Origin of the sequence: Paenibacillus taichungensis (genome assembly GCF_003287275.1) — a bacterium.
Taxonomy (GTDB): Bacteria; Bacillota; Bacilli; order Paenibacillales; family Paenibacillaceae; genus Paenibacillus; species Paenibacillus taichungensis_A.
Genome location: NZ_QEVW01000003.1, coordinates 1 through 56,815, shown reverse-complemented (window position 1 = coordinate 56,815; position 56,815 = coordinate 1). Strand labels below are relative to the sequence as shown.

Annotated in this window: 67 protein-coding genes and 1 other annotated feature (1 of these 68 cut by a window edge); of the genes, 5 read left to right on the top strand and 62 right to left on the bottom strand. The window is 46.3% G+C overall.

Going from position 1 to position 56,815, the window contains the following annotated elements; genetic code table 11:
- A protein-coding gene (locus DC345_RS03770; RefSeq protein WP_258530544.1) for a tetratricopeptide repeat protein crosses the window boundary here: on the bottom strand, positions 1–101 show its start. 424 nt of this gene lie to the left of the window's left edge; only the first 101 of its 525 coding nucleotides appear in the window; the start codon lies at positions 99–101; its stop codon lies beyond the left edge, outside the window.
- A gap of 52 nt (positions 102–153) precedes the next feature.
- On the bottom strand, positions 154–483 hold the full coding sequence (locus DC345_RS03765; RefSeq protein ID WP_113051965.1) for a nucleotide pyrophosphohydrolase: 330 nt from the start codon (positions 481–483) through the stop codon (positions 154–156).
- A gap of 173 nt (positions 484–656) precedes the next feature.
- Here DC345_RS03765 and DC345_RS03760 point away from each other — a divergent pair, with 173 nt between their 5' ends.
- Positions 657–1,526 carry a YitT family protein gene (locus DC345_RS03760; protein WP_099858391.1) on the top strand — a complete coding sequence of 290 codons (870 nt, stop codon included), beginning with the start codon at positions 657–659 and terminating at the stop codon, positions 1,524–1,526.
- Between the two features lie 106 nt (positions 1,527–1,632).
- Here DC345_RS03760 and DC345_RS03755 read toward each other — a convergent pair whose 3' ends face one another.
- The 33 genes from DC345_RS03755 to mtrB form a co-directional block, all read right to left on the bottom strand.
- Positions 1,633–2,502, bottom strand: a complete 870-nt coding sequence (locus DC345_RS03755) for a sporulation protein YpjB (protein ID WP_181586475.1) — start codon at positions 2,500–2,502, stop codon at positions 1,633–1,635.
- 66 nt (positions 2,503–2,568) lie between these two features.
- Entirely contained in the window at positions 2,569–3,195 is a 627-nt protein-coding gene (locus tag DC345_RS03750) for a DUF1405 domain-containing protein (RefSeq protein ID WP_113052165.1), read from the bottom strand.
- Between the two features lie 113 nt (positions 3,196–3,308).
- A complete protein-coding gene (locus tag DC345_RS03745; RefSeq protein WP_113051963.1) occupies positions 3,309–4,190 on the bottom strand; it encodes a menaquinol-cytochrome c reductase cytochrome b/c subunit in 882 nt (293 codons plus the stop codon).
- Positions 4,191–4,211: 21 nt separating this feature from the next.
- The gene (gene qcrB, locus DC345_RS03740) at positions 4,212–4,883 is read right to left on the bottom strand and encodes a menaquinol-cytochrome c reductase cytochrome b subunit (RefSeq protein WP_017687726.1); all 672 of its coding nucleotides are present in this window, start codon (positions 4,881–4,883) and stop codon (positions 4,212–4,214) included.
- Positions 4,884–4,898: 15 nt separating this feature from the next.
- Positions 4,899–5,441: a QcrA and Rieske domain-containing protein gene (locus DC345_RS03735; RefSeq protein WP_113051962.1), complete on the bottom strand. Its 543-nt coding sequence runs from the start codon at positions 5,439–5,441 to the stop codon at positions 4,899–4,901.
- A gap of 193 nt (positions 5,442–5,634) precedes the next feature.
- The gene (locus tag DC345_RS03730; protein WP_113051961.1) at positions 5,635–6,057 is read right to left on the bottom strand and encodes a DUF2487 family protein; all 423 of its coding nucleotides are present in this window, start codon (positions 6,055–6,057) and stop codon (positions 5,635–5,637) included.
- Positions 6,058–6,220: 163 nt separating this feature from the next.
- Positions 6,221–6,400, bottom strand: coding sequence for an IDEAL domain-containing protein (locus DC345_RS03725; RefSeq protein WP_024630643.1), 180 nt, complete (start codon positions 6,398–6,400; stop codon positions 6,221–6,223).
- A 23-nt stretch (positions 6,401–6,423) separates the two neighbouring features.
- Positions 6,424–6,930, bottom strand: coding sequence for a gamma carbonic anhydrase family protein (locus tag DC345_RS03720; protein ID WP_113051960.1), 507 nt, complete (start codon positions 6,928–6,930; stop codon positions 6,424–6,426).
- 44 nt (positions 6,931–6,974) lie between these two features.
- Positions 6,975–8,093, bottom strand: a complete 1,119-nt coding sequence (locus DC345_RS03715; protein WP_113051959.1) for a hypothetical protein — start codon at positions 8,091–8,093, stop codon at positions 6,975–6,977.
- A 321-nt stretch (positions 8,094–8,414) separates the two neighbouring features.
- Entirely contained in the window at positions 8,415–9,014 is a 600-nt protein-coding gene (locus tag DC345_RS03710) for a histidine phosphatase family protein (RefSeq protein ID WP_076288947.1), read from the bottom strand.
- 40 nt (positions 9,015–9,054) lie between these two features.
- Positions 9,055–9,690, bottom strand: a complete 636-nt coding sequence (locus DC345_RS03705; RefSeq protein WP_113051958.1) for an anti-sigma factor family protein — start codon at positions 9,688–9,690, stop codon at positions 9,055–9,057.
- Positions 9,687–10,280, bottom strand: coding sequence for an RNA polymerase sigma factor (locus DC345_RS03700; protein ID WP_053780698.1), 594 nt, complete (start codon positions 10,278–10,280; stop codon positions 9,687–9,689). Before DC345_RS03700 ends, DC345_RS03705 begins: the two co-directional genes overlap by 4 nt.
- 731 nt (positions 10,281–11,011) lie before the next feature.
- Positions 11,012–12,106 (bottom strand): prephenate dehydrogenase, encoded by a 1,095-nt coding sequence (locus DC345_RS03695; protein ID WP_113051957.1) that lies wholly within the window; start codon positions 12,104–12,106, stop codon positions 11,012–11,014.
- Positions 12,107–12,133: 27 nt separating this feature from the next.
- Positions 12,134–13,234 (bottom strand): histidinol-phosphate transaminase, encoded by a 1,101-nt coding sequence (gene hisC, locus DC345_RS03690; RefSeq protein ID WP_113051956.1) that lies wholly within the window; start codon positions 13,232–13,234, stop codon positions 12,134–12,136.
- A gap of 85 nt (positions 13,235–13,319) precedes the next feature.
- On the bottom strand, positions 13,320–14,126 hold the full coding sequence (gene trpA / locus DC345_RS03685) for a tryptophan synthase subunit alpha (protein WP_113051955.1): 807 nt from the start codon (positions 14,124–14,126) through the stop codon (positions 13,320–13,322).
- The gene (gene trpB, locus DC345_RS03680; protein ID WP_113051954.1) at positions 14,123–15,322 is read right to left on the bottom strand and encodes a tryptophan synthase subunit beta; all 1,200 of its coding nucleotides are present in this window, start codon (positions 15,320–15,322) and stop codon (positions 14,123–14,125) included. Before trpB ends, trpA begins: the two co-directional genes overlap by 4 nt.
- Positions 15,319–16,056, bottom strand: a complete 738-nt coding sequence (locus DC345_RS03675; RefSeq protein WP_113051953.1) for a phosphoribosylanthranilate isomerase — start codon at positions 16,054–16,056, stop codon at positions 15,319–15,321. Before DC345_RS03675 ends, trpB begins: the two co-directional genes overlap by 4 nt.
- Positions 16,053–16,844 (bottom strand): indole-3-glycerol phosphate synthase TrpC, encoded by a 792-nt coding sequence (gene trpC, locus DC345_RS03670; RefSeq protein WP_113051952.1) that lies wholly within the window; start codon positions 16,842–16,844, stop codon positions 16,053–16,055. Before trpC ends, DC345_RS03675 begins: the two co-directional genes overlap by 4 nt.
- Positions 16,834–17,856, bottom strand: a complete 1,023-nt coding sequence (trpD, locus tag DC345_RS03665) for an anthranilate phosphoribosyltransferase (protein ID WP_397333630.1) — start codon at positions 17,854–17,856, stop codon at positions 16,834–16,836. The genes trpC and trpD overlap by 11 nt, the downstream gene beginning before the upstream one ends.
- A gap of 86 nt (positions 17,857–17,942) precedes the next feature.
- Positions 17,943–19,514, bottom strand: coding sequence for an anthranilate synthase component I (gene trpE / locus DC345_RS03660; protein ID WP_113051951.1), 1,572 nt, complete (start codon positions 19,512–19,514; stop codon positions 17,943–17,945).
- Positions 19,515–20,031: 517 nt separating this feature from the next.
- Entirely contained in the window at positions 20,032–20,214 is a 183-nt protein-coding gene (locus DC345_RS31625; protein WP_181586474.1) for a hypothetical protein, read from the bottom strand.
- A gap of 7 nt (positions 20,215–20,221) precedes the next feature.
- Entirely contained in the window at positions 20,222–20,599 is a 378-nt protein-coding gene (gene aroH, locus DC345_RS03655) for a chorismate mutase (RefSeq protein WP_063566773.1), read from the bottom strand.
- A gap of 5 nt (positions 20,600–20,604) precedes the next feature.
- A complete protein-coding gene (gene aroB, locus DC345_RS03650) occupies positions 20,605–21,699 on the bottom strand; it encodes a 3-dehydroquinate synthase (RefSeq protein WP_113051950.1) in 1,095 nt (364 codons plus the stop codon).
- 1 nt (position 21,700) lies between these two features.
- A complete protein-coding gene (aroC, locus tag DC345_RS03645; protein ID WP_063566771.1) occupies positions 21,701–22,870 on the bottom strand; it encodes a chorismate synthase in 1,170 nt (389 codons plus the stop codon).
- 245 nt (positions 22,871–23,115) lie between these two features.
- Entirely contained in the window at positions 23,116–23,910 is a 795-nt protein-coding gene (locus DC345_RS03640; protein ID WP_113051949.1) for a CheR family methyltransferase, read from the bottom strand.
- 24 nt (positions 23,911–23,934) lie between these two features.
- Positions 23,935–24,378: a nucleoside-diphosphate kinase gene (gene ndk, locus DC345_RS03635; RefSeq protein ID WP_063566769.1), complete on the bottom strand. Its 444-nt coding sequence runs from the start codon at positions 24,376–24,378 to the stop codon at positions 23,935–23,937.
- A gap of 191 nt (positions 24,379–24,569) precedes the next feature.
- Positions 24,570–25,544: a polyprenyl synthetase family protein gene (locus DC345_RS03630; RefSeq protein WP_113051948.1), complete on the bottom strand. Its 975-nt coding sequence runs from the start codon at positions 25,542–25,544 to the stop codon at positions 24,570–24,572.
- Between the two features lie 337 nt (positions 25,545–25,881).
- Positions 25,882–26,499 carry a UbiX family flavin prenyltransferase gene (locus tag DC345_RS03625; RefSeq protein WP_113051947.1) on the bottom strand — a complete coding sequence of 206 codons (618 nt, stop codon included), beginning with the start codon at positions 26,497–26,499 and terminating at the stop codon, positions 25,882–25,884.
- 2 nt (positions 26,500–26,501) lie between these two features.
- Complete coding sequence (locus DC345_RS03620) at positions 26,502–27,368, bottom strand: UbiA-like polyprenyltransferase (RefSeq protein ID WP_063566766.1); 867 nt, start codon at positions 27,366–27,368, stop codon at positions 26,502–26,504.
- The gene (locus DC345_RS03615; protein ID WP_076288936.1) at positions 27,361–28,089 is read right to left on the bottom strand and encodes a demethylmenaquinone methyltransferase; all 729 of its coding nucleotides are present in this window, start codon (positions 28,087–28,089) and stop codon (positions 27,361–27,363) included. Before DC345_RS03615 ends, DC345_RS03620 begins: the two co-directional genes overlap by 8 nt.
- 15 nt (positions 28,090–28,104) lie before the next feature.
- Complete coding sequence (locus DC345_RS03610; RefSeq protein ID WP_113051946.1) at positions 28,105–28,968, bottom strand: heptaprenyl diphosphate synthase component 1; 864 nt, start codon at positions 28,966–28,968, stop codon at positions 28,105–28,107.
- Positions 28,969–29,069: 101 nt separating this feature from the next.
- Positions 29,070–29,621, bottom strand: coding sequence for a hypothetical protein (locus DC345_RS03605; RefSeq protein ID WP_113051945.1), 552 nt, complete (start codon positions 29,619–29,621; stop codon positions 29,070–29,072).
- Positions 29,622–29,719: 98 nt separating this feature from the next.
- Positions 29,720–29,941, bottom strand: a complete 222-nt coding sequence (gene mtrB / locus DC345_RS03600; protein ID WP_024630669.1) for a trp RNA-binding attenuation protein MtrB — start codon at positions 29,939–29,941, stop codon at positions 29,720–29,722.
- A 147-nt stretch (positions 29,942–30,088) separates the two neighbouring features.
- On the opposite strand from mtrB, the gene DC345_RS31620 reads away from it, so the two are divergent.
- Positions 30,089–30,250, top strand: a complete 162-nt coding sequence (locus tag DC345_RS31620) for a hypothetical protein (protein ID WP_181586473.1) — start codon at positions 30,089–30,091, stop codon at positions 30,248–30,250.
- A gap of 66 nt (positions 30,251–30,316) precedes the next feature.
- Here DC345_RS31620 and DC345_RS03595 read toward each other — a convergent pair whose 3' ends face one another.
- The 5 genes from DC345_RS03595 to spoIVA form a co-directional block, all read right to left on the bottom strand.
- Positions 30,317–30,589, bottom strand: a complete 273-nt coding sequence (locus DC345_RS03595; RefSeq protein WP_024630670.1) for an HU family DNA-binding protein — start codon at positions 30,587–30,589, stop codon at positions 30,317–30,319.
- A 220-nt stretch (positions 30,590–30,809) separates the two neighbouring features.
- The gene (locus DC345_RS03590) at positions 30,810–31,796 is read right to left on the bottom strand and encodes an ABC transporter permease (protein WP_063566763.1); all 987 of its coding nucleotides are present in this window, start codon (positions 31,794–31,796) and stop codon (positions 30,810–30,812) included.
- Positions 31,793–33,310 carry a sugar ABC transporter ATP-binding protein gene (locus DC345_RS03585; RefSeq protein WP_113051944.1) on the bottom strand — a complete coding sequence of 506 codons (1,518 nt, stop codon included), beginning with the start codon at positions 33,308–33,310 and terminating at the stop codon, positions 31,793–31,795. The genes DC345_RS03590 and DC345_RS03585 overlap by 4 nt, the downstream gene beginning before the upstream one ends.
- A gap of 107 nt (positions 33,311–33,417) precedes the next feature.
- Entirely contained in the window at positions 33,418–34,515 is a 1,098-nt protein-coding gene (locus DC345_RS03580) for a sugar ABC transporter substrate-binding protein (protein WP_113051943.1), read from the bottom strand.
- Positions 34,516–34,732: 217 nt separating this feature from the next.
- Entirely contained in the window at positions 34,733–36,211 is a 1,479-nt protein-coding gene (spoIVA, locus tag DC345_RS03575; RefSeq protein ID WP_076288931.1) for a stage IV sporulation protein A, read from the bottom strand.
- A gap of 454 nt (positions 36,212–36,665) precedes the next feature.
- Between spoIVA and DC345_RS03570 the strand changes: the two genes are divergently transcribed.
- The gene (locus tag DC345_RS03570) at positions 36,666–37,055 is read left to right on the top strand and encodes a tautomerase family protein (RefSeq protein WP_113051942.1); all 390 of its coding nucleotides are present in this window, start codon (positions 36,666–36,668) and stop codon (positions 37,053–37,055) included.
- A 150-nt stretch (positions 37,056–37,205) separates the two neighbouring features.
- On the opposite strand, the gene DC345_RS03565 is transcribed toward DC345_RS03570, so the two are convergent.
- The 18 genes from DC345_RS03565 to DC345_RS03485 all read right to left on the bottom strand — a co-directional run bounded on the left by DC345_RS03565 (position 37,206) and on the right by DC345_RS03485 (position 50,498).
- On the bottom strand, positions 37,206–37,979 hold the full coding sequence (locus tag DC345_RS03565; protein WP_113051941.1) for a hypothetical protein: 774 nt from the start codon (positions 37,977–37,979) through the stop codon (positions 37,206–37,208).
- A gap of 36 nt (positions 37,980–38,015) precedes the next feature.
- Positions 38,016–38,369 carry a 2Fe-2S iron-sulfur cluster-binding protein gene (locus DC345_RS03560; protein WP_113051940.1) on the bottom strand — a complete coding sequence of 118 codons (354 nt, stop codon included), beginning with the start codon at positions 38,367–38,369 and terminating at the stop codon, positions 38,016–38,018.
- A gap of 16 nt (positions 38,370–38,385) precedes the next feature.
- Positions 38,386–39,003, bottom strand: coding sequence for a hypothetical protein (locus DC345_RS03555; RefSeq protein WP_113051939.1), 618 nt, complete (start codon positions 39,001–39,003; stop codon positions 38,386–38,388).
- 83 nt (positions 39,004–39,086) lie between these two features.
- On the bottom strand, positions 39,087–39,266 hold the full coding sequence (locus tag DC345_RS03550) for a DUF2768 family protein (protein ID WP_053780676.1): 180 nt from the start codon (positions 39,264–39,266) through the stop codon (positions 39,087–39,089).
- A 170-nt stretch (positions 39,267–39,436) separates the two neighbouring features.
- Complete coding sequence (locus DC345_RS03545) at positions 39,437–39,712, bottom strand: stage VI sporulation protein F (RefSeq protein ID WP_024630680.1); 276 nt, start codon at positions 39,710–39,712, stop codon at positions 39,437–39,439.
- 99 nt (positions 39,713–39,811) lie between these two features.
- Positions 39,812–40,852, bottom strand: a complete 1,041-nt coding sequence (locus tag DC345_RS03540; protein ID WP_113051938.1) for an NAD(P)H-dependent glycerol-3-phosphate dehydrogenase — start codon at positions 40,850–40,852, stop codon at positions 39,812–39,814.
- On the bottom strand, positions 40,845–41,468 hold the full coding sequence (gene plsY / locus DC345_RS03535) for a glycerol-3-phosphate 1-O-acyltransferase PlsY (RefSeq protein WP_076288925.1): 624 nt from the start codon (positions 41,466–41,468) through the stop codon (positions 40,845–40,847). The genes DC345_RS03540 and plsY overlap by 8 nt, the downstream gene beginning before the upstream one ends.
- A gap of 11 nt (positions 41,469–41,479) precedes the next feature.
- Positions 41,480–42,802: a ribosome biogenesis GTPase Der gene (gene der / locus DC345_RS03530; protein WP_113051937.1), complete on the bottom strand. Its 1,323-nt coding sequence runs from the start codon at positions 42,800–42,802 to the stop codon at positions 41,480–41,482.
- A gap of 184 nt (positions 42,803–42,986) precedes the next feature.
- Positions 42,987–44,201 carry a 30S ribosomal protein S1 gene (gene rpsA / locus DC345_RS03525; protein WP_076288924.1) on the bottom strand — a complete coding sequence of 405 codons (1,215 nt, stop codon included), beginning with the start codon at positions 44,199–44,201 and terminating at the stop codon, positions 42,987–42,989.
- A 144-nt stretch (positions 44,202–44,345) separates the two neighbouring features.
- Entirely contained in the window at positions 44,346–44,933 is a 588-nt protein-coding gene (locus DC345_RS03520) for a lysophospholipid acyltransferase family protein (protein WP_090900627.1), read from the bottom strand.
- The gene (gene cmk / locus DC345_RS03515) at positions 44,930–45,634 is read right to left on the bottom strand and encodes a (d)CMP kinase (protein WP_113051936.1); all 705 of its coding nucleotides are present in this window, start codon (positions 45,632–45,634) and stop codon (positions 44,930–44,932) included. The genes DC345_RS03520 and cmk overlap by 4 nt, the downstream gene beginning before the upstream one ends.
- A 112-nt stretch (positions 45,635–45,746) precedes the next feature.
- A complete protein-coding gene (locus DC345_RS03510; protein WP_113051935.1) occupies positions 45,747–45,962 on the bottom strand; it encodes a hypothetical protein in 216 nt (71 codons plus the stop codon).
- Positions 45,963–46,033: 71 nt separating this feature from the next.
- Positions 46,034–46,687 (bottom strand): flagellar brake protein, encoded by a 654-nt coding sequence (locus DC345_RS03505; protein ID WP_113051934.1) that lies wholly within the window; start codon positions 46,685–46,687, stop codon positions 46,034–46,036.
- A 154-nt stretch (positions 46,688–46,841) separates the two neighbouring features.
- Positions 46,842–48,188 (bottom strand): germination protein YpeB, encoded by a 1,347-nt coding sequence (gene ypeB / locus DC345_RS03500; RefSeq protein WP_113051933.1) that lies wholly within the window; start codon positions 48,186–48,188, stop codon positions 46,842–46,844.
- Positions 48,189–48,310: 122 nt separating this feature from the next.
- Positions 48,311–48,481: a hypothetical protein gene (locus DC345_RS31615; protein WP_167666101.1), complete on the bottom strand. Its 171-nt coding sequence runs from the start codon at positions 48,479–48,481 to the stop codon at positions 48,311–48,313.
- Between the two features lie 119 nt (positions 48,482–48,600).
- Entirely contained in the window at positions 48,601–49,296 is a 696-nt protein-coding gene (gene prsW, locus DC345_RS03495) for a glutamic-type intramembrane protease PrsW (RefSeq protein ID WP_076288920.1), read from the bottom strand.
- A 43-nt stretch (positions 49,297–49,339) separates the two neighbouring features.
- On the bottom strand, positions 49,340–49,954 hold the full coding sequence (locus DC345_RS03490) for a genetic competence negative regulator (RefSeq protein ID WP_091000230.1): 615 nt from the start codon (positions 49,952–49,954) through the stop codon (positions 49,340–49,342).
- 187 nt (positions 49,955–50,141) lie between these two features.
- Positions 50,142–50,498 (bottom strand): hypothetical protein, encoded by a 357-nt coding sequence (locus tag DC345_RS03485; protein WP_113051932.1) that lies wholly within the window; start codon positions 50,496–50,498, stop codon positions 50,142–50,144.
- Between the two features lie 94 nt (positions 50,499–50,592).
- Here DC345_RS03485 and DC345_RS03480 point away from each other — a divergent pair, with 94 nt between their 5' ends.
- Positions 50,593–51,528 (top strand): polysaccharide deacetylase family protein, encoded by a 936-nt coding sequence (locus DC345_RS03480; protein WP_113051931.1) that lies wholly within the window; start codon positions 50,593–50,595, stop codon positions 51,526–51,528.
- A 106-nt stretch (positions 51,529–51,634) separates the two neighbouring features.
- Here the strand turns inward: DC345_RS03480 and DC345_RS03475 are convergent, their stop codons facing one another.
- From DC345_RS03475 to DC345_RS03470, 3 genes are read right to left on the bottom strand one after another with little or no spacing between them, the layout of a single operon-like run.
- Positions 51,635–52,459, bottom strand: coding sequence for a metallophosphoesterase (locus DC345_RS03475; protein WP_181586472.1), 825 nt, complete (start codon positions 52,457–52,459; stop codon positions 51,635–51,637).
- Positions 52,447–52,899, bottom strand: a complete 453-nt coding sequence (locus DC345_RS31445; protein WP_146752101.1) for a hypothetical protein — start codon at positions 52,897–52,899, stop codon at positions 52,447–52,449. The genes DC345_RS03475 and DC345_RS31445 overlap by 13 nt, the downstream gene beginning before the upstream one ends.
- On the bottom strand, positions 52,896–53,489 hold the full coding sequence (locus DC345_RS03470) for a CPBP family intramembrane glutamic endopeptidase (RefSeq protein WP_113051929.1): 594 nt from the start codon (positions 53,487–53,489) through the stop codon (positions 52,896–52,898). Before DC345_RS03470 ends, DC345_RS31445 begins: the two co-directional genes overlap by 4 nt.
- A gap of 347 nt (positions 53,490–53,836) precedes the next feature.
- Positions 53,837–54,067, top strand: a binding site (T-box leader).
- 200 nt (positions 54,068–54,267) lie between these two features.
- Here DC345_RS03470 and serA point away from each other — a divergent pair.
- Positions 54,268–55,863, top strand: a complete 1,596-nt coding sequence (gene serA / locus DC345_RS03465) for a phosphoglycerate dehydrogenase (RefSeq protein ID WP_099858410.1) — start codon at positions 54,268–54,270, stop codon at positions 55,861–55,863.
- Between the two features lie 111 nt (positions 55,864–55,974).
- On the opposite strand, the gene DC345_RS03460 is transcribed toward serA, so the two are convergent.
- On the bottom strand, positions 55,975–56,815 hold an 841-nt coding region (locus DC345_RS03460; protein ID WP_113051928.1), incomplete at its 5' end, for a BclA C-terminal domain-containing protein.

Below are 56,815 nucleotides of genomic sequence, written 5' to 3'. Positions count from 1 at the left end.
TAAGCATCAATGGCAGATTCAAACCAACGAATCGCCTGCTCAAAATCATTTTGCAAAATACAGCGGTAAGCATGCTGCATATACTCTTCCGGTTTCATCATCCAAGCTGTCCCTCCCCCATTGAGGTGATGGTACAGCATATGTAATCTACGCCTAATCGGTGTTTTTTGGCGTCCACCGATTTGCATCGCGTGTGTTAAATTTATGCATGACTTTGTCGTGCGCCTCTGCCAGATCGATCCCGAGAGAATTAGCAAAACAAATCGTGATAAATAAAATGTCCCCGAGCTCAAGCTCAATGGAATTGTCTGCTTCGGAAGTTTTTTTCGGTTTTTCACCGAACTCGTGATTTACTTCCCTTGCTAGCTCTCCCACCTCTTCAGACATACGGGCGAGCATGGCCAGCGGACTGAAGTATCCTTCTTTGAACTGGGAAATATACAGATCAACCTCACGCTGCATTTCTGCAATGCTTTTCTCCATGAGAACGGATTCTCCTTTTGAAATTGTGTCGTATTTGTTCCTAATATATCAGTTATTTAGATTCACTTCCACCATCATAAACGACAAATCATTTTTAAAGAATCAATAAACAGGTATACTAAGATGGGAATGATTGCTTTCTCATTCTAATTTGTAAAACGGAGAGGGAACTTATGAGCACTTCCAAAACCTGGGTTCAATTCAAATTGATTCTCCCCATCCTATTGGGTACGGCATTATATGCCTTTGGACTTCTGTACTTCATCATCCCCAACCAACTCATGGAAGGCGGAGTAACCGGGATTACGGTCCTGCTAAATTATGCGTTCAACATCTCTCCTTCGCTTACAACCTTGGTCGTTAATATTCCACTCTTTCTGGTGGGGCTCAAGATTTTGGGCGGCAGACAGATGATCTATACAGGCGTGGGTATAGGAGCGCTTACGGTGTTCCTGTGGTTATTTGAAAAAATGATTGATCTTGGCTGGATTGAACCGCTGCATACCGAGAATGACCTTTTACTTGCAGCGCTTTACGCTGGGGTTACATTGGGAGCAGGCCTTGGAATTGTATTCCGCTGGGGCGGAACGACAGGTGGATCTGACATCATTGCCCGCATTCTTAATCGAAAATATGGCTGGAGTATGGGACGTGTACTATTAGGTATCGATTTCATCATTATTGGTATCTCCCTCGTCTACATTCCCAAAGAAAAAATACTCTATACCCTTGTAGCTGTATTTATCGCCTCTAAAGTAATCGACTTCATTCAGGAAGGAGCCTATTCGGCCCGCGCATTTATGATCATCAGTGATCATGCACCTGAGATTGCAGATTTAATCACCCGTGATATGGATCGCGGCGTAACGCTCATTCCCGCCATTGGTGCTTATTCGAAACAAGCCAAACATGTTGCTTACTGTGTCATATCCAGACAGGAATTCAGACGTTTACAGACGATTGTGCGTTCGGTTGATCCTAGAGCTTTTGTTATTATTAGCGATGTGCATGACGTACATGGAGAAGGGTTTAAGGAAAGCTGAATTTTATACTGGTACAAAAATAAAACCTCTATCCTCAAGAGAAGAGCCAGGGAATGGCTGTCCTTGTAGACAGAGGTCTTTGTCATATCGTGATGACAATAATGGCCTAACGCCGAAACGGAAAAATACCTTGCTGCTGTGCCCGATATTTACGGTAACCCGCATAACTTAGTGCTGCTATGATTATGGAAGTAATGAGCAATCCGGCTGCCCTGCGATTGGGTCCCTGAACAAAAGGTACAAAGGCACTTTCGTCCTTTTCCCGACCGAACAACTGATTCACCAACTCTTCACCATGGGCTACCATACTCTTTAATTGTGCAATGTCAGTCTGCTTGGCCGAAGTCAAACCCTTGGTATGAGACAACCAGGCATCCAGTTGGGCGATCTCGTATGGTTCACGGCGGATCATCGCCGCAGGTCGAATCGTCTCGTAATGCTCCTCCAGTAAGCTGTAGCGGCTCGCTATTATCGTCGAACTTAACTGCTGATCTGCCGCGGTTGACAGCGCATCAATATCATTTTTTACAATTTTATAATACTGGAGCCATAGAGGTTTGGCCGGGTTGGCGAGACTGTCCGCTGCAAGTCGCAGTTTGGCAGAGGCCTGCTGGAGAGACACATCATCACTTTTCACCCTGACCGCAGCTTCTTTCACTTCAACAATGGTCTCGGATAGGGCATGAATGCCTTCTACTGTCGTCTGACCCTCAAAGGAGATATGCTCCAGACCTTTACTGATTCGCAAAATACTGCCTCTAACCTCTTCGATATCATTCTCCAAGGCATGTCGATACAACAAGGCCGCTTCTTCATTTAATTGCTCAATTGAATTTTTGACGGATACTTGCTGATCTGTATTTCCGTTCGTACCTGTACTTTCCGCTGATACGCTGTATGACAAGTTCGTCCAGAACAGTAGAGTCATGAACGACACCACCATAAATCCAGTTTTGATCCTGAACGTTCTCTTCATGGACATCCCTCCCACCATCAATGTATGGCAGGGGAGAGTCCCTTAGAACAAGCTTACATGATGAAATCAGGCCCGTTTGGCCTGTCTCAAGGCAAGCCACGCACAGAGAATACTCACTAGCGTCAGTCCAACAGTGAAATTGCGCACACCGTCCAGATTGTCCATTAGCGATGCGGGCAGCCAAGGGAAGATGTCATAGGTATAATCCATTGTATCGTTTAGCAGTGTCCACAAGGCAGCAATTACCAAAGCACCCCAACGGAACCCAAAGAACCTCACATACAGCAAAGCCTCGATAGCCATGGCGCTATGAGACGCAATTAACATCCAATCCTGCCAGTTCTGTGCGCCCCCCTGCATCCAGCCTGCAAAGATAATGGAGACTGCCCATACGCCATATTTCACCGAAGTAACCACAGCAAGCGCCTGTATGACATGTCCAATCCGATTCAGAAACATCGATTTCGGCTTGTACAAAATCCACAACAAGGATAGTGTAAAAAACAGACTCGCTGTTGGGCTGTCCGGCACAAACACAATTTGCCATAGTGGTTGCTGTGCCAGCGTATATTCCAATTGATCCCCGTACCATATGTATCCATATACTGTTCCTAATGCGTTACACCAAAAAAGAAGCCACAGGAAATAACGGTTCGTTAGAAATTCCCGGCTCCAAAAGTACGATAAAGCCACAGGCTCTGCCCCTTCCATCATATGTATTCTTCGTTCCAAAAGATGATGTTGCGAAAAACGCCTCAAAAAAACCTGACCGCATAAACGATCAGGTTTCATTGCTTATTTCGATTTTACTGTTCTGCCTTCTGTTTCGCAAGCCATTCCGCCAAGTGATTGATGTCGTCATCTGTCAAACCTTGGGCGATGGCTTGATCATACATCGCGGGCATTGAGTTATATCCTTCTTTGATAATCGTCAGGATTTCTTCCTGGCTGTGTTTGTCACCCACACCCCGAAGCGAAGGCCCTCCTGCTCCCTTCATATCAGCCGCATGACATCCGATACATCCGGCCTTTTTGAAGGTTTCCATTGCAGGATCATCCTTCTCGACGATCGCCACTTCTTCGTTTTGGCCTGGCGCGTTGGAGGTAGGCAGACCCTGCGCGTGTTTCTCACGCGCTTCTTCTTCACGCTGAATATGTTCCGGCTTCTGGCCGCTTGCTTCCAACTCATGCGCGTAGTGTGTCCATGCAACATTGGTCAGGTAGAAGACGGCCATCACCGATAGAATCATAAGTGATGATGCAATCGGACGTTTGTAGAAACGCCGCTCCTTGCCTGTATCCAGAAAAGGGGCCAGTAACAAAGCGCCGAAAGCAACTCCGCTGACTCCAAGTACCCCGAGCAGGACATAGTCACCTGAGGCATAGGGGTATTTCAAATACTGATACAGAAAAAGGAAGTACCAGTCTGGCATCGGGATAACCGATGCACTTGGATTGGCCGGATAGCCCAGTGGTGCAGGTTCCGAAATCGTTAATACCAGAATACCAACCAGTACAACGACACCAACCATCCATTCCTTCAGCAAGAAGTTAGGAATAAAAGCCTCTGATTTGCCGGGATACGCCGTGTAATCCGGTGGAGTTATAAACCCCGCTCCTTTACGGACGCGTGAGTCCCCGACGAAGATAATCTTTTCCTGGTCATCTGACTTGTGTCCGTGAGCCATGTCGATTCCTCCCTTCTCAGATTATAGTGGTCCCGAAATGCCCTGTCTGCGGATCATAATAAAGTGACCGACCAGAAGCACCAGAAGCACAGCCGGAAGGAAGAAGACGTGCAGGGCAAAGAACCGTGTTAACGTCTGTGCACCTACAATAGTTCCGCCTTGCAGGAATTCCTTAATGATCGGCCCCAGCCAAGGAACCGTATTCGCAATCTCTAGAGTAACCTTGGTTGCAAAGTAGGCTTTGTTATCCCAAGGCAACAGGTACCCGGTAAGCCCCAGACCCAGCATGACAAAAAAGATCAGCATGCCGACAACCCAGTTCATCTCGCGTGGTGCTTTGTAAGAGCCGGTAAAGAACACACGCATCGTATGTAAGAACATCATAACGATAACCAAGCTGGCTCCCCAATGGTGCATCCCGCGTACAATTTGACCGAAGGCTACTTTGGTCTGCAAATACTCGACACTGGCGTAAGCATTAATAATATCAGGCACATAATACATGGTCAGGAACATCCCTGACAAAATTTGAATAACAGTGATAAAGAACGTCAATCCACCAAAGCAGTACACGAATGCGGAAAAGTGATGAGCCGGGTTTACGTGCTCTGGAACTTCATGATCCGCAACGTCCCTCCAAATTGGCGTGATATCGAGACGCTCGTCAATCCAGTCATAGACATTTTTAAACATCTGCGTTCACGCCTCCTATTTGACTCGGGTGTTCGGAACAATGTCGCCCAGATAAACCCAACCCTGATCTTCCTTAACCACATACTCATCAAGCGGCTTCGGGGCTACGGCAAGGTTCTTGCCTTCCTTGTTATAATGCGCGCCATGGCACGGACAATGATATTCGTCGGGATACTGCTTATCACTGTTCCAACCTACGGTACATCCCAAATGTTTACAAATGGGTGAAAGCGCATAGATTTTGCCCTGCTCATCTTTCCTGATCCAGGCGATTAACGAAGCATTGCTCAAATACCAACCGTCTTGCTGTTTCAATTCAAACGTAAATTCTTGAGGTTCATTCGTAATTTTGCTGATTTCCGCTACTTTGACAGAGGTGCCTTCTCCCTTGTGCTGCAAAATCGGGTCCACCGCAAAACGGACCATGGGGAGTATTGCACCGGCGGCCATGTAGGCTGTAGCTCCACCAAGCGTGTACGTCAAAAACTGCCTGCGTGACATTTCCAAGCGGCTTGGCAATTTCATCGAAGCTTCGTGCTGGTCATGCTCACTGCTCATACTGTCTCCAACCCCCTTTTTCAGCCAACTCTCTCAATCGTTTTCATTATCAGAAATTCCACGACTTACTAGAACATACATAATCATATAGTAGCCCTAGAACACCGTCAAGAATTTGTCACACATTTTTAAGGTTCATTTGTAAGCGTTATTAAAAAAATGTTGGTAAATTGTCACATTTGTCACAGGAAGGTCATCTTTTCCATAACTCACGGATTTTTCCCCCGACAAAACGCGAAATGCCCTCTTCTCCCACCTCTTGAATTAAAACAGAACGACTTAATACCAAATCTGCAGAAGTAATTTGCGTCTGTTCCAACTCGCCATCAGATGACATTATAACCACATATTTGAAACCGGAGGATTTGAGTTCTTCGGATAAGGTATTTAATGCCATTGACATATCCGGAGACGCATAATGGAATGCAGGGTAAGTCATGATACGCCCTTTGAAAGGAATCTCCACCAGATCTAAAAAATCTCTAAGCCGCTCCAACGCCTCAGTTGCTTCAACCGGGGACTGCTTGCCCTTCAGGGCTGTATATGGAATAAGGCATGTATCCAGATAGAGTTGCAGTTCCGCCCAGCTGTCTTGAGTCATCTCACTGAATTTCAATTCCCTAATTCCCCTCTCTATCCATTTTATTCCCATATTATATATGAGCGTATATTATAAATCCAGAGATTCATACTTTTTCGGTGTAAGAATGGTCGTGGACGCAAAAAAGAAATGCGTGAAATACGCATTTCCTGTCTTATATATTATTTTTACATGCTCATCAGTTTATGGCCTTTAGTTCATCCGTCAGATTCCGGAAAGCTACTTCGTCTCCGGTAGCTAATGCCTTATCGATTTCCATATACAGCTTCTCGCTGCGCTGTTTACGAAGCGCGTCGTCCCACACCATCTCAGCAGCCAGCCCCAACATGACTTCATACGTAACTTTCATTTTATCCAATAGGATGCACCTCCAAAACGGATTTAAGAGCTCCTATATTCCTTTCCTTTGGAAACATAACCTAGTGTAGTTCTCGACATCCGCTCAAGATCTGCGTCAGTCAACTCACGTATCACTTTGGCCGGTGTGCCCAAAGCAAGGGTATAGGGCGGTATTTTAGTATTTTCAGTTACAACAGAACCGGCCCCGATCAGCGTATATTCACCAATTTCGGCTCCATTGAGAAGGATTGCGCCCATACCAATCAGCGAACCTGTTCCGATACGACATCCATGGATAATCGCAGAATGCCCTACCGATACATCGTCGTCCAAAATCAAAGGTTGATCCGTGTTGACGTGCCCAACAGCATTATCCTGTATATTACAGCGCCGTCCAATCACGATGGGTGCCAGATCGGCCCGCAGCACAGCATTGAACCAGATCGTAGATTCTTCACCCATTGTCAGATCACCTATAAGTTTGGCGCCTTCAGCCATATATACCGAAGGGTGTAACTGGGGTTGTATACCTTTGTATGGAATTATCATAAGTATCACTCCTTAATTTGGGAGTGATTTTAGCAACTTGTCCTTCACTTGTCAAACATTACGGGGGTAGTATCCCCGGACAGCGAGCGACAGGATGACGCAAGGCGTGAACCCCATGCTGTCATTTGTACTGTTCGCCCATCTGCATGCTCTCCAATGCGAAGCATGCCTAGATGCAGCATCATTTTGAGTATCCTGTTGTCATAAATCGTCTCTGCAGAGTCATAATAGAACGGCTGAATGTAGGGACCAATCTGGCGGAATAAAGACTCTGCTGTGGACCAGCCAGCTGCACATTCCCCTGTCCAGTACACTATGGAGGACAGATTCGGAATAGCACCTTTATAAAGTCTTAACCAAAACCGAAATAGCTGTATCATCTCGGCTGTTTTCTCCGCACCCAGCTTGTCTTCACCGGAAGGTGACAATTTCAGCGTTCCCTGCTCCTCACGGACCAGACGATGATGAAAAGCGTAGTCATAGATGAACGCAAATCGATCGGGGTAGTCTTTAAACGAACGACCATAACCGAATCTCCATCCTGCCTTACCCACCAGCGCCTCACTCACATGCAAATGCTCCATGATCTGCTGCTGAGAACGACGATACATCATACCTTCTGCGTTTAGTGCTATTTCATGCTGCTGGACAAATTGCAGAAACAGTTTCAGATCATCCGCGAGTAGATGGTATTCATCCCTGTAAACGGGAGGCTCGCTCGTCTGTGCAATGCCTGCTTTCAGATGAGTGGATAACACATCCCGAAATCTCATTTGCAAATCCTTAGGCACCTGATACAGGTACCTGGTCTGCTGAGTTGTGCCATTGAATAACCATCCACTCTTCGTGAAGCGTACGATAAGATCACGTGGACTGGCTCCAGCCTCGCTATCTTTTTTATCCATCGATTGACGAGCAATGGCGACAAGTTCCTCCATACCGAAGTATTGGCGGGTATCAAACAGCAAGTTGTTCAAAAACCGCAGATCTACCTGATTTAGTTCCCTAACCTGCTGCTCAAAAAAAGGTCTGCTGCCCAATGTAGTGAGAATACTCTGGATGAGTTCATGTTTGGAATTGGGCTTACACTCGCACTGGTAATAGTCTGCTATTCGATTAAGCTGGCCGATATCGGCAAAAGTAAGCATATCCGCTAGATTCATGGGTCCATCGCCTCGCCCTTGACTACTTTTTGGCTATTGATTCGGGGCCTGGAGTAGTTTGGTTTTGTAAACATCGTTGACGGAATTCCCATGATCTAAACCTCTTTTTTGCAAATCTTTTATGTTTTAACCATACTATGCCCGAAGTTGCCTGCTCAGAAGAAGAATGAGAGGTTCAAAATCATATAGAAATTGAACTAAAGAATATTTACACTTGCCACTCCAATGACAGAACAATCCGTTCTTGTGTAAATGTTTATTTCAATCTCTATAGAATGCCAGTTACACATTGCTATAACGCAAAAAAACAACCTGAGTTAATTACTCAGGTTGTTTGGCCAGATCCAATGAAAGGTGTCGTGTACAGTTATAAAGCAACGGACTCCAATCGTCACGTTCCTTCTCCAGGATCGTAAGCGACAGGTTTCCAATTCGTTCCGTATAGCGATCTTTATACAAAGCTGATAGCAGGCTGGCTAAAAAAGCGCCATGGGAGACAATCAGCACATTTTGGTCCTGATGAGCCTCCCATAAATCCTCCAAAAAGCCCAATGCACGTGTCTGAATATCAGCGATCTGTTCCTGTCCCAAATCCAGCGTCTCCCAGGAAGCGCCCCAGCGAGCCACACGCTCTTCGGATGTCAGACCTTCAATTTGACCAAAGGCACGCTCTTTCAAGCGTGCATCCGGCTCAAGCAAAGGAACATTCAATAGCCCGGAGATAATCTCTCCCGTCTCCTGAGCCCTGGACAACCCGCTCGTAATGATGTGGTCCCAGCGATATTCTTCGGTAAGCAAACGTCTACCCAGACGCTCAGCTTGCTCACGACCTTCCGCATTCAGAGGTATGTCTGTCTGTCCCTGAATACGCCCTGCCGCATTCCAGTCGGTTAGACCGTGACGAATAAGCCCAATGCGCATCTCATCCCTCATTTCTCTATACGGTGAACGAAAGCTTTAGCTAAGCACGTGCACCTTGTTTGCGTTTGTTTGTTGAACGATGCATCCGCCCAAGAGAGAACAGAGCCATACCTATTGCAAGCAGCGACAACGCCATCCAGTACTGAGGATACGCTGGACCCATGCTCACAACGAAGGGCTCAATAATACTCCCTCTATCCGCTCCCGTCATGTTGTACTTGTACAATCCGGAAGAAGAAGGCTCACTGCCCGCTACTCCTGTCTCCAAAATACCCGTAGAGACCACGTTGGTCTGCTCAGCTTCTGATACGTCTGGCTTAAACATCGCCATGTACAGAAAGCTGCATAAGAAAATTGCCAGGAACGCAGCAATCCACAAAGACATATGCTTGCGGATCACAGCAGAGAAACGATTAACCTTTGCCTCTTCCGGCAGTAGCCATGGAGACTCCGCATAGATCCGGTCCATAACATTACGGTTCACTTTCTCTGCTTGTTGTTCTGTCACTGGGACCGGTATGCTGTGCATCAGAATTTGAGCTTCTTCCCAAACCTCAAATTGCTGCGAGCAATCTTCACAACCAGCGAGATGAGCATGAAATGCAATTCGCTGAGGATGAGCTTCCGGCAAGTCCCAGACCAGTGCAAACAGTTCCTGGGCTTCATTGCAATTCATCTGTTCTTCATCCCTTCATATGGCTCGTAGACCGGTTCGAAGAAATAAGGTTCCAATTGAGTTTTTACGCTTGACCTTGCTCTGAACAATAACGATTTTACAGAACTGACGCTCTGCCCAAGAATATTTGCAATCTCCTGGTAATCTAGTTGATCATACTCACGGAGTATAATGGCAGAACGCTGCTTCTCCGGTAAATTGTTAATTGCATCCCTAACCAGCATCACCCGCTCACTGCGCAATACAGCATGCTCTGGCGCATTCTCAGAAGGAGCAACAGGTACAATACCGCTCTCTTCAAGTGGAACACTCCCACTACGCTGTTTGCGAAGCTCACTCAGTACCGTATTTCTCGCAATGGTATATAACCAGGTTGAGAATGAGGCATCCACCTCTCGGAATGAGTGCAGACTGCGGAACGCCTTATAGAAAGTCTCAGAACAGAGATCTTCCGCAAGCAGCTCCATATTAGAACTTTTCAACATATGATATACGAAAGCCAGTATTTTACGCTGATAACGACTCATCAGCTCGGAATATAACTCCAGGTTACCTTCCTTGATCTCTCGAATCAACTGGGAATCCGTCATTTGAGTGCGACCCCTCCTCGCCCATCCATGTGCTTCTCCCCGTTCGACTCTATCCATGTATTACCGAACAGGCACAAAAAAGTTGCGGTTTTCACCGCATAAAACAGCGTTCAGCGCCAAAACAGGCCTTCCCGCCAAATTCCCCTATGTAATGGCAATTTCCCCAACGTTTCTACATTAACAGTATTTATTGTACAACGGTCTGCATCATCCTGGCAAATCCATGGCTTCCGTTGAAGCCCGACCAGTCATTATTATGCGGCCATTTTCTCGTCCATGACTTCAATTTGATCACTTTTGTGAAGCCACTCTTATATTGGACGAACGAAGGCCTCAAAAAGTTTGTGTAATTCAAAGAAATATTTTAAAATTTCAGCAGAATTTCGTTATAACATATTTTTATCAATTGAACCAATAAACCTTATTTCCGATCATCAGCCAATGGTCTAAACGAATCTCTATCCCACTTTATGCAAGGATTATATTTCCTTAATTTACGAATGTTATAATTAACTCAAACAATTTTACTCAAAGTGTTGACAAAATGAAAACGGATACATATAATAAAAGTACAGTATGGTTTCTCTCCACTCCTATCCAATAACTGTATTGCTCCACGTGAGCAATGGCCGCTTATGTAAGCGGTCTTTTTTTTGTCTTTTTTTAGAACATGTCCTGTAACAGCTAGTTTACAACATAAAAAAAGAGGGCTTTCGCCCCCTTCCAATAACCTAAACCCACACTTGATACCCCAGGGAATCCAGCAACGTTTTAGCACGTTCCATCTCTTCTTCCTGCCGGAACGACAAACGCATAATGCCTGGCACATCGACCCGGTTCTCAATAATCTCCATGTTGCTTAAGTTAATATCATTCGCCCCAAGCTCGGTGGCAATCTTGCCGATCATCCCCGGTGCATCCTGCACATCCGTATAAAGATCAAACAACGACGAGATCATGCCTTTCCGTCGTTCTGGCAGCACACTACGGAACTCGCGCGCCTGACGGAACGCTTCCTCAATGCCCTCACCATTTTGTTGCTCCAGCATTTCGGTGAAAACCGTCATTTGGCCGTTCCAGTCCTTCAGCAAGCCCAACAGCACCTCGCGGTTGCTCAGCAGAATATCTCTCCATACAATGGCATCACTGGAGGCAATCCGAGTAATATCACGGAAACCGCCTGCAGCCAGCATTTTATACAAAGGGTTCGATTCATTATATTCGCGCACCTGGTTCACCAGCGCAACTGCAATAACATGTGGCAAATGGCTGATCGCTCCCACTATGTCATCGTGCAGCAGGGGCTCTACACGAACAATCTGGGCCCGTGTATACGCAAGAAGGTCAGATAACCTGTCATAAGCTTCCTCAGGTACATGTTCTGAAGGGGTCAAGACATAGTATGCATTCTCAAATAATACAGCCGAAGCTGCATCCACACCTGCACGTTCAGATCCGGCCATCGGATGACCGCCGATAAAGTATGCATCACTCATGCGGACATGCTCAGCACAAGCTGCGATGGATGCCTTTGTGCTCCCTACGTCCGTAATGATACATCCCTTTTTCAAGGGAAGCTTGACCAATTGTTCAAAATAGGATTCGAGCAGCCCAACAGGTACGCACAAAAAAATAAAGTCGGCATCCTGTACCGCTTCCTCCAGAGAGAGCGTAGCATCATCCACTACACCGCTCGCTATGTACTTGTCCTTCAGTTCAGGCAGATGGGCATAGCCCATCACCGTTACACCAGGCTTGCCTTTGAAGCAAAGCGCCAGTGAACCGCCGATGAGCCCTACACCGATCATTGCAATTTTTAGTTTCATGGGTCCTCACTCTTTTCATCGCCAGATTTAAGGGCGTGCTACAGCCTTCTCAGCCAGCGTGTTCTCCAGTGCCGTGACAAACGCACGGTTCTGTTCTGATGTTCCGACGGACACACGAATGTATGTTGGATATACATCGAATCCAGGACGAACAATAATGCCTTGTTTCAATAGCGACTGGAACGCCGTTGCAGAAGGCATGTCCAGATCAACCATGATGAAGTTACCCTGCGAAGGGAAAAACGGCAGTTCTAACCGTGTGAATTCATTTTGCAAATACGCTCGTTCTACCGCATTACGCTCCGCACATGTTTGGACAAAAGCCTGATCCTCAAGTGCAGCCTTTGCCGCAGCCTGACCGAAACGTGAAGTGTTAAACGGCTCACGTACACGGTTAATGAGATCAATCACTTCCGGGCGTGCAATACCGTATCCAATACGCAATGAAGCCAAGCCATAGATTTTGGAGAATGTCCGCAAAATAACCAGGTTAGGATAACGCTCAATCATAGGGATGCTTTGTGGATACGCCTCATCCGTTACAAATTCATAATAGGCTTCATCCAACACAACCATGACATGAGAAGGTACACGATCCAGGAATGCCGTCAATTCCTGCTCAGAGATAATTGTACCCGTCGGGTTATTGGGATTACACACCCAAACTGCTTTAGTCTTATCATTGATTTGCGCAAGCATGGAAGTCAGGTCATGAGTTCCATCTTTAAGTGGCACTTCAATGCTGACAGCACCTTCAATGTCAGCATTACTTTTGTATACAGAGAACGTCTGGTCGGCCATGATGTTCTCGTCTCCCGGGAGGAAGAATGCACGAGTAATCAACGCAATGATCTCATCCGATCCACAACCAAAGATCAAATTATTCCGTTCCACTCCCAGATGCTTCGCTAGCACCTCAGTCAGTTCCTTGGAACTTCCATCCGGATATATGCTTACATTGACCAGCTCTCTGGTGATCGCTTCAAGCGCAGCAGGCGAACTTCCATATGGATTTTCGTTGGAGGCCAGCTTGATTACTTGCTCCAAACCCAGCTCACGTTTCACTTCTTCAATCGGTTTGCCCGGTTTATATACAGGCAGATTGACAATCTGGGACTTCGGTTTCAACCCGACCGCCTCCTATTATTGAAATAGTTATGGACATGCCTCAGCCTGTGCTGAGCATGCCCTGGGATGTAACACCATTGAATCCCTATCCTTTTAATTGTGCCACAAAGTTGCGAATTTGCAACAGTCCCGCCTGACGAGTATCCGGATTTCCAAGAAGAGGTATAGCTTCCTCCACCTGACGAACGATAGCACTGCCCACAACAACGCCGTCACAGATGCGGGAGAAACGAGCCACCTGCTCATGACTGGAAATGCCAAAGCCAACAGCGACCGGAAGATCTGTCAGGCTCTTTACAGTTTCAATGAAGCTCTCTACCCCATCGAAAAAGGAAGCTCTCTCTCCCGTGACACCAAGAGAAGAGACACAATAGATGAAACCACGTGCTCCCGTAACAATACGTTCGATTCTCGCATTGGACGTAGGGGCTACAAGCGGAACCAAATGCACACCTGCAGCATCCGCACGACGTCGCATATCCTCCGCTTCCTCAATCGGAAGATCCGGGATGATCATGCCACTGATCTCATGTTTGATCAACTCGTCAAAGAATAGATCCAGTCCCGTCTGTAACACCGGATTATAGTAGGTGAACAGTACAAAAGGCATTTTCACACCCGCAGCACGTGCTCTTGCTGCTGTCTCCATACAAGTCCGAATCGTGATCTGACTTTTTAATGCACGCTCGGAAGCACGCTGGATTACCGGTCCATCTGCAAGCGGATCAGAATAGGGAACTCCGAGTTCCAAAATGTCCGCTCCTGCCTGTTCCAATTCCTTAATGATTTCCACCGTGGTGTCCACATCTGGATCTCCAACCGTAAGGAATGGAATAAGTGCTGTCCGGTTCTGTTCTTTCAAATGCTGGAAGGTCTGGTCCATCAGGTTCATGCCAAGTCCCCTCCTGTATATTTCATAATGGATTCAACGTCTTTGTCACCGCGACCAGAAAGACAGATCACAACGATATCATCAGCGCTGAGTTCAGGCGCAAGCTTGACGACCTGGGCAACAGCATGGGCTGACTCCAAAGCGGGAATAATGCCTTCTGTTCGGCTTAGTAATTGCAAGGCATCCAATGCCTCCTGATCCGTAATTGGAACATATTTGGCACGTTTAATATCTTTGAGATAGGAATGCTCGGGACCAACCCCCGGATAATCAAGTCCTGCTGAAATGGAATGGGCTGGCTGAACTTGTCCATATTCATCTTGCAGTAGATAACTCATCGAACCCTGGAATACACCATGTGTCCCTTTGCTCATCGTAGCCGCATGGAATTTGGTGTCCACCCCTTTACCTGCTGCTTCAACACCAACAAGCTTCACATCCTGATCACCAATAAACGGATAGAACATACCGATTGCATTACTTCCGCCGCCTACAGCTGCAACAATCACATCCGGCAACCGTCCTTCAATCTCCTGAATCTGGCGCCGTGTCTCATCACCGATCACTCGTTGGAAGTTACGTACCATCATTGGATACGGATGAGGACCGACTACAGATCCAAGCACGTAGAAGGTATCTTCCACATTACTAACCCAGTAGCGGAGCGCCTCGTTACCTGCATCTTTCAATGTGCGCGTGCCAGATGTCACCGGAATGACTTCCGCCCCAAGCAGCTTCATCCGAAATACGTTCAATTGTTGGCGCTGCGTATCTTCCTCACCCATAAACACTTTACATTCAAGCCCCAGCAATGCAGCAACGGTTGCCGTGGCAACGCCATGCTGTCCTGCACCCGTTTCGGCGATGACTTTCTTTTTACCCATCCGTTTAGCCAATAATCCCTGTCCAATAGCGTTATTGATCTTGTGCGCTCCTGTATGGTTCAGGTCTTCACGTTTCAGATAAATTTTGGGTCCACCCAAGCGACGGGACAATTGCTCTGCATGGTATAAAGGCGTTTCCCGTCCGGAATACTCGCTTAGCAGATAATTCAGTTCCTTGTTGAATTCCTCATCTTCGGAGAAGTGGCTGTAAGCTTCCTCCAGTTCGATCAGAGCGTTCATTAATGTCTCAGGTACAAAGCGGCCTCCGAAGGGACCGAAACGCCCGTGTTGATCCGGCAATTGATGTGTCATGCCTGCTTCACCCTTTCTACAAATGCTGTAATTTTCGCTATATCCTTCACACCTTCGGATTCTACGCCGCTGGATACATCGACGCCGTCCGGTGCATATGTCTGTATTAGTTGTTGCACATTATCCGGCTGTAATCCTCCTGCCACGAACAACGCGATCCCATGTTTTCTTGCCCAGTCGGCGTAGAAAGGAATTCGTTCCCAGGCAAAGGTTTTACCGGAGCCCCCTCCATAGAGCGGGTCAAACGTATCGAGCAATATGGCGTCCACCACATTTTTATATGGATCAAGTGCCAGCAAGGCGGCATCGTCAGCTAATGAACCTGTTTCCTCTTTGGGAAAAGAGAAAGCCTTGAACACTTCGCTACCGAAGCACTGCTTCACCTGTTCACAAAATTCCGGCGTTTCCTGTCCGTGCAGCTGAATGACATCCAGGCGTGAAATCTGCATGATGCTTTCCAGCTCTTCGAGCGTGGGATTCACGAAAACACCCGCCAGTTTCGGCCGATCGAACATCGTCCAGTCCAAGAGAACCGTTCTTAGCTCCGCACCCTGTTCAGGTGTAATACGGCGACGGGATGGGGCAAAAACAACACCAACGTAATCCACAGGCAAGTTTATCATCGATTTTAGCACTTCAACGTCCTGAAGTCCACATATTTTTACAGCCGCTGCCGGCCGGTTTCGCAGATCCACGTCTCTGCTGCTTGTACCGTCATGATTGATTGCATTCATGCTTTTGGTCCCATCAGTTCATATACCGCAGCTTCAACATCGTCCTTGCGCATCAGATGCTCCCCAACAAGGATACCATGCACACCTGCCTCAATAAGAGATTCCAATGGCTGAGGGCCGTCAATTCCACTTTCACTGATTAATGTTACCCCATCCGGAATCAAGTTCATCAAATCCAACGTGGTGTTCAGACTCGTTTCGAACGTTTTCAGATTGCGGTTGTTGATGCCCACAAGTGTTGCCTGCGGAATATCGAGTACTTGCTCCAGTTCAGCACGGTCATGGACTTCAATTAATGCATCAAGGCCCAGACTCTTGGCAAATGTCAGATATTGACGCATCTGTTCGGGTGTCAGAATGCTCGCAATCAGCAAAACGGCATCCGCACCAAGCAGCCTTGCCTCGGCAATCTGTCGCTCATCTATAATAAAATCCTTGCGCAGTAGCGGTATGTTCACAGCTTCATGAATGGCCTGCAAGTATTCGCTATTTCCCTGGAAATAAGAAACGTCGGTCAATACGGATATACAATCCGCACCAGCCCGTTCGTATGCGGAAGCAATCTCTATCGGATGGAAATCAGGACGAATCAGTCCTTTGGACGGAGAAGCCTTCTTCACTTCGGCTATGAGACCCAGCTTACGGTTACGTCTCTCTGATAGAGCACGTTCGAATCCACGAGTATTAGGTAAAGACTCTATCTTTTTCAGCGCATCGTTCATCTGAAATGTTTGGGCGAGAACTTCAACTTCTTTATGTTTGGTTGCTACGATTCGATCAAGATACATGACTGTACGCCTCCGTTGTATGAATTAACTGTTCCAGCTTCCCGGCAGCTTTGCCGGAGTCTACAGCTTCTGTCGCCATCAACACGCCTTCTGCAATGGTATTCGCCAGACCGGATACATAGATGCACGCCCCGGCATTCAGCAGAACGACATCGCGGTATGCGCTCCGTTCTCCCTGGAAGATCCTTTTAATAATTTCGGCATTCTGAGCCGCATCTCCTCCAAGAACCGATTCCAGCGGATGTAACGATAATCCCATATCACGTGGATCAATGTCATACGTATGCACTTCACCATTACGCAGCTCGGAAACCTGGGTAGGTGCGGAAATGCTGATTTCATCCAGTCCATCATGACTTGCTACAACCAAAGCTCTTTTCAGACCCAATCGATTCAGCACTTCAGCGATCATCGGTGTCCGGCTGCGGTCGTATAAACCAAGCAATTGTCGATCCGCTCCAGCAGGATTGGTTAGAGGTCCGAGCATGTTAAAGATCGTACGCACACCCAGCTCTTTTCTTGGCGCAGCAGCATGTTTCATGGAAGGATGGTACACTTGAGCAAAACAGAAACAGATTCCGATCTCATCGAGACATTGTCTCGCCTGCTCTCCGTCCAGATGAATATTCACGCCCAATGCTTCAAGTACATCGGCACTGCCCGCCTTGCCTGATGCAGAACGATTACCATGCTTCGCCACCCGGACAGAAACAGCTGAAGCAATGATCGCCGATGCCGTTGAAATGTTGAACTTATGAATACCTGAACCACCTGTTCCACAGGTGTCCAGCAGTCCATTGCCGTCGGTCAGGATTCGCCCCCCCTGTCCACGCATGGCTTCGGCAAACCCCGTGATTTCATCAACCGTTTCCCCCTTCATCCGCAAGCCCATAAGCAAACCTCCGATTTGAGCCGGAGTCGCCTCACCTCTCATGATGGAGTACATCAAGTCGCGCGCTTCTGCCTGTTCCAGATGGCTGCCCTCCAAAATTTTGGCAAGGCCATTCTTCATCCCTTCCGCATGACTAACTTCAGTTGCGAACCGCTCGGATTCTTCATTCATGACTGGGTTCATATTCATTTCCGGTCTCTCCTCTCTCAGTTTTGTGCAGCCGTGGCTGGGGTAACAAAATAATCGGGGTTGGCAAGTTTCAAGGTGTGATCCTTCTCTTTGGCAGGAAACATCGCTTCTGCTGTACGAATCGCCTTCAGCAAAGCTTTGGCTTTATTTACGGTTTCTTCATATTCATTCTCAGGCACCGAATCCCATACGATTCCGGCTCCAGCCTGCACATAAGCTTTTCCCTTTTTGAAAATAATCGTTCGGATTGTAATACAGGAGTCCATATTACCCGAGAAACCAAGATAACCGATAGCACCTGCATATGCACCCCGTGCTTCTTTTTCCAGTTCCGCGATAATCTCCATCGCACGCAGCTTCGGCGCACCGGATACCGTACCCGCTGGTAAACATGAAAGAAATGCATCAAAGAAATCCTTGTCTTCTCTAAGCTCGCCTGTAACGTTGGACACCATGTGCATGACATGGGAATATCGTTCAATTTCCATGAACATGTCACATTTCACAGTTCCGAAGTTAGATACACGTCCCAGATCATTACGTCCCAGATCAACCAGCATCAGGTGCTCTGCACGTTCCTTCTCATCCTGCAGCAGGTCTGCGGCCAATGCACGATCTTCTGCTTCCGTAGCTCCCCTTGGACGAGTTCCCGCAATCGGCCGTGTCTCTACGCGGTTTCCATCCACTTTTACCAACGCTTCCGGTGAAGTACCTACAATAATTTCGTCGTCCATCTTCAGATAATACATGTAGGGCGATGGATTCAACGTCCGAAGCACGCGATATACATGCAGCGGAGATACTTCGGTATCAATATGGAAACGTTGGGATAATACCACTTGAAAAATATCTCCTGCCCGAATGTACTCTTTGGCCTGCTCTACATTCCCGATAAACTGTTCCTTCGTGAGATTGGAACGAATATCCCCCAATTCCACGTCTCCTGGAATGGAACGCGGATTCAGGTTCTCCCCTGGTCCTTGCTGCTGCAAGCGTTCAGCCGCCTGTTCCAGCTTCTCAGAAGTTAAAGCATAAGCTTGACGGATATCATCATCCGTTGCACCGTCTTTCACGTGAACATTGCCCACCAGCAGCATCTGCTGCTTCACATGGTCAAACACGATAATCTGGTCACAGAACATGAAGCGAATATCATCCATTTTCAGATCATCCAGCGCGTGAGCCGGAAGCTTCTCATAATATTGCAGCAGATCGTATCCAAAGAAACCAATGGCCCCGCCTGTAAATGGCGGCAGTTCATCATCTTTCGGACTGCGATACTTACGCAGCAGCGCTTTGAGTTCTTCAATCGGCTTACCTGGCAATTCTCGAGTCTGTCCCGCTTCTTCTACCACGATCCGGCCTTTTTTGGCGGAGATCATCAGGAACGGATCTGTACCGATGAAGGAATATCTAGCCCATTGAATTCCACCCTCCACACTTTCCAGCAGAAATGCCCGGTCGTTGTCAGCATAACGGCGAAAAATCCGAATCGGGGTCTCCATGTCTGCCAGAATCCGTTTGACTACCGGAATCAGATTATATTCATTCGACATTTTCAGTACTTGATTAACGTTTGGCGTTATCATCAGATCACGTCCTTTCAGATTTATATAAGTTCAACTAAAGAGGTTTACACTGAGCACTCCGATGACAGAACAACCTTCCGATCGCTGTTATCCCCAGATTTTTTGATTCTCTTTCTAAAGGGAAAATCCGGTGATAAAGGCGAACGCTCCGCTTCTTCAGGTTATTTCTGTCCTCACCGTTTTTGTGTAAAAAGTTTAGTTGAACCTATATGGGTAGAAGAAACAATTCAATATACAACAAAAAAACCTCTACCATCAGGTAGAGGTTTGGTTATAAGCTGTTTCAACAGGTTGGTGCTTCATAAATAACAAGTCCCTATACATGCATCCTTACCGAATTATCACACAGACTGTTGTATGGATGAATTAAGAAGTCTTAAATTCATCATATACAAAGGGAATGTCCAAGCATACACTGTTTCTTACCCATAGCACTCATTCATTCATGAGATGCATGAGGATATCAGTCGTGTTATACCTAAACAAAACGATGTCGCTAGACATGGTTTACTTTCCTTCATCCTGTTCTAATAATTCCGTAGCACGACGTACCGCGAATCAGTTGACCGGCTTCTGTTACTCCGGTTACCACCCGCTGGACTCTGCTATATACTCCACTCATCTCAGCTGCTCTCAGCTCAATCTCTACTCTACTCAACTGGTTCTCACTATACATCATTCCGAATGATTTGACAACCACTCTAAATTTACGAATTGGAAGGTGCCGCCAAATCAGGACGTAGAGACTGTGCACCGTTAAGATACACATGGTTGATTTCATTTTGACCTTTTGCAGTGTTAACATGTACCATAAAACGAATGCACTGCGGCAAGGCGCCTGCAACCGGAACTTCCAACGCACACATCAAGGGTACAAGCTCCCAGCCATCCAACTGGCGAATTGCCTTTGCCGGGAAAGCAGCATCCAGGTCTCCAGTCATTGTAATCCACACACTGCAAATATCTTCGGGTTGGATCTCGTTACGATCCACGATTTCCTGCAATAGTACAGCCGTTTCTTTCAAAATATGTTCTTCGTTATTATGCGTGACCGTAGTAGCCCCGCGAATTCCCCGAGTAACCATCGCTTTTAATCTCCCTTCTTGAGCATTTCAATGACTTCGCGTACTGCCGTAACCGGTACATCCTTCACAATTCTGGCAGCGCCGATCCGGTCAGGAATAATGAAGACCATATGGCCCTCACGGAACTTTTTGTCGTGCATCATTGCATTCATTAATGCATCTGTATCCAAATGTTTTGGCATCGTTACCGGCAGGCGCAATGAACGCAACATGCGAACCGTATCGTCATAAAGTCCTGCTGGGGCTCCCAACTTCTCGCCGAGCAATGCCGAGCCCGCCATACCAATCGAGATGGCTTCACCATGCAGAAATTCTCCGTAACCGGCAATGGCTTCAATAGCATGACCAATCGTATGACCCAGGTTTAACAAAGCGCGTTCTCCATTTTCCCGTTCATCACGTGATACAATCTCTGCCTTGATACCACATCCTCGTTCCAAGCCATATCCCAGGGCCTCTGGATCAAGGGCAAGCAGCTCATCCGCATGCTCCTCACACCAGTATGCAAAAGCTTCATCCCGAATTAGTCCGTGCTTCAGCATTTCTGACAAACCAGCCGAGACATCGCGTGGCGGTAAGGTTTGAAGCGTATCCACATCATAGAGTACCAGCTCTGGCTGATGGAATGCACCGATCATATTTTTAGCCAGCGGATGATTGACAGCTACTTTGCCGCCAACACTGCTGTCATGCGCCAGGATCGTCGTAGGTACCTGTACAAACTTGATTCCACGCATATATGTAGCAGCAACAAAACCAGCCAGATCCCCTACAACACCCCCGCCTAGAGCAACAATCGCCGAACTGCGATCCAGTTTGCCTTCAATGGCGACAGTCATCATATCCTGGTATACCGAAAGGGATTTCGACGTTTCACCCGATGGAACAACTGCGGAGACGACTGTAAAACCAGCCGTGCGCAGTGTTTGTTCCAGATCGGACAAGTATTTGGGTGCCACATGCTCATCAGTAATAATGAGTAAGGGGCTTTTTTTGGTTAAGCCATATTGCTCAAAATATTGAGGTGCTTGAGCCAACAGGCCGCTGCCAATCAGGATTGGATAAGAGCGCTCCTCCAACTGCACTGTCAGCTGGCGCATCTTAGTAATTCTCCAGTTGATTATTGTAGTTGGCAAAGTTCGCTCGGATTTCCTCCATGGAATCTCCACCAAATTTCTCAAGGAAAGCTTTTGCAATTTCCCAGGCCACCACATGCTCCATAACGACACTCGCTGCCGGAACAGCACATGCATCAGAACGCTCGACCTGAGCAGTAAATGCTTCTTTAGTATCGATATCCACACTTTGAAGCGGTTTGTACAACGTAGGAATAGGTTTCATAACTCCACGTACCACTACTGGCATACCGTTAGTCATTCCGCCCTCGAATCCGCCCAAACGGTTGGTAGCTCGATGATAACCACGCTCTTCACTATGCACGATTTCATCATGCACTTGAGAACCACGAATCGTTCCAGCTTCGAACCCAATACCAATTTCCACACCCTTGAATGCGTTAATGGACATCACACCCTGAGCAATCCGTGCATCGAGTTTCCGGTCATACTGTACGTGGCTACCAAGCCCTACAGGTACCCCTTCAACGATACATTCCACGATTCCTCCGATGGAGTCGCCTTCCTGCTTGATCTGATCAATGTAGGCTTCCATCTTTTTCTCAGTTTCGGCATCAGTTACACGTACGGAGGAAGCTTCTGTCACTTCAATCAGTTCATCGATCGGCAGATCCTGATAAGGAGCTTCGATTTCTCCGATACGCAGCACACGTCCAGCTACTTTGATTCCGAATTCAGCAAGGAATTGACGTGCAATAGCACCACATGCTACACGCACCGTTGTTTCACGGGCACTGGAACGTTCCAGTACATTACGCAAATCTTTCAGGTTATATTTGAGCCCACCATTCAAGTCGGCATGTCCCGGACGTGGACGATGAACGCGACGTTTCTCTTCGTCACTGCCTTCAATCGGCTCAATATTCATAATATTCTGCCAGTGTTTCCAGTCATTATTTTGAACAACCAACGCTACGGGAGCACCCGTTGTATATCCGTGACGGATACCACCAACGAAATTGGCCTGATCCTTCTCAATTTGCATGCGGCGTCCACGGCCGTATCCCTTCTGGCGGCGGTGAAGCTGAAAATTCAGTTCTTCAAAATCAATATTCAGATTGCTTGGTAATCCTTCAATAATTGCGGTTAATTGGGGTCCGTGCGTCTCCCCTGCGGTTAAATAGCGTAAACTCATAATACGTTCCCCCTTTAAACTGTTAAACTTCACATTGCTAAAATCCCATAATTTCTTTGCTTATTATAGTATAGCTGACCGGCTTTGACAAGAAAGCGGGTCGTTTCTTGTCCGAAATGGATAGGACTCGATTGGGGATTGATTGAGATTCTGACGTGTCTGAGAAATATCCTTTCATCCATTATGCAAATAACCGCCTGGACACATTCACATGTGCATGCCAGACGGTTATGAAATAATTGAAATTATTTTTTGCGATAAAAGAATGTTTCCGCTGTCTCCAGACCATATTGTCCCGGGGAGAAAATTTGTTCCGTACTGCCCACGAACAAAATACCACCTGGACGCAAACTTGTTGCAAACTTGTGATACAACAGGTTTTTGGCTTCCTCAGTAAAATAGATCATGACATTTCGGCACACAATCAGATCATACCCTTCGTCAAAACGATCCAGCAACAGATTTTGCTTCATGAACTTGACTGAACTTTTCAGTTGTTCATCAATACGGTACACCAAGCCATCCTGCTTGAAGTAACGATTGGCCGTTTCCTTCGGAACATCTTTGAGCGAGCGTTCCATATAACGCCCTTCCTTGGCTTTGGCGAGAGCACCTTCATCCAAGTCACTTGCCGTAATGGAGCTTCCTTTCAGAATGCCCATCGTGTCCAGAATCATCGCCAGAGTGTAAGGTTCTTCGCCTGTGGAACAAGCGGCACTCCACACTTTAACGCCACGCTTCGAACCCAATAACTCAGGCAGGATTTCATCCCGCAGTACTTCCCAGCGATTAGGGTTACGCCAAAATTCCGAGACGTTAATGGTCATTCGGTCCAGAAACTCATAAAACAGGGACTTGTCCTTTTGCATGGCATCAAAAAAGATAGAAAACGTATGAAATCCGTTTTTGTTACGAAGTGTGGTCAGCCGTCTTTTCATCTGGCCTTCCTTGTATTGAGCAAGATCAATGCCTGTGCTCTCTTTGATTTTCCGAATAAATCCGGCGTAATCCGGGTCTAGTAGTTGTTCCTGCTCCAGCATCGTATCACCCTTCTGGCTAAAAAATTACAACCAGGCTGCGATGCTCTTGTCGTACGTTACCAGCTCATCCGGAGTAAAGAAGTTTGCTGCTTCACGAGTGGCGCTTTCCGGTGAATCCGCCCCATGAATCAGATTATGCGGTGTGTGGCTGGCGAAATCTCCGCGAATTGTACCCGGAGCCGCTTCCTTCACATTGGTTTTCCCGATTACGATGCGCGCAAGTGCCACGATGTCGTCACCTTCCCAGACCATAGCAAATACAGGTCCAGATGTGATAAAACGAACCAGATCATCGAAGAACGGTTTCCCCTCATGTTCAGCATAATGGCGTTTGGCCTGATCTTCAGACATCTGCACCAGTTTGCCTGCCACCAACTTAAATCCTTTATCTTCCAGACGGCTAACGATACGCCCTATCAATCCACGCTGCACACCATCCGGTTTCACCATCAAAAATGTACGATCCATAGGCTCACTCCTCACTCACGGTTCAAAGTTATTTCATTATGTAAACGTAATCCCTTTGATTGTAACATACATGTCCAAATCCTCCCAATGAGGAATATCACATGAATGTTATTTTTTTTGAGTGAGAACAGCTAAACGAGGAACTCCATTCAAGAATGACTCCACCCATAGCAGAGTAATGCCCAAACATATTAATGCGTACGTTTGACCACAAAATGAGCGATATCACGCAAGTTTTTGGTGGTCTTGATGTTAGGCAGTTGATCCAGAGCATCGAGCGCTTTCTTCATATATCGGTCGGCCAGGGCTTCTGCTTTAGCAATTCCTTGACTTTGGCGAATCATTCCAATCGCATCGGATGCACTCGCCCGTCCCTCCTCGTGCTGAACGCGGGTTATCTCCTCCAGCAAAGGCTCACGCAAGTCGGCTTCCTGCAATGCATACAGTACAGGCAGCGTAATATTTCCCTGCTTCATATCACTGCCTGGAGGCTTACCAAGCTGCTTCTCAGTCCCAACCAGATCAAGGACATCGTCCTGAATCTGGAATGCCATACCCACATTATAACCGTAGGTATACAGCAACGAAGATACATGTTCCGGCGCACGAGTAGCAAGCGCCCCCAGCTGGCAGCTGACAGCAATAAGAAGTGCCGTTTTGCGTCGAATTCGCAAGAGATAGTTACGTACACTTTGCCCCGTATTGAAAAAGTCACGAATTTGTTCCATTTCACCAATGGACATCTGCACCATCGCTTTGGCCAGAATACGGTGTATCGCCGGATCGGACAGGCCCGCAGTCATCTCAAGTGCCTTGCCGTAAATGTAATCTCCGGTGTACATGGCAATCCGATTATCCCATTTGGACTTCACCGTTGGTTTACCTCTCCGCGTTGCAGCATTATCAATAACATCATCGTGAACCAGAGAAGCCGAATGAATCAGTTCCAGCGGAACCGCTACCAGCTTCAGTCGTTCAATGTCGTATGTACCAAATTTCCCACCGAGTAACACAAATACCGGACGCAAACGCTTACCCCCTGCCTTGAGCAGGTGAAGCGACGTTTCACTTAGCAGCTTCTGTTCTCCCTGAACACTGCGATACAACTCTTTTTCAATGTAGTCCATGTCTTTTTTTAACAACCCGAAAATATCCAATAGTTTCATTCGTTCACCCGTGTCAGCGTATTGTCAGTCCATAAATCCATGCTTACCTTCCCCTCCAGCAAGTCGGGCCTGCAGGCATAACGAAAAACCAGGGCTTGCCTTTCCTGCTTGTGTTCTTCTAGACGTACTAATCTTCTTCGAATGTCAAGGCCGACATCCGGGAATTAAACTCTGCGACTTGTTCTGAAACATAAGTACAGAAGTTGCCGGAGCATGGGTCAAGGCTGTGGTTCATCCAAACATCACCATCAGCGCTCACCAATACCCCGGGATTGGGGGACGGCAAATTCCCCCTGCAATTCGGTCAGCAGATTCAAAATTGCAGGAAGCTAGGAAGCTATCCCCGTTCATCCGGTTCTCCCCATCTGGTAAACAGTTGATGCGGGATGCGCAGACTATCAAGCACTTTGCCCACCAGAAACAGAATCAACTCATCCATCGTTTGGGGTTTGTAATAAAAAGCAGGCATGGCCGGTATCATCCGGACACCAAGCCGTGAGAGCTTCAGCATGTTTTCCAGATGGATGGCATGCAGTGGCGTCTCACGTGGCACCAAAATCAGCGTTCTTCCCTCTTTCATCATGACATCAGCAGCCCGGGACATCAGATTGTCCGACGACCCTTGTGCAATCGATGAAAGAGTGCCCATGGAGCAAGGCATTATAATCATGCCTTCTGCCAAGAAAGAACCACTTGCGATGGAAGCACCAATATCACTAACGGGATGATAGAGCAGGGAACCCGCACGGTTGCCGAATTTTTCTTCCAGCACGCGGTCCCGATTCGTAACATCCCAGTCCATTTCTTCTTTTAATACACGCCACCCGGCATTGGAGATCACCAGATGCACGGTGTACTCAAGATCAAGCAGCGTTTCAATTAATCTAATGCCATATATACTTCCACTGGCCCCGGTAATTCCGACAACTAGTCGTTTATTGTCCGGCTGCTGCATCTTTATTTCACCGCCAGATCAATTAAAGTAAACGTAAATACAACCAGGCTGAGCACACTGTTCATTGTAAAGAATGCGGTTTGTACCCGGCTCATGTCATTTGGCGATACAATATAGTGTTCATAGAAGAGAATACCATAAGTAATCAACATTCCGGCTCCATACCACCAGCTCAGATCGGTCAACAATAACAAAGCAAGAAAACCGATTGCGGTAATCACGTGAAAGAACTTTGCGATCTGCAATGATTTGTTAAGACCAAAACGGGAAGGTATGGAATGAAGTCCCTCGCCCTGATCAAAATCCAGATCCTGACATGCATAGATGATATCGAATCCTGCAGTCCAGAACACAATCGTAACGTACAGTACAATCGCTGTCCAATCCATCGTACCCGTTACCGCTACCCAACCCCCAAGTGGAGCCAGACCAATGGTCATACCCAGAACTACGTGGCACAACCAGGTGAAACGTTTGGTATATGAATACAATACCAGCATAAATACAGCTATCGGCAGCAACTGCATGGATAACACGTTAAGGTTGGATGAGGCCCAGAACAAGAGCACAAATGATACTATGATAAAAATAACGACCTCACCGTTTTTCAACAAACCGGCCGGAATTGCTCTCATCGCGGTACGTGGATTTTTCTTGTCTATGGCCTGGTCAATCATGCGGTTCAAGCCAAAAGCAGCGCTTCTTGCACCAATCATAGCCAGTAATACCCACATAATCTGCATCCAGGTCGGGAATGTATCATTCACTACCATGGAACCGAGAATGGCCCCCATAAATGCAAAAGGTAATGCAAAAAGCGTATGTTCAATCTTAATCATTTCTAAAAAGATGCGAATTTTCCTAAACATGCTGATTCTCCTTGGTTCCAATATGCAATGCCGCAATACCTCCGGTCAGAGGATAGGCCTGCACTTGCTTTAATCCGGTTTCTGCAAAAATGTCGGCCAGTTCCTTCCTACCTGGAAAAAGTGCCAGTGAGTCCGGCAGCCATTTATACTGCTCATAACGTTTGGCAAACAATTTGGCAATGTTCGGTAATAGTTGTTCGAAATAAAAATAATAAATAGCTTTGAATGGTTGCCATGTCGGCTTAGACAACTCCAGACAAACTACCATGCCTCCTGGCTTCACTACACGCTTCATCTCTGACAGAACCTGTCTGAGATCCGGTACATTGCGCAGACCAAATCCAATGGTGACATAATCAAATGAATTGTCTTCAAAGGGAAGTGACATCGCATTGCCTTGAACCAGCGTGATCTGTTTCTGACGGTTTACAGCATCAACTTTGGTCTGTCCAACTTCCAGCATATTGCTGCTAAAATCAAGTCCATGCATGTGACCCGTTTCACTTGCCTGAGCCATGGCAAGTGTCCAGTCACACGTGCCGCAGCACAAATCGAGACCGGTATCGCCTTTGGACATATTCATTTTCTTCATGGTAAATTTACGCCAAGCCTTGTGTCTGCGGAAACTCAGAATATCATTCATGACGTCATATTTACCAGCTATACTCTGAAAAACAGAATGGACAAATTCTTCTTTAGGTTTGGTCTCTCCGCTCCCCATTCGTCTGTCTCCCCCTCAATCTTCCCTAACTGCCGCATGTGAAGGCTGCAAATACGTCAGGTAAGGCTCCAGGATTGCATTGATCTCATGCAGACCCAGTTGATCTTCCTCGTCTTGCAGCAACAGTTGTATACGGTGTGTACACTCACGAAGCTTGTCCAGCAAAAACTCGCCGATCCGATACTTCAGCACCATACCGCTCCATGCTCTTGTATCCGGCTCGGACTGACGCAGCATTTTCCGCTCATCGTCATTACCGTACTCGTAAATATGCCAGAAAGCATAACTGTGATAAAAACTCTGTTCGTCATTCATCCGACGCAGCTCTACCATAATTGCCTCGCAGTAGCTGAATTCGGCCAACAGATCGTTCCATAGCGAAGCTTCGTTATCGCGGATCATGCCTGTAAAAGAAAGAAACAGCTGCATCTTCAGCTGTACTGTTTCACGCAAGTATTCTTCAGCCGAAACGAGAAGCTTTTTCATCCGTTCATACAGCGTCATCTTGCGTGCATTCACTTCGGATACAGCACCACTAAGTTTACCGATCATTTCAATTTTGCCTGCATGGGCAAGCAACTGATAGAAACGGCTACTGAAATAATCTCCGGCAAGCACGTTCAGCTGGCGTGAGCGCATCTCCAGTTCTCTACGCTCTCCGGATATCGTATCGATTCGATCATGCGTATCCATGGCCAACTGAACGAGCGAGGTTGCAAGAGCGTATAGCTCATCATGAACCTTTTCGTCTGTGCGGCCCACAAATACCTGCAGCAGACGAGCCCGGCTATCCGGAAATGATGGGATTTCCGTATGTTGTCGAATCATGTCGTAATCCGTATATTTCTTTGCTAGTTGGGGTACGCGATATGAATTCATTCTCAGCCTCCGAGCCTTTGCATTGTTAAACCATTTCTGCACTACAATCTTATATATTATAGCATATGTTTATCGGGCACGCACTGAATCATGCTATTCTATTACCCCTGACTTGACATTTCGAATTGCTTCTTCCAAAGTTCGGTCTCCATCATGTGAAACCAGTCCTTCAATTCGTCCGAGAGGATCGGACTATTCCAGTCTCGAAGCGTTTCGATTGCATACATCGGCCATTCCCCACGTCGAAAATCGGCAGCGAGCAACAGATGTCTTTTGTGAAGCCATTCATCCTCTGCCATAACACGCAGCATCACCTGTTCCACGTTATCGAGACTTCGAAAGCCCAGATCTGCCACAGCGGCCATATTGCCATAGATTTCAGTGTAACTTGTGCTGGTTCCGGTAACCTTTAGATCAAGCGTCAAAATGGATTGTTTCCACTCCACCCTGGCAATGGGTGTCGATAATTTCATGGTGCTCAGCACATCCACCAGATTGTCTTCTGTCAGCTGGACAGGATGCTGCGCCGCAGAAACGGGTTGTACGTTTTCACCGCCCCAGGTACGCATATGTAAGGTTTGTATGGCAACAAGCAGAAGGACCGCCGCAACCGTTGCCAGCAGTGAAGCAGTCACGATCATCCGCGGTTTCATAAATGCCTCCCTGCCCTTACCTGTTAGTGTAGTCTGTCCGGTAAAGGCTCATACCTCATTGTACAATGAAAAAAAGCAGGCTATGCCTGCAATTTTCATTATTCCGACTGAATCTGGCCATGCTTTGTAATCAGGGTAGCTTTTCCACGGATTTTAATGGCGGAAGTATGATTGGTAAACTGGGCAAACATGACTTCTCCCTTATCCAGTTTCTCCGTATGGTGGAAGCGGGTATCCTGACCCCGGGTTAAGCCAATCACCTGAACACCGTTCTCCTCCGCCTTAATTACGATATAATCACTGCCGGTTGGATGATCCATCACGCACATCCCCTCTCCTTGTTCAATAGCGTTAATGATGATAAATATTGTTTCATTTGTCAACCAGCCCTTATGTGAATGGAGCGCAATAATCTGTTACTCCCAGGTCATACTACAAGTGATCCAGCCACAGAAAGGAGAGTCTCTATGAAGTACATTCCCGCAGCACTGACAGACGAGCATATTCACCAGTTAAAAGAAACCGAACAGCATCTGTCCGCAGCCGCTGGAGAAGAACTTATTCTGATTGCCTATGCCCAGCAACCGGATGATCCGGAATCGCAAGATGGCAGGAAGAAAATTAATTAAAGGACAAAAGAAAAGGCCGTGAACAAGTCACGGTCTTTTTGTCGACATATGGAATATGTAGAAATCTTATTTAATTCCGTCTTTGAGCGCTTTACCTGGTTTGAATGCAGGAATTTTGCTCGCAGGAATTTCGATTTCTTCACCTGTTTGCGGGTTGCGTCCTTTACGTGCAGAGCGCTCGCGAACTTCGAAGTTCCCAAAACCAACCAATTGTACTTTGTCTCCGCTTTGAAGAGCCTCAGAGATTGCTTCGAATACGGCATCAACCGCTTTCGTTACATCCTTTTTGGACAATTCAGTCGCTTCGGACACGTGTGTAATCAAGTCTGATTTGTTCATTTGTTTTTTCACCTCCTGAATCAATGTCCTGAATGTTATACTGTGTTTCCGTTTTATAGCGAAATATACGTTCATACACAAAAAATCTACGTACATCTTGAGCGTGATGAACAGAAATCTCGGCCTTCGGTCAACAGTCATTTCTGGCAGAATGTCGCCTGAAACAAAGGTTGTTTCAGACGCCGAACAAATTTTATACTAATACAGACAGCACACAATTTCAAGTGCGGTTGCGGTTTAACACGTAAAATGTAACCGCCAGGGCAAGCACGAGTACCCCACCTTTTACAATATCATGAGTGAAATATTGAACATTCATCATAGTCAAACCGTTCACCAGTACACCAATTAGAACCGAGCCTATGAATGTTCCGATCACGTTTGGTTTACCTGCACCAAATACGGAGAATCCGACAAACACAGCGGCCACGGATTCCATTAACAACGGTGAACCCGCATCAATTTGCCCAGAACCCACTTTAGATGCATAGATAATACCGCCAATTGCAGCAAACACTCCAGCAGCTACATAGGCGAGTGTGCGCACCTTTTTCACCTTGATACCGGATAGGCGTGCCGCTTCTTCATTGCCCCCCGTAACGTACATTTGGCGCCCATACTTCGTATACGTCAAAAAGATATGCACACCGATAACTGCAATGAGCAGCAGGATGACGGAAATCGGCATTCCCAGCCATTTTCCCTGCCCAAGCTGCAGAAATGTGGGGTCCATTTCTCCGGCAGCCTTGCTTCCGTCTGGAAACTGCATATGGTTATAGATCGTGTATCCTTGAGCATACGTTTTGTGAATTCCACCGATAATGTACATCGTGGCCAGTGTAGCCAGCAGATCCGGAATACGGAGTTTCACAATTAGCAAGGAATTAAGCCATCCAATTACAGCCCCAATGATCAGTGGGACGATAATGACAACTGCAAGCGGCTGCTGATACCAAATCATTAATGATGCGGTAACGACAGTAGTCAGCGAGACGGTTGCCCCCACCGAAAGATCAAATCCATCTACAATGAGAGATAAGGTAACACCAATCGCCACAAATGTCACGATAGAGATTGAACCCAAAATATCGGTCAAGTTACTGTACGTAAAGAAATAAGGCAACTTAATACCGAAAAATGCTATAACACCAATAATTACGATAATCGCGCCATAACGGAACGCAAAATCCAATGATTTATCCTTCATGCTTCCACCTCTTGTCCACCGCTTGCATAGTATAGCAGCTGTTCTTGGTTAGTCTCGCCCCGTTTGAATTCCTTTACAATTGTCCCTTCACACATGACTGCAATCCGATCGCCAATGCCCAGTCCTTCATCCAGTTCACACGTGAAATAGATAACAGCTTTACCCGCCAAAGCCAGTTCGTTAATGATGCGAAAGATGTCACTTTTGGCGCCGATATCCACACCTTTTGTCGGCTCATCAAAGATAAAGACGTCTGCATCCGCATTTAGCCATTTGCCAATGGCCACCTTTTGCTGATTGCCACCGCTTAAATACTTCACTTCCTGCCGTACTGACGATGTTTTGATACCGAGCTGCTGCACTAAAGACTCCGCATTCTCTCGCTCTCGCTTTCGACTTACAAAGCCCAATCTACTAAGATGTCCAAGCAAAGGCAGGCTCAAATTCCGTTCCACGTTTTCCTCAATCAGAATCCCTTGTTTCCGCCGTTCCTCAGGTACGGAGACAATGCCCAGAGCCGCAGCATCAGCAGGTTGGGAAAGACGAATTTCACGATTGTTAAGCCGAATCTCTCCACTTTCCAGCCGATCTGCACCAATCAACAAGCGGGAACATTCCGTTTTCCCTGCACCTACAAGCCCTACCACAGCAAGCACTTCACCTCGACGAAGAGAGAGATCCACACCCTTGACACGGACTCCACGCCGAAGTCCTCTTGCTTCCAGCAGCACTTCACCTAGCGGTGCTTCTGTCTTGGGGAACTCTTCCTCAAACGGTTTTCCGAGCATCTGCGTCACCAAATCATTAATCGTAAGCTCTTTTGCCTCACGCGTGAACACATGTTGTCCATCTCTCATAACGGTAACGCGGTCACAGTGACTTGTAACTTCAGGAAGACGGTGCGTAATAAAAATACATGCCACTCCACGTTCTTTCAATAAATGAACGATTCGGAAAAAGGCATCTGTTTCTTCCTGGCTCAGCGGTGCAGTTGGTTCATCAAAAATAATGACCTTGGCATCCTGAATCAGGATACGTGCGAGCAGAATCATCTGCTTCTCCGCGAGTGTCAGGTCGGCTACTTTTTTGTGAATGGATATATCCGCTCCTAATTGCTGCAAAGCTTCAGCCGCACGCTGTTGCAATTTCCGCGGACTTTTCCACCAACCTCCGCCAGGCGACGCCAATTGATCCAGCATAATGTTCTCGGCCGCTGTCAATTGGGGAACCAGCGCAGCATCCACCTCCTGGTACACACAGTGAATTCCATTCGCTTTGGCATCTCCTGGTGAATTCAGATGAAGCGTTTGCCCATTTAATTGGATGGTGCCCTGGTCCAGTTGATAGGCACCAGACAGAATTTTCATCAATGTGCTCTTGCCAGCACCATTCGCACCAAGCAGCGCATGAATTTCCCCGCCTTTGACGGAGAACTCCACGTCTTTCAGTGCAGGAATGCCTGCAAACTGCTTGTGGACATGTTTCATTTGAAGCAGAATCGATGCAGTACTCATGACGCCAACCTCCAATCGCTCCCCTCTGGGAGTATCACTTTTCTCATGTAGTTTTTTCATCATGGTTGGAAAAAGCGCGCCTTGCGGCGCGCCTCCGTTACGCTGTTTTATTTGGCAGTAACTCCGTATTCCGACATCCAATCCTTAATTCCCTGTGTACTTCCTCCCCAGCCCTCAACATACTCGGACAGCTCTGAGGTGGAGATTTGTTTGTCAGGCAGTGCATCACGCTGTACATAAACCGGGTTGAGAACCACTTGATCCTCTGTCTCGTCCCCGTTCAGCTTCTGGTATGCATATCGAACCTGAACACGTCCAATGTCTGTTGGATCAACCGCTGCAGAAGCTACCCATGGGTTTTTCGGATCCTGGATCATCTGCAAATCTTCATCACTCATATCAATACCATATACCTTGATCTCGTCACGTCCAGCTTGCTGGATGGCACGCGCTGCACCTTTAGCAAACTCATCCCATGCAGTCCATACCGCCGTGATTTCACCTTTTGGATATTGTTTCAGGATCGCTTCCATTTTGGCTTGTGTATCCAGCGCCGGGTTCTGTGCTGAACCAAACGTTGCAATCTCCTTAATGTCCGGATTCTCTTTCAGGAACTTGCCATAGGCAACTTGACGACGTTCCATTGGTGCAAACCCGGCAACCCATACTTTTACGATATTGCCTTGTCCGTTAATATCTTTTTTCATTTGCTCCAGCGTAAGTTCAGCCATCTTCTGATCATCCTGGGACAACACTGTTGCTCCTGGAACACTAATGTCTGCATCGAACACAACAACCGGGATATTTTGTTCTACTGCTTTTTTCACACCAGGCTCCAGTAGGGAATCCCCGTGATCCGTCAGAATGGCATCGAATTTCTGATTAATTGCGCTATCGAGCAGCGATACCATTTTGGCTTTATCATTATCGGCGACAAACGTAGTCAGTTGTCCTCCGAATTTTTCGATTTCTTCTTTAACGCCTTGAACGTATTGTTGTGAGAACGTACCTGTGTTAAATTCCATAATCAGTGCAATTCGTTTTCCGCTAAGTGGACCTGTTACTGCTTCGGTTTGAGGCTTGTCCTCTGCTGCGCCGGAAGCTGTAGTTGAAGCAGGTTCTTTTTTAATTCCGCAAGCGGACAGCGCTAGTGTAAATACAAGCAACACACTCAACCATACCCATTTTGTATTTTTCCCTCTCATCTCTTTCTCCCCCTGTTCACACTCTCTGTGATCTCGATCACAATAGTTGAATATTAATATAACGGCTAATCCCTAGTATGTAAATGGGTTTTAGCAATTTAAAGCTAAAACTCACTAAGTTTTTATTCGAAACTAAAGCATCTTATCCAGTTCATCCAGAATCATGAAAATAAAACAAGAAAAAGACCGCGAGGGTTACCCCTACGGCCTTTTGGACTTACAGAATTATGGCAATTAATCCACCTGAACCTTCGTTAATGATGCGTCCCAGTGTCTCTTGCAATTTGTATCGTGCGTTATCTGGCATCATTGCAATTTTACCCTGAATGCCTTCTCTCACGATGGAATGCAGCGAACGACCGAACATATCTGAATCCCATACCTTGATTGGATCGTTCTCGAAGTCCTGCATCAAGTACCTCACCAGTTCCTCACTCTGTTTCTCCGTTCCGATAATCGGTGCAAACTCCGATTCCACATCGACACGGATCATGTGAATGGATGGTGCGGTTGCTTTCAGGCGGACGCCGAATTTGGTACCCTGCCGGATGAGTTCTGGTTCATCCAGTGCCATTTCAGCGAGGGATGGAGCCGCAATGCCGTAGCCAGTCGTTTTGACCATCTCCAGGGCCTCAGCAAAGCGATCATACTCCCTCTTCGCATGGGAGAATTCCTGCATCAGTTGCAGCAGATGATCCTTGCCTCGAATCTCAATACCAACAACTTCCACGAGGATCTGATCATATAATTCATCCGGTGCATACAGATCAATTTCTGCCACACCTTGCCCCATGTTCATGCCACTCAGACCGGCTCGGTCGATGAATTCATATTCCATGAACTGAGCAACAACCCGATCCACGTCACGCAGCCTGCGGATATCCTTAACCGTGTCGCGAACGGAATTTTCATAGTTGCTGCGCAGCCAGTGATTTTCATTCAGCACCATCACCCAGCTCGGCAAATTCACATTCACTTCATGTACTGGGAACTCATACAGCACTTCGCGAAGTACACCTGTCACATCATCTTCGGTCATTGTAGCTGCACTGAGTGTCATAACCGGAATGTCATACTTGGCAGCAAGCTCACTGCGCAATTGCAGCGCTTCTTCACTGCGAGGGCGAGTCGAGTTGATCACTAATACAAACGGTTTGCCTACTTCCTTCAGTTCGGCTATGACGCGTTCCTCTGATTCCACATAGGAACTCCGGGCAATCTCAGCGATCGTGCCATCTGTTGTCACCACCACACCCAATGTGGAATGCTCCTGAATGACTTTGCGTGTACCAATTTCGGCAGCTTCCTGGAAAGGAATCGGTTCTTCGAACCAAGGCGTGGAGATCATGCGTGGTCCATTCTCATCCTCGTATCCCTTGGCACCTTCCACTGCGTAACCTACACAATCCACAAGGCGCACATTGACATCAAGTCCCTCGGCGACCTTGATTTGAACCGCGTTATTCGGTACGAATTTGGGCTCCGTAGTCATGATTGTTTTGCCAGCTGCGCTCTGTGGCAGTTCATCTACTGCCCTTCCGCGGTCTGCCTCGTTTGTGATGTTTGGCAGTACAATCGTTTCCATGAAACGTTTGATAAATGTTGATTTACCTGTCCGGACTGCGCCGACAACCCCGAGATAGATATCCCCTCCGGTCCGCTCGGCAATGTCCTTAAAAATGTCCACTTTCTCCAATGAAATCCCCTCCCTAAATTACTCCGAAGGAAAAATGCTAAAGAGCATCCGCTTCGTTTTTTCAATCAGAAGACTGAAATCCCTGCAACGGTAGAGCCGCCTTTGTGAGTGCCCGGAAGTCGTCCGCCGCCGAACGTTGCATTCTGATGAAACCGGCGAAAGCGGCGTTAACTCGTACATGCAATTGGACTAGTATCATCTTATGTATCCGTATGCAGCATTATGACGCGTATTTTTGTTTTTTTCTCAAGGTAGCTGCCTTAAGAGAATCGCCCCGCTCTCGGACTGCGCGTCTTTATTACAATCTACTTTATGAGCGTGCTGAGGCTTTTATGCCGGTTCGTTGATTTGGTTTTCGCGGTACCGCTCAAGCCGTACAGAAGGTATACTGTGAGGGTAAGGTATTATTAGCAGAGAAGAGCATAGATAATGAGCTGAGAAAGGTGAGATGAGCGTGGCACAAATCAAAGTATATGGACTAGGCGAGCACTTGAACCCGTTGAAAGCGGAGCTTTCGCAAGTCATACACTCCGTTATGGTAGATGTTGTGGGGTTACCGGAGAACAAAAAGTTTCATCGTTACTTTCCCATGGAGACGGATGATTTTCTTTTTCCCTCTGATCGTTCAGCCAATTATACTATTATTGAAATCAGCATGTTCGAAGGCCGAACAGATCAAGTTAAAAAAGAACTCATTCAGCAATTATTCATACGAATGAATGAACAGTTGAACTTGTCGCCTAATGATGTGGAGATAACCATATTTGAAACACCGCGCAGTCATTGGGGTATTCGGGGATTACCCGGAGATGAACTTGAATTGAGTTATAAAGTCGAGGTCTGAATAAAGTGATCTCAATATAGCTCATGGACGATATACTGTGAACTATAAACAAACATACAAGAAGAGATATCCCGTGATGCGGAATATCTCTTCTTTACCTTAAAGACAATCATTGGATTGCATGCATTCGAATCAAATTAACGCTCATTATTACTTTGTTGCAACCGGGGTATTATTCTGCCAGATATAAGCGACCGATTTTACAGGGACAAAGTAAGAATGCTCCAGCAAGAATTCACGCATATCTTCCACTTTTGTTGGAGCATTATCGGACTTCTCTACAGCCTGCATAATGTCAAAAGCATAATCCACATAGACATTGCCCTCGTCATCCATCATGAAAGGCAGTTCCTGACCCGAATATACACTATTCAGTGTAACCGCCGGGGCACCAGCCTGTGCGGCTTGTTCCATATCTACAGCGTATAGACCCGGATACAATTCTTCTCCACTTGGTAGTTGATTGTTATGTACGGACTTGTACTGGTTGACCATTCGCTGAACATCATTTACTTTCTGCACGGTTTGAAGATCCATAACTTTGACAGTTGGTTTCACTTCTTCATCCTGAATGAGAAAGTAAGCGCTCCCACCGCTTTCAAACGCAGTGCCGGGTATTTCATCCAGATACCCCTGCTGTTTCAGCTTGGACAGATCTACTCTGAATTTTTCGTATTTCGGTGTTTCTATATCTGCATTAACCATGGGCAAAATCCCCTGATCCTGTTGGAATGCTTCTACCGCAGTTTGAATACGGCTTACGCTTTCCCTATAAGCTATTTTGGGGTCGGGATTACTCTGGGATTGATACATACACCCCGTTGCTGTAAAAGCAAACAATAGGAATAAGAGTAGACAGGACATCTTCTGCAAGTGACGTCTCTGCCCTCTTGGTTTCACGTTCTTCGTCTTATTCTCGTTCATCCGTATCCTCCTTGAAATCGTTCCACTCAGGTATTCTTAGAACCAGTCGTCCTCATCCTGCTGCTGACGCTCCAATTGTTTACGAATCGCTGCCTTCAGCGGGTCCTCCGGAACATGAACTGTCACCGATCCCCGCACCTTCGCCTGACATGACAACCGCGTTCCTGCATCCAGCAGCGAACCTAGCTTACGCTTCTCTGCATCTGTTGGTGGATGCAGCGCTGCAAGATGTTCCGGATCTACTTTCACCTTACACATCAGGCAGGCTGCCTTTCCATCACATCGCGTTGCTATTTTCACGCCTGCACGGCGTGCAGCATTTAGCAGCGTTACCCCTGGCTTTAACCGAATCGTTTTATTTTGCGGTAAAAATGTAATATTGTAATCCATCATTATTCCTCCCAACCTACTGAGGCCATTCGAAGCCAACAAGCTCTTCCACTTCTGCTCTGAATCGGCTTGTCCATATATTTTGCTTCCCCAATAAAGTCATTAGAGGTTGATGTGATTCGGGCATCTGCCGAATCTGTCTTGCAATGGGTTCATAACGATCAGCACGGCCTCTCATTAGATTGAACAACAGCTCATGAGATAACGGCATTAGACGCAATGTATAAGAACCCACTTTGGATTCAGGGGCATACTTGGCCAATACATGCTCAATTTCAATGCGGTACCAACTCTTACGTGACCACACTTCGAAACCACCAACCAGCTCCAACGCACAAGTCCCTACCTGATAATGACTGAGCAGCGAGGCATAAGGTCCCGTTTTATCTACGACAGGCTCATCCAGCACCATTCCAGGCGCAGATTTATGAAGAACCTTCGCGGCGGTGATATCAGCGTAAACGTCAATATCTCTGGGAGCCTGCTGTAATTCTACCTGTTGGAGCAACAACCCACAGCTTCCCCCAAGCAGCCACGTATAAGGCTCTGTGTCCCAGGCTTTTGCCGTTTCCAGCAAAGCCGCGTGTAATTCCGGATAGCGCTCTGTCCGATCCTCCGTTTCATGCGGCCTCATCGGCTCACCTTCCCTTCATCCGTTTTCGTTGTGTCAGTTCTTATGATGTGTTTATGCGGATGTTATCTCTCAGGCGAGAAAGATCAGGTCAGAGAAGCTATTCCGCCGAAAAAGCCTATCAGCATAATGAGAAAAGCAATTAAAGAAAGAATCCCCCGTACAATACCTTTCGTTTTGGATCGAGCAAACGTAATCAGGAATACAGATAGTCCCATAATAAGGATTGCGACTAATGAAAGCCACATCTTGTCCATCGCGTTCATAATCCAGAGTTCTCCCCTTCAGTCCGTTATTCATCACTGACACTGTGACAATTGCAACTATTATAACACGAAACATTGCTCAGCTTTCCAAAAAAAAGACAAAAAGCAAGCCGGCAGATGCCGACTCGACTTTTTGTCTTGCTTGATCGCCTGCACGCAGGCGCGATCTATTATTTTTTCATCATCATTTTCATTAATGATTCCATACTGTTTGGGTTTAACCCGCTTTTTTTGACGGCACTCACGATATCCTGAACTGTATCCTCAGATACCGGCACTTTTGCCATGGCGGATACTTGCTTGATCAGTTGGCGCAATTGAGCTTCATTCTGCATGGTGGACGGTTTTACTGTACTCGCCAATTTCTTGACGGCACCTTCCGTAATCGATTTCCCTGTTTTTTTGTTGATCGCTTTCAGCGCTTCCTTGGAAATGTTGTTAGCCATTCGTCTCCCCTCCTCCGGCAATACTCATGTGTATCATATGAGTGCACCGCAAAAAAGGTGAAGAAGCTTCTCATTTCGGGAAAGCTGCCTACGCTACCATCAGGAATGCCACTGCTCCCAGGTTTCAAGCGTCATGACTTCCATTTCGGTCTTGGGATCACGTCCCATCAAAGCTTCAACCGCATCCCGCGGCTGTCTCTCTTGAAAAAGAACGTGATAAAGCTGATCTGCAATCGGCATTTGCACACCGTATTTCTGAGAAATAAAGTGGGCGGCCTGTGTGGTCCGAATACCTTCCACAACCATGCCCATGGAATTCAAAACATCGTCCAGCTTCTGTCCTTTGCCCAGCAAGGAACCTGCTCTCCAATTACGGCTGTGCTGACTGGTCGCAGTCACAACCAAATCGCCGATCCCTGCGAGTCCGGAGAACGTGAGCGGATTAGCTCCCATCTCCACACCGATGCGTGTGATCTCGGCCAGCCCGCGTGTTAACAAGGCTGCTTTGGCATTGTCACCAAAGTTAAGCCCGTCTGACATCCCTGCTCCCAGCGCGATAATATTTTTGAACGCTCCCGCCAGTTCTACACCGATCATATCTCGATTCGTATACACACGGAAATAGGCATTCATAAATAAACCTTGAGCTGCCTCGGCAGAAGCTTTATCCAGTGATGCCACAACAACGGTCGTCGGGCAACGCTTAACCACTTCTTCCGCATGGCTTGGACCAGAAAGTACAACGACACGGCCTTCTTCACATTCGAGTTCTTCCGAAATGACCGTGGACATACGTTTCAGACTTTCTGTCTCGAATCCCTTGGTTGCATGAATGATTAACATTTCCGGTTTGTAATAGGCCTTAAGCTGATGAGCAACCGAACGCATCGCCGATGAAGGAGCAACAATTAACACAGCAGAAGCCCCTTCAACTGCCGTCGCCATATCCGTGGTTGCCTGAATACGGGGTGACAGCTCTGCATCGGGAAGAAAGCGTTGGTTTGTATGTTTATTATTGATCTCTGCGGCCTGGTCTTCACCACGTGTCCACATGATCACATCCAGATGATTGGCAGCCAATACACTGGCAAGTGCAGTACCCCAACTGCCCGCAACCAGAACAGCAACTTTTTTAGACAACGCGTTTTCCCCCTCCAGGGTTTTTCGATCCCAATTTATTTTCCTGTCCTTTGGCGAGCTTCGCAATATTGGTACGATGTCTCCAGAACGCAAACAGACAAATAATCAGACTTCCCCAGAAGATACTCATCGAATATCCGGGTAACACAAGGATGAAGAGCGGTGTCAAAGCTACAAAAATAAGGGAACCCAATGAAACATATCGTGTCAATACGATGGACAGGATCGCAAATACCCCGGCGCATAGCGCAGGAATAAGTGCAAGAGTCACGAGCACACCAATCGCTGTCGCAATTCCTTTACCTCCACGGAAACGGAAGTACAGCGGCCAGTTATGGCCTGCAATAGCAGCTATACCACTAAGAGCAGGAATCCAATCGGAACCATTGCTGAACCAGACCCCAATCCAAACGGCCGCAATACCTTTGAGTACATCCAACAGCAGTACCAGAATTGCCGGTCCTTTACCCAATATCCGCAAAGTATTGGTAGCCCCTGCATTTCCGCTTCCGTGTTGACGGATATCGATCCCCCGTAGTGCTTTTGCAAGGAGGACACTAAAGCTGATTGAACCGAGCAGATAGCTCAGTACAATCGCTGCGATTTGTAAAATCACAAACTTCTCCCCTAACCTTCGTCGGACTTCCTCCGAGTAAATATGCGAATTGGCGTCCCTTCAAAATCAAACGCTGAACGAATTTTATTCTCCAGGTAACGTTCATAAGAAAAGTGCATCAATTCCGGATCGTTCACAAAAATAACCATGGTCGGAGGTTTAACTGCAACCTGAGTCACATAGTTGATTCTCATTCTGCGTCCTTTATCTGTTGGTGGCGGATTAATCGCCACTGCATCAGACACTACATCGTTAAGCAGATGCGTCTGAACACGCATAGAGTGCTGCTGGGCCACACGTTGCACCACAGGCAACAATTTTTGTAAGCGTTGTTTTGTCTTGGCTGACAAAAATACAACCGGAGCGTAAGTCATAAACAGGAAATGATCCCGAATTTTTTTCTCAAACTCATTCATTGTTTTATCAGACTTCTCTACAACGTCCCATTTGTTCACAACAAACATGGAGGCTTTGCCTGCTTCAAATGCATAACCTGCAATATGCTTGTCCTGCTCGATAATGCCTTCTTCACCATTAATTACAATCAGAACAACATCTGCACGCTCAATGGCACGCATCGCACGCATCACGCTGTATTTCTCCGTGGTTTCATAGACTTTACCACGTTTACGCATACCTGCTGTATCAATCAGCACATAGCGCTGACCGTCTTTTTCAAACGGTGTATCGATCGCATCCCGCGTCGTACCAGCAACATCACTGACAATAACACGTTCTTCGCCTAAAATGGCATTCACCAATGAAGATTTACCCACGTTCGGACGTCCGATCAGGGCTACACGGATGACATCGTCATCGTAAGTCTCTTCCTCAAGTTCAGGCAATTTCTCTACGATGGCATCGAGCAAATCACCTACACCTGTACCATGACTCCCCGATACTCCGATTGGATCACCAAATCCAAATCCATAAAACTCATAAATGAGCTCACTGCGCCCGATATTATCCACTTTGTTAACGGCTACAACGATAGGCTTACCTGAGCGGTACAACATCTCTGCGACTTCTTCATCAGATTGCGTAATCCCTGCTTTTGCATCACACATGAATACAATAACATCCGCTTCTTCAATGGCGAGCTCTGCCTGCATCCGGATTGATTTTAGAATGACGTCCTCGCCGTCGATTTCGATACCACCTGTATCGATAATGCTAAATGGTTTACCGTTCCATTCGCCGATTCCGTAGATACGGTCACGGGTAATGCCCGGCTTGTCTTCCACAATGGCCAATCTGTCGCCGATGATCCGATTAAAAATGGTGGATTTGCCCACATTCGGTCGCCCGACAATTGCCACAACGGGTCTTGCCATACATTCCACTCCTCCTGTCCATACTTACGATACTCATCATAGCAAAAAACGCCTGTCTTGGCTAACGTTTCATGCCGTTATACTCGCAATAAAAACAATCGGCGAACCCGCTGGGGCTCGCCGATCTTGCTTTTATTGTTCAGCAAAATATGCAGTATATAACTAAGAACCATGCATGTATAACTTATTTGAATTTGCTGAGTTTGTCACCGAAGCGTTCGCCGAGCGTAATGCTCAGACCTTGATTGCTCAAGGAAACGTTCGGGTTGTTGATTTCTTCACGTGGAGCATTGTTTCTTGCAGGTCTTTCTGATTTTGGCGCTTGAGCAGGAGCTTCTTCAGTTTCCTTGATGCTCAGGCTTACACGTTGCTCAGAAGGATTCATGTCCAAGATTTTAACTTGAACTTCTTGTCCTTCTTTCAATACTTCGTGCGGAGTGCCAATATGTTTGTGGGAGATTTGCGAGATATGCACAAGTCCCTCAACACCAGGAGCGATTTCAACAAAAGCACCGAAGTCAACCAGACGTTTTACAACACCTGTTACGATATCGCTGGAGTTGAATTTGTCGCCAGCTGTTTCCCAAGGACCTGGTTGAACAGCTTTCATGCTCAGGCTGATCTTACCTTTTTCAGGATCAACTTTCAGCACTTTTACGTTTACTTTATCGCCTTCAGACAGAACGTCCGATGGTTTGTCAACGTGTGTCCAAGCCAGCTCGGATACGTGAACCAATCCGTCTACTCCGCCAACATCAACGAAAGCACCGAATTGAGTCAAACGTTGTACCGTACCTTCGATAACTTGACCTTCTTGCAAACCAGCCATAACAGTAGCTTTGTTTGCTTCGAATTCTTGCTCAAGTACGTCTTTTTGGGAAAGGATCACTTTGTTGTTCTCACGGTCGATCTCTTTCACTTTAACACGCAATGTGCGTCCTTTGTAATCGCTGAAATCTTCAACGAAATGGCGCTCTACCATGGAAGCCGGGATAAATCCGCGTACGCCCACGTCTGCTACCAGACCGCCTTTAACAACGTCAGCTACAACAACTTCGAATACGTCTTGGTCTTCAAAATGCTTTTGCAATTGATCCCAAGCGTTTTCGCTGTCGATTGCACGTTTGGACAGAACGAGTTTTTCTTTCTCGTCGTCGATGCTAAGTACTTTAGCTTCAACTTCTTGTCCAACTTCAACTGCATCAGACGCGCTGTCCACGTGCAGGGAAGACAGTTCACGAATTGGAATTACACCGTCATATTTATATCCAATGCTCACATAGGCTTGGTTATCTTCCAATTTGACGATGGTTCCTTTTACGGTATCTCCTTTTTTCAAGGAAACGAATTGATCCAACTCATCTTGGGTTGCTTCTTGATTTTTCATTTCTTCCGACATGTCAAATACCCTCCTCAATTCAAAAACCCCATTATATTCAAACCTGCCTGTAGCAGAGTTCAAAACACTTTCAGAACTAAATGCATAGCTTAGCTTCCCTCAAAAAAATGGAAACATACACTCAGTTGTCCGACGTTACCTCACTTACTTGCTCGGCACGCCTGTTTGCACCATTTCATTAATTTTGGACATAATCTTCTCCGTCGCTCTCTCCAGCGCATCGCCAGATGGATCTTCCTTGAACTCGTCCAAATTCACCGGTGCTCCATAAACAACTTTCATCTTACGAAAAACCTTGTAGTTACCGATAATAGCAGTAGGAATAACTGTAGCACCACTTCGGAGAGCGAAGCTCGCTGCCCCTTTTTTACCGATGCCTCCATCATTGTGTCTACTTCCCGAAGGGAAAATACCAAGCACTTCACCGTCACGCAAAATGTTGAGTGAGGTCTTGATGGATTCCTTGCTGACGCCTCCACGTTTAACGGGAAAAGCGCCTACGGCTTTGATAATTCGGCCAAAGACCGGGATATCAAACAATTCGCTTTTGGCCATGAAGCGCACCTGACGACGAATCTTGATACCAACCGTTGGAGGATCAAAGTTACTGATATGATTAGAACATAAAAGTACGCCGCCTTCTTTCGGGATGTTCTCCCGTCCAACTGCCTCCAGGCGAAAAAGAATGGTGTAAATGATCCGCAGTAATGTGCTGCAAAATGTGTAAATCATAGACCGATCTCTCCTCTGACCATTGTGCAATAAGACACGATTTTGTCAACCACTTCATGGATGCTCATCTCGGTTGTGTCAAGCACAGTAGCGTCTTCAGCACAACGAAGCGGGGATATTTCCCTACTTTCATCCAATTTGTCACGGGTGGCAATGTCTCGCTCAAGTTGCTGCAACGTCAGTCCTTCTGAGGGGTCCAGTTCTTTGAAGCGGCGAAGTGCACGCTCTTCCACACTGGCAGTCATGAAGATTTTCACTTCCGCGTCGGGCAATACTGTCGTTCCGATATCGCGTCCATCCATGACGACGCCCTTGCGCAAAGCCATTTGCCGCTGTGTATTCACCATTTGCGTACGCAGCCCCTCGATTTGCGCATATCGGGACACGATTCCCGTCACTTCACGGGAGCGGATTTCCGAGGTTACATCCTCCCCATTACAGAACACTTTCTGTCCGTCGGGATCCGGTTGTAAATCAATGACCAGCTTTTGGGTTTCCTGAAGCACCTCTGGCACATCTTCCGGTGAAATACCTTTTCGAAGCATATGCAGGGTTACCGCACGGTACATCGCGCCAGTATCAACGTATATGTACGCGAGCGCCTCTGCAACCAATCGGGCCACCGTGCTTTTCCCGGCACCGGCAGGTCCGTCAATTGCAACGTTCATCTTCCCGTTCTCTGATGTGTTCTGGCTTGCCAACGGGGCATTCCTCCTCAAACGATAAGCCTCAATAAAAAAACAGGCATTGCCTGCATCGTCAAAATTATACCACACTATACACATGGATGCAAAAACAGACAAATCAGTGACGCTATTGTTCGTGTACCGATTGCATCTGAATTGGTGTTCCTTCCATACGATCAATGGAGGTCATATTCTTTTTCATATCAGGCACAAGAAGTAATAACTGATAGATCACAAGCAGAACAAGAAGAGCCGTAATTAGCATCAGAGCCCTTCTTTCCATTCGCTTGGATAAAACATAATATAGGCGCTCGTATCTGCGGGATGCATGGCGGTTGTTCACAACTTGAACCTCCGTTTTTCCATTACAGTGCCCAGCGCTGTCTCCTTTTATCCCGGAAAATCTCTAATTCTTTATTTCGTTCGATAATCCAATTGCCGTTCAAAACAAAACTTGATGATCTTCTGCCGTTCTGAATCCGTAATCTGCACAAACTTTAACATACACAGCTGTCTGCCTGTTTCCAGTGATTTGATCCGTACCACTTCCGCTTCAAAATTAGCATGCTCAATCGCTGCATTCCGATAAGGAATAAGCAACCAGCATTTCAGCTTCTGTCCTTCAACAATAGCAAAATCAGGTTCACCATAAATGGATAATCCCCCGCCGCCAATATCTTCAGTCAAGCCCACGGCTCGGGTCAGGTCCTCGCTCTGGATGGCCATTTCAAGATTTGCATGAACACGCAGAAAACTGCGACGCTGGATTTTGGTAATGTCGTCCGGCAATGGCTTACGAATTCGTACTAGCCGAACTACATCTTCTTCAAATCCGGTCACATATGTATTGAAATAATGACGAACCCCGTCTTCCGTGATATACGAAATGGACAATTCCTCACCAAAAAACAACCGTTTCAACCGGCTACTTCCCTGCTGCATCGGAACTTCAATCAGAAAACTGTTCTCATCGACATCTGCTATGCGTGATTTATATTCTTTGCTTTCCTCTTTTTCATCTGCAGAGGCAATCTGGATGTATAAAACTTCATTTATTTTGGGAAACAAGCTGTTCACCGCCACCTTAGCTTTTTATCTTCGTAAACGTATGTACAAGGACTATTATACCATGACCTTTCTCATAGTGGACAACAAAAAACAGACCACTAGGTGGTCTGTTCAGTAATTTATTTGCAATTAACAGCATACCGGTTTCTTGATGTTATGTGGTCTCATTCACCGGTTTGATTTCCTCAACGGCTTCTTCCATACCTGTATCAGCGTTGATGTAAATTTTATATTTTGTACCATTGATTCGTCCGCCGAATTCGTAACACAGAACTTCTTTGCTGTAATCATTCTTAATGAGTGATTTGCGAGCGTAGCTCTCCTTGAATTCCGGATTCAGCTTTTTGCGGGCCTGTTCAATCGTAAGTGCAGCTTTCGGAACCTCCCGCTTCTTCTGATGCTCATATACAAAATCACTTGCCTGGAAGCCGGTAACATCCCCATTATCAAGACCTACCCGAACAGACATCTTTTCCGGGTAAATCAATGTATCACCTTGTTTACGGACATAGGTCAGGTTACCGAGATTGCCAAACTCGTCATAATTGACTGCCTTCATATCTTTATAACCCTTATTGGAAAGGAAATGGTCTGCTTTGGCCATTGCTTCCTTACGTGTAACTTTTTTTGTTCCGATTGGACGAGTGTCACTGTAAGAGATGAGCAGACCGCCATTACGCGTAAAGTCCATACTCAATTTACTGTCTTTGGATTGATCAATCGTGGCTGTGTACGATTCCCAATCTGTACCTTTACCATTTTCCTGTATTTGAATCTTGCCCTGTTCAGCATTGGAAAACTTTGCAGCTTTAGTTTGGATCTGCTCTTTGGTCATCGGTAAGCCATCCAGCTTTTTCACCGAACGTTTGGCATAAATGCTGGAGACTGAAGGACCCCAATCAAGTTCAGGATACTCCTGTACCTTTTTGTTCACTGTACGGAATCCATCCACGATGGTATTATCCATCGTTTGCTCTTCCGTTGCCATGGCTGATTCTGCATCCATCCAGCGTAATCGGTCAGAAATGACTTTCTGCTGTACATCCTGCAAATTTTTGGTTATCTCGGATGAATTCGCATACAGCTTTTTCAGATTGCCCATTTCCTTTTCACTTAAAGGTTCATTCGTCAGATCACGCATGGACGCTTGGTAAGCAAAATTGGAAATGCGGGAGAGAAATTCCTCCGTTTCACTGAATGGCAGCATCGTCAGCGGCAATTGGTTAATCTCATTCTGCGCTTCACTGGTGAGTCTCCATACGTTCATAAGACCTTTTCGATGCATCCCTTGGGACGTAGCATGAACTGCGAGTGTATTCCCAATCTCCGAATGCAATTTGTCCATATGAAAAGATAAATCGTGAAAGGCACGCTGATATTGATTCTCTGCTTTGATCAGAATTGCATTTTTCTCCTGGTTCTCTTGGTAACCCCATACGAGAGCACCGATTAACAGAACTGCAAATATCGGAAACATAACTGAACTTAAACGTTTATACATCGGTAGAGTCTCCTTTCTTCTAAGCCACTACCTCTATTGTGGATCGAAGAAAGACCTCTTATGCATGCGATTTCCAGTCTGTCCAATGACGGGCTTATCTCGCATGTTCCCAAACCATTTGTTTAATTCAACTGTACCCAGGTTGTGCCGCCATCTTCCTCAATTTCAAACTGGTCCCGATTATCACACAAACACTGTTTAAAACCGGTCTCAATTCTCCCTCGTTCCTTCTTGCCTCGCAGCGTAAAACGTTCTCCACATTGTTTGCATCTGATTTTAATTTTGATTCTCATCACGCTTATCCCCGTTTCTATTTGTCTTCCCCCGGGAATTTTTATTTATTTCAACAAAAAAACACACCGGGGCATCAGGCGCAGGTTGCGCTCCATGTCCACCAGTGTGTCCGTATTTTTTATAATTTAATCTCTTCCTCACGCTTCACAAAACGAAAAGGAGAACGATTGTTGGCCCTTGTAATCTTGCCCATCGCACCGTACCATAGTCCCGCCATCAATGGCGCAATGAACCATAACCAATGATTCACCATCGTATTCATAATGACATCGTATAGAGCATGCCAGAAGAACGGTAAAACAAGTGAGAGCATAAGAAACCAACGTTTTTTCTTGCCATCCGAGAACTTGGCCCGCCCCATGTAATAACCCATAATTACCGCAAACATGGCGTGACCCGATACAGGTAGCAATGCACGAATGAACATAGCTGAGACGGAAGCATTCCCCGCAAAGGCATACAACACATTCTCAACTGTAGCAAATCCGAGTGAAACAGCAACGGAGTATAGAATCCCATCGTAAGGCTCGTCAAATTCGGTATGATTATAAATAATATGGTATATCACAAACCATTTGACGAACTCTTCAACCCCACCTGAAATCAGGATGGCTTCAACATAAGGATTATCTCCAAGCCAGATCATCATGCCGCGCTGAATAATCATCACAGGCAATACCATCAAAATCCCCATGAGGAAGACTCGAAATACCATATGAAGAGGTTCAGAGTCATAACGGTCTTTCAGATAAAAGTATGTTAACAAGGCGAGACCCGGAGCTACTGCTGCCGCTAAAACCGAAAACAAAAGCACCGAAATTCCCTCCTCTGACTTAAGACGCGATTACAACTAGAGCTTACTCCTGACGCTTGAAGTGGGTGCAAATAACCTCAACCGCTTGTTCAGGCATAACAACCTTTCCGTACTCTTCCATGACGGCAGGGGTAACGGAAGAACCTTCACCGAATTCAGCAAGCAAGGCAATCAATGCTGCATGTTTGGTGGAATCCAAGTCATCCGGTTCAAAATGCAAAAACCATTTGTCTTTATAGGAATAAAGTCTTCCAGCATCCGTTACGTGCTGATGCAACATATGTGCAGCCTCAATAAGCACTTCAAAATCTTTGAATGCATAGACGATGGAATCGCTCTGCTCAAGTGTAACTTCCATCTCATATACTTCTTCAGGCAGATCATCCTCATTACCTGAACCATATTGTTGCGGATCATATTTCCCCCGGGTGACAATGACAACCATCCCTTGAGCGGGAAGTGCGAATACTTCGACAGCAAGAGGACCTGTAGCATCAAATCCAAGTTCGGAATAGGCCTGGTCCATCATTTCAGTGAACAGTTCATGAACTTTAGGTATTTCCTGCCACATATCTTCTTTTTGTATTCCGCGCTCGCTCAGATCGTCAAAGGTCAGGAAAATCCGTATCTTATCGTGACTTAATCGTTCTATTTTCATACAGGATCTCCCCTTTATAAGCAAGTCTTATAACAGATTATGAAGCACAAAACAATATGTGCTGAAAATAAATCTATGTAGTTATGTTATCATTTTATACCTGCAAATGCACGAAGTAAAATCGACAAAAAAAGAATCATTCCACATCAAAACAGGACTGTGGATGATTCTAATGGGAGGTTTCTGTTTATAAACCCGGTACTGTTGTGTTTGTTTGAGTTAAAATTTGCTCAACTTCATGTTTAACATCCGGATTGGTGCGAATAAAATCTTTGAGCATGTTCATGTTCTCTTCTTTTTCCTGCGGAGTGATCGGCTTTGCAATTTTTTTATGCGTGCTTTTGTGGGAATCTCCGCTCTGTTCGTTTGGCTTGGAGCTGAATCCGTCCATGCCCGGGAACGTCATCTCCATCATTTTGTGTTTGGCCTGATTCATCATATTGCGGGATGAACCGGAAGACAGCATTGACATTTTACCTTTGGACAGCCAAGAGCTGGCTGCTACGCCAATTACAACACCCCAGAAAAAGGATGACGCCTTCATTACACCAACCTCCTTTTAATGTTAAAATCACAACTAGTGTTTGCGGGAGGGCGACATCTCATTCCGCATAAATACAGGAAAGCGAGTTGAAATCATGATTAGACACACCACCGCCTTAATTATGATCGCATGCATGCTGTTGTCAGCTTGTGGAACCAATGACGAAACAACACCTGAATCCACGAAGTCCAGCAACGAATCGGTTACTTCCACACAGGAGCAGCAGAACGAACCAACTGGCACCGGCACAGATGAAAGGCCATCCACTGATTCTCCGTCCCCAACGGACTCCAATTCTAATCAACAATCAACAAGTGATGACGAAACATCTTCGACCGAAAAAGAAGGAACTGATAACAGTCCCATGTCACAATCAGCCGAAGATAATATCGAAAAAACGTATCACATGAACGCCAATTACTACATCAAACCCAACGATAAGACGAGCGAAAGCAAGGTTGTATTATTGACATTTGATGATGGGCCCAAAGAAGAAAAAATGATTAATGGATTAATCGACACATTGGATAAACATAGCGCGAAAGCAATATTTTTTGTTAACGGATACCGAGTAAAAAGTCATCCCGAGTTGCTCGAGATCATTCATGAACGCGGTCAAGTTGTTGGAAATCATGCGTGGGATCATGAGGATCTAAAAAAAATGTCCACCACAGCAGCCGCCAAACAGGTAACTGATGTGCAAAAGATTGTGAAAGACACGATTGGAATTGAACCTCAATTCTTCCGCCCTCCGTTTGGTTCTGGAAATGATGCACTAAAGGCCACAGTCAAGAAAAATGGCATGTTATACATGACATGGTCCAATGGTTCACTGGATTGGGATAAGAGCACCAAAAACAAACCGGAGAAGGTCATCCGGAATGTGCTGGATCAATTAAATCCCGGCAGTAATATTTTGATGCATGAGTTGCCATGGACAGTTGAAGCGTTGGATGAGTTGTTAACCAAACTTGAACAGAAAGGCTATACATTTGTCGACCCTCGCTCCATTGAACTGAAGGCCCGCTAAACTTCGACTATTTGCCCAGCATTCAGGTTAAAATCAAAATTGATGAGTTGGAACTGACACGAAGGAGCTAAAAAAGTTATAACAAACAGCCTTGATCCTATGCGGATCAAGGCTGTTTGTTTGAGTGCATTCGCAAAGTAATGATATGCATCTCTGCGGGACAACAAAGTCTGAGCGGCAAATGATTTGTTCCGTATCCTTTGCTAACCAATATTTTTCCTTGTTGCTCGGTATCATTATTATCCTTTTTCAAAGAAAACCATCCGCTAGACACGGAGCGGTACGTTTTGTTAAGAAAGACAGGGCCTAAGCCAGGAATTACTAATTGTCCGCCGTGTGTGTGACCACTCAATATCAGATCAACAGGTGCATTCAAGTGAAGAGCTTCTAAGGGATCATGGACAATAGCAATCTTGCAATCTTTGCTTTCCAATTCTGCAAGCAGCGAATCGCCTTGCCGTGAACGATAATCAATGCCCACCAGGCATAACTTGCTATTCCCTTTACGAAGGTAAGTGGTAGAATCCTGTAAGAGTTGAACGCCCGTATCTCGAAATATACGTTCGAGATGCACAGTTCCTGCTCTTTTGTCATGGTTCCCATACACTGTGAAGGTAGGGGCAATATAAGCTAACAAGTTCATATTATGTCTGACGATAGACCATGAAATCCCTTTTTCTGCCACATCTCCCCCAATGATAACCCAGTCCACCTGATTGCGAAGATGTTCCAAATCATTCTTTTTCAACATACGTTTATGAATATCAGATAAATACAGGATTTTGCTGCCATCAAAAGAAGAGGGCAAATTGGGCACTTCAACCTCATCAGGAACAATATGATGAAGATGCGCCTCACGCCACATATGAACCAGTAACCCAATCCCAGCCAAAATAACGGCAACGATCCACGCCAGCACTACCATGGCCATGGAAGGAAAGTATCCAATGAAGGCGCTCCTTTTATCCCCCACCATACCAGACTGATTGTGAGCAATACAAATATAAATATGAGCGAGTTAACAAATCGTTTACTGAGACGTAAACGACGAGAAGGATGAAGTTCAGTCCTTGTAGGAAGTGTACCTGCTTCGGAAACGACTTCTTCTGATGGTTTTTGTGCTTTGTTGGCACGTGCTGGCGCCCGCCGGGGAAGTACCGGACTTTCCAGCGATGATGTATAAGACTTACGTTGTGATCTTGGTATGGAGACCGAGGTAATTGGTGTGAGTCCTCCCACCTCTGAGGCAGCAGCTGGTTCAACAACCAGATTTACTGGAGAAGCTTCAGGACGCTCAGATGTCTCTGTTTTATCCGAGTGACGATGGCGCTGACTGCCATAAGTCTTCATTCTACTTAATTGCTGATTCATGATCCCCTCCGAAAACGTATCGCTAATCCAGACACCAAATCAATGATAAAATGACATAATATAGGCGCCCATAATGTGCCGGATTGCATATAAATCCAACCCAATCCATAACTCGAAACAAATACCCAGCCAGTCGGAATCCAGTGCCGCAAATAGCGTATATGGATAACTGCAAATAAAATACTTGTCCAGTAAGGACCTAACACATGCTGTATGGCTCCACGAAATAACAATTCTTCACAAACAGCAACGATGGCTGCTATGCATACAATGTGCCAGATTGGACGATTTCGAAACAGCATCTCGTTAATTCCCCCATCGTCCATGCTTTCTTGAGGAATAACATAAGAAAGAACCAAGTCCATAACAAGCATAATGCCAGCAAGACCAAGCCCCCACCATATAAACTGGTAACTGTCTGGCCACGCAAGCACATCAAAAAGATTTCTCTTCTGCAATAAAATCCATACAACCCCAATGATCAAAGTTAACCCTTGTGTAAAGTATAGATTGATCAGAAGCAAACGCTCGGTAAGTTGCTGTGGTTCAGCCTTCTGAATCTTGAACTTGGGAAACTTTAATTTTTTCATCGCCTGTGTCTGTCCTCTTGACTTATATTTGACGGATAACAAATTCGTTGTCCAATCGGATAGTATACTAAATGATAGCCAAAAAACCAAATAGGTTCAAGGCCTGCCCCAAGTCCCGGTTTTTCAGTAGAGCCTTATCCAATGAATTCGTTTCATTAATGTGTTAAAATCCGATTCATAAAACAGCTTGTAATCGAGCTATTTTAATCGACCAAGGAAGTCAATTTTTATCATCTGTACGCTTTCTCCTCCACTTAAGAAAATCACATTAGCAAATCGAATTAAAACATTTAAGCCTATTGACATGCTCATGTCAGCCATGATACATTATGAAAAAATTAGTCACGTTAAACACGATGATGGAAAAAAGACGTTGCTTTGTCTTACAGAGAGCCGATGGATGGTGTAAATCGGTGGCAGGCAGATGATCTTGAGCGCTCCTGAGTTATTGCATTGAAACTGGAGTAGGTGCAATCGGTTTAGACCCGTTATCCTCTTCGGTCTTTATTGACCGCTAAGACTGTCGTTGCGAAACGGCGGTGAATTAGGGTGGTACCACGACAACTCTCGTCCCTTATTGCGCAAGCAGTATGTGGATTGAGAGTTTTTTGATTTATTTTAGAGTACAGACGTGGGAATCGCCCTATTTGCTACACCCTCCTCCTCTACTGCGACACCGCGTTGTTGGAAGGAAGAGTTTCACTGGTTTTAAGGAATGCCTCTTTCGTGAGGTGAAACCTTGACGATATAGATACACATACCTAAGGAGGAAGAAACCATGTACAAAGTGTTAGTGTCGGACCCCATTAGTGATCTGGGAATCCAGCAACTGGTGGATGCAAATGATGTTGTAGTTGAGAAGAAAACAGGTCTTAGCGAAGATGAGCTTGTTGCAATTATCGGCGATTATGACGCCCTTCTAGTTCGAAGTCAGACTCGTGTAACAGATCGAATTATGACGGCAGGTACAAACCTTAAAGTCATCGGACGTGCTGGCGTAGGTGTAGATAACATTGATTTGGAAGCTGCTACCCAACGCGGTATCATTGTTATTAACGCCCCTGACGGTAATACGATTACGACATGTGAGCATACATTTGCCATGATGATGGCACTGGCACGACATATTCCTCAGGCATATGCCAAAACCATTCAAGGTACTTGGGATCGTAAAACCTTCCTGGGTGTGGAGTTAAGAAATAAAACGCTGGGTGTGCTCGGTATGGGACGAATCGGTAGCGAAGTAGCTAAGCGTGCAAAAGCATTCGGAATGGATATTCTGGCTTACGATCCGTTCCTCACTCAAGATCGCGCGGAGAAACTTCAAGTTAAGCTGGCTAGTGTGGATGACATCATTCGCAATGCCGATTTCATGACTGTTCACACACCATTAACACCTGAGACACGCCATATGATTTCCCGCCCACAATTCGAAGTAATGAAAAAAGGTATGCGTATTATCAACTGTGCCCGTGGTGGAGTCGTTGACGAAATGGCACTTGTAGAAGCGATTGATGAAGGTATCGTTGCTGGTGCAGCATTCGACGTATTCGAGAGCGAACCCCCAGCTGCTGATCACCCGTTCCTGAATCACCCTAGCATTATTGTGACGCCTCATCTTGGTGCATCGACAGTAGAAGCGCAAGAAAATGTAGCAATCGATGTATCCGAGCAAGTCCTGCATATTCTGCGCAATGAACCGTTCAAAAACGCTGTTAACATGCCTGCTGTAGCTCCAACTGTAATGAACAAACTGCAGCCGTACTTTAAACTGGGTGAAACATTGGGCAGCTTTGCAGCTCAGATCACTCAAAATGCAGTTCAGGAAATCCGGATCGACTACGCTGGAGATCTGTCGGAAGTGGATACTTCTCCTTTAACTCGTTACATTGTAAAAGGTATTCTCGCAAGGCATTTAGGCGGAGAAGCCAATATTGTCAACTCCATGCATTTGGCTAAAGTGCGGGATCTCAACGTAGTGGTTAGCCAAACTTCGGCGACGAAAGGATTTACAAATCTGATTACCGTCACACTTGTAACGAATCAGGATGCCGAGGAGCGTCGTGTTGCGGGCACTCTGCTTGCAGGTTATGGAGAGCGTATCGTGCGTCTGGACAAATTCCCAGTGGATATTGCTCCGGAAAGTCACCAAGTTCTGATTTCGCATAATGATAAACCGGGGATTATCGGACGTGTTGGAACTTTGCTTGGAGAGAATGAAGTTAACATCGCCTCCATGCAGGTCGGACGTAAAATCATTGGTGGGGCAGCGATCATGATTCTAACTGTAGATAAGGAAGTTCCAAAAGATGTACTTGTGCAACTTGCAGCTCTTCAGGAAATAAATACAGCCGTTGAAATAGTTCTGAATTAATTATTGTCGGACTATTCACTTATTACTTATAAGACAAAAAGAGGCGAACCTTTATCAGGTTCGTCTCTTTTTATAAACTCAAAATTCCTTTTTAAGAGTGTAATTCATGCATTAGGCTAATTGAATAATGTTTATTGTCGCTCCTGGAGGGGAGAGAACAGCTGTAGCAGCTAGCCCAAATAATTGGAACTGGATTGTTGATCCAGCAGTTACCGTCACAATAAAGTCAGACTGCAACTGACTGAGGGAAAGTAATGGCGAAACTACACTCGCCGGAATTGCTGTTCCGTTTAGTAAAATACGGGATTGAATAGCAAGTGCGGCTGTTAGATTTATTTTATAAGAGATATAGTAACGCCCTGCATTGGCAAGAGTGAAAGTATCATTCGCTCCATTGATGGTTATGCCAGTGCCGATATTTTGGTTATTCGGCAATGGAATCAGTGTTCCACCCAAAAGTACAAGAATGGTACCACTTGTGTTCTCACTATATGCCGAGTTAGATGTTACAGAGGTTCCTGTGGCTCCTGTTGCACCAGTTCCCCCGGTGGCTCCTGTCGCGCCTGTTGCTCCTGTGACGCTCACTCCGGTAGCACCTGTTGCTCCTGTTACTCCTGTTGCTCCTGTGGCTCCACTAAATCCAGTCGATCCTGTACTTCCAGTTACACTAGCTCCTGTTGCTCCTGTTGCCCCTGTAGCACCAGTTCCTCCGCTTGCTCCTGTCGCGCCTGTTCCTCCAGTTACACTGGCCCCTGTAGCTCCTGTAACCCCAGTTGTTCCACTAACTCCCGTAGTCCCTGTAATTCCAGTCACACCCGTGGCTCCAGTGATTCCAATCGCAACGCCCGTTGCACCCGTTAATCCCGTTACCCCGGTGGCTCCTGTCGATCCCGTAACACCGACTCCTGTAGCTCCCGTTGTTCCTGTAACCCCGGTGGCTCCTGTCGATCCC

What these genes read in the sequence shown, in the direction of transcription:
- ndk (WP_063566769.1), bottom strand. Translation starts at nt 24,378, where the DNA reads ATGGATCGTACATTTTTGATGGTGAAACCGGATGGTGTGCAGCGTGGA.
- DC345_RS03475 (WP_181586472.1), bottom strand. Translation starts at nt 52,459, where the DNA reads ATGGCCATGGTAGTGCTGGCGTGGATCGTTGCCGTTATTTTGGCTGGG.
- DC345_RS03615 (WP_076288936.1), bottom strand. Translation starts at nt 28,089, where the DNA reads ATGGGGAGCGGAGAGACCAAACCTAAAGAAGAATTTGTCCATTCTGTT.
- DC345_RS03640 (WP_113051949.1), bottom strand. Translation starts at nt 23,910, where the DNA reads ATGCTGGAGCAGGAACAACTACTAGACCCGGATTACGCCGGATTTATT.
- DC345_RS03595 (WP_024630670.1), bottom strand. Translation starts at nt 30,589, where the DNA reads ATGAACAAATCAGACTTGATTACACACGTGTCCGAAGCGACTGAATTG.
- qcrB (WP_017687726.1), bottom strand. Translation starts at nt 4,883, where the DNA reads ATGTTTAAAAATGTCTATGACTGGATTGACGAGCGTCTCGATATCACG.
- DC345_RS03745 (WP_113051963.1), bottom strand. Translation starts at nt 4,190, where the DNA reads ATGGCTCACGGACACAAGTCAGATGACCAGGAAAAGATTATCTTCGTC.
- ypeB (WP_113051933.1), bottom strand. Translation starts at nt 48,188, where the DNA reads ATGTATAAACGTTTAAGTTCAGTTATGTTTCCGATATTTGCAGTTCTG.
- DC345_RS03765 (WP_113051965.1), bottom strand. Translation starts at nt 483, where the DNA reads ATGGAGAAAAGCATTGCAGAAATGCAGCGTGAGGTTGATCTGTATATT.
- DC345_RS03755 (WP_181586475.1), bottom strand. Translation starts at nt 2,502, where the DNA reads ATGAAGAGAACGTTCAGGATCAAAACTGGATTTATGGTGGTGTCGTTC.
- DC345_RS03625 (WP_113051947.1), bottom strand. Translation starts at nt 26,499, where the DNA reads ATGCAGCAGCCGGACAATAAACGACTAGTTGTCGGAATTACCGGGGCC.
- DC345_RS03715 (WP_113051959.1), bottom strand. Translation starts at nt 8,093, where the DNA reads ATGAATCTAGCGGATATGCTTACTTTTGCCGATATCGGCCAGCTTAAT.
- DC345_RS03485 (WP_113051932.1), bottom strand. Translation starts at nt 50,498, where the DNA reads ATGAAGGCGTCATCCTTTTTCTGGGGTGTTGTAATTGGCGTAGCAGCC.
- DC345_RS03610 (WP_113051946.1), bottom strand. Translation starts at nt 28,968, where the DNA reads ATGAATTCATATCGCGTACCCCAACTAGCAAAGAAATATACGGATTAC.
- DC345_RS03565 (WP_113051941.1), bottom strand. Translation starts at nt 37,979, where the DNA reads ATGAACGAGAATAAGACGAAGAACGTGAAACCAAGAGGGCAGAGACGT.
- DC345_RS03585 (WP_113051944.1), bottom strand. Translation starts at nt 33,310, where the DNA reads ATGAGTACTGCATCGATTCTGCTTCAAATGAAACATGTCCACAAGCAG.
- DC345_RS03470 (WP_113051929.1), bottom strand. Translation starts at nt 53,489, where the DNA reads ATGAAAAAATTAAAGTTTCCCAAGTTCAAGATTCAGAAGGCTGAACCA.
- aroC (WP_063566771.1), bottom strand. Translation starts at nt 22,870, where the DNA reads ATGAGTTTACGCTATTTAACCGCAGGGGAGACGCACGGACCCCAATTA.
- DC345_RS03735 (WP_113051962.1), bottom strand. Translation starts at nt 5,441, where the DNA reads ATGAGCAGTGAGCATGACCAGCACGAAGCTTCGATGAAATTGCCAAGC.
- DC345_RS03480 (WP_113051931.1), top strand. Translation starts at nt 50,593, where the DNA reads ATGATTAGACACACCACCGCCTTAATTATGATCGCATGCATGCTGTTG.
- DC345_RS31445 (WP_146752101.1), bottom strand. Translation starts at nt 52,899, where the DNA reads ATGAATCAGCAATTAAGTAGAATGAAGACTTATGGCAGTCAGCGCCAT.
- DC345_RS03550 (WP_053780676.1), bottom strand. Translation starts at nt 39,266, where the DNA reads ATGAACGCGATGGACAAGATGTGGCTTTCATTAGTCGCAATCCTTATT.
- DC345_RS03760 (WP_099858391.1), top strand. Translation starts at nt 657, where the DNA reads ATGAGCACTTCCAAAACCTGGGTTCAATTCAAATTGATTCTCCCCATC.
- trpA (WP_113051955.1), bottom strand. Translation starts at nt 14,126, where the DNA reads ATGAACCTGATGGACCAGACCTTCCAGCATTTGAAAGAACAGAACCGG.
- DC345_RS03630 (WP_113051948.1), bottom strand. Translation starts at nt 25,544, where the DNA reads ATGAAACTATTGGATATTTTCGGGTTGTTAAAAAAAGACATGGACTAC.
- DC345_RS03560 (WP_113051940.1), bottom strand. Translation starts at nt 38,369, where the DNA reads ATGGATTACAATATTACATTTTTACCGCAAAATAAAACGATTCGGTTA.
- DC345_RS03620 (WP_063566766.1), bottom strand. Translation starts at nt 27,368, where the DNA reads ATGTTTAGGAAAATTCGCATCTTTTTAGAAATGATTAAGATTGAACAT.
- DC345_RS03590 (WP_063566763.1), bottom strand. Translation starts at nt 31,796, where the DNA reads ATGAAGGATAAATCATTGGATTTTGCGTTCCGTTATGGCGCGATTATC.
- DC345_RS03490 (WP_091000230.1), bottom strand. Translation starts at nt 49,954, where the DNA reads ATGAAAATAGAACGATTAAGTCACGATAAGATACGGATTTTCCTGACC.
- der (WP_113051937.1), bottom strand. Translation starts at nt 42,802, where the DNA reads ATGGCAAGACCCGTTGTGGCAATTGTCGGGCGACCGAATGTGGGCAAA.
- aroB (WP_113051950.1), bottom strand. Translation starts at nt 21,699, where the DNA reads ATGCGCCAGCTGACAGTGCAGTTGGAGGAGCGCTCTTATCCAATCCTG.
- trpE (WP_113051951.1), bottom strand. Translation starts at nt 19,514, where the DNA reads ATGATAACGCCAAACGTTAATCAAGTACTGAAAATGTCGAATGAATAT.
- DC345_RS03700 (WP_053780698.1), bottom strand. Translation starts at nt 10,280, where the DNA reads ATGACGGATTCCCAGTTGATTCGAGAGATCAAGGAAGGTAACCTGGAG.
- DC345_RS31620 (WP_181586473.1), top strand. Translation starts at nt 30,089, where the DNA reads ATGAAGTACATTCCCGCAGCACTGACAGACGAGCATATTCACCAGTTA.
- trpD (WP_397333630.1), bottom strand. Translation starts at nt 17,856, where the DNA reads ATGAAGAATGGCCTTGCCAAAATTTTGGAGGGCAGCCATCTGGAACAG.
- DC345_RS03555 (WP_113051939.1), bottom strand. Translation starts at nt 39,003, where the DNA reads ATGAGGCCGCATGAAACGGAGGATCGGACAGAGCGCTATCCGGAATTA.
- DC345_RS03705 (WP_113051958.1), bottom strand. Translation starts at nt 9,690, where the DNA reads ATGAATTGCAATGAAGCCCAGGAACTGTTTGCACTGGTCTGGGACTTG.
- DC345_RS03580 (WP_113051943.1), bottom strand. Translation starts at nt 34,515, where the DNA reads ATGAGAGGGAAAAATACAAAATGGGTATGGTTGAGTGTGTTGCTTGTA.
- DC345_RS03520 (WP_090900627.1), bottom strand. Translation starts at nt 44,933, where the DNA reads ATGATTTACACATTTTGCAGCACATTACTGCGGATCATTTACACCATT.
- DC345_RS03695 (WP_113051957.1), bottom strand. Translation starts at nt 12,106, where the DNA reads ATGAAACTAAAAATTGCAATGATCGGTGTAGGGCTCATCGGCGGTTCA.
- trpB (WP_113051954.1), bottom strand. Translation starts at nt 15,322, where the DNA reads ATGACACATCAATTGCCGGATCAACACGGGCGTTTCGGTCCCTTCGGA.
- trpC (WP_113051952.1), bottom strand. Translation starts at nt 16,844, where the DNA reads ATGTATCTTGATCGAATCGTAGCAACCAAACATAAAGAAGTTGAAGTT.
- DC345_RS03675 (WP_113051953.1), bottom strand. Translation starts at nt 16,056, where the DNA reads ATGAATGCAATCAATCATGACGGTACAAGCAGCAGAGACGTGGATCTG.
- mtrB (WP_024630669.1), bottom strand. Translation starts at nt 29,941, where the DNA reads ATGGATCATCCAACCGGCAGTGATTATATCGTAATTAAGGCGGAGGAG.
- aroH (WP_063566773.1), bottom strand. Translation starts at nt 20,599, where the DNA reads ATGGTTACTCGGGGAATTCGCGGGGCTACTACGGTCACGCATAATAAC.
- DC345_RS03605 (WP_113051945.1), bottom strand. Translation starts at nt 29,621, where the DNA reads ATGAAACCGCGGATGATCGTGACTGCTTCACTGCTGGCAACGGTTGCG.
- rpsA (WP_076288924.1), bottom strand. Translation starts at nt 44,201, where the DNA reads ATGTCGGAAGAAATGAAAAATCAAGAAGCAACCCAAGATGAGTTGGAT.
- serA (WP_099858410.1), top strand. Translation starts at nt 54,268, where the DNA reads ATGTACAAAGTGTTAGTGTCGGACCCCATTAGTGATCTGGGAATCCAG.
- DC345_RS03710 (WP_076288947.1), bottom strand. Translation starts at nt 9,014, where the DNA reads ATGCGCATTGGGCTTATTCGTCACGGTCTAACCGACTGGAATGCGGCA.
- DC345_RS31615 (WP_167666101.1), bottom strand. Translation starts at nt 48,481, where the DNA reads ATGAGAATCAAAATTAAAATCAGATGCAAACAATGTGGAGAACGTTTT.
- DC345_RS03720 (WP_113051960.1), bottom strand. Translation starts at nt 6,930, where the DNA reads ATGATAATTCCATACAAAGGTATACAACCCCAGTTACACCCTTCGGTA.
- DC345_RS03545 (WP_024630680.1), bottom strand. Translation starts at nt 39,712, where the DNA reads ATGGCTAACAACATTTCCAAGGAAGCGCTGAAAGCGATCAACAAAAAA.